The organism is Williamsia sp. DF01-3, from assembly GCF_023051145.1.
GTDB lineage: Bacteria > Actinomycetota > Actinomycetes > Mycobacteriales > Mycobacteriaceae > Williamsia.
This window is the reverse complement of sequence record NZ_JALKFS010000005.1, coordinates 2,523,771-2,581,441: the sequence shown is the minus strand read 5'-3', so window position 1 is coordinate 2,581,441 and position 57,671 is coordinate 2,523,771. Positions and strand designations below refer to the sequence as shown.

The window sequence follows — 57,671 nt, the reverse complement described above, 5'->3', positions numbered from 1 at the left end:
GACGCCCGTGCCCGGCCCGCTCCGAAGGCCGCGGACGTGACCGACCCCCGCGTTCCGCTGGCCGCGACGGCGGGAGCCCCAGCAGCAGGGGGCCGTCTCGGGCATCGTCACCCGACAACTGCGCCTGGACGGTCTCGACGTCTGCGCCGAACTTGACGAGCAAGGACAGCAGCGCCCTGGTGTTCTCACCGGTCACCCCGCCGAGCACCGAAGCCGCCCGCGCCGCATCCACCACCTCAGCGATCGATGGACTCTTACGTAGCGGCATCGCCCGGAGCCGCCCGGCGAGCGCCACGACGTCCGCGACCGCAGACTCCTCGACCTCGGGCGCACGAGACGCCACGATCACCCGCTCCCGTGCGGCATCTGGGTAGTCGACCGAGAAATGAACGCACCGACGCTTGAGCGCCGCAGACAGTTCGCGGGTGTCATTCGAGGTCAGAACGATCCACGGCTGCGAGCGCGCCATGAAGCTCCCCAGTTCGGGCACTGTCACCTGCTGTTCGGCCAGGACCTCCAGCATCACCGCCTCCATGGCCTCGTCAGTGCGGTCGACCTCGTCGATCAGCAATACAACGGGCTCCGGCGACAGGATCGCCTCCAGCAAGGGCCGGGCCACCAAGAAATCCTCGGTGAACACCCCGACATCTTCGCGGGCAAGCGCCGCCGACGCCGCAGCCAGGTCGGCATACCCTGCCAACTCGGTCGTGATGCGGTCCCGGAGCATCTGTACATGAAGGAGTTGGCGTGCGTAGTCCCATTCGTACAGCGCCCGGGAATCGTCGAGACCCTCGTAACACTGCAGGCGGACCAGCCGGCGCCCCGACGCTGCGGCCATCGATTTGGCGAGTTCGGTCTTGCCGACGCCGGCCGGACCTTCCAGCAACAGCGGTCTGCCGAGCACGGTCGCCAGATGAACCACCACCGAGAGGTCGTGGTCGATGACATAGCCGTTGCCGCGCAACGCATCCGCCAGAGCTGCGGGGCTGTCGAATGATGCTGCGCCCGAGTCGATCCGGGATTCGTACGCCAACTCCGTCATGGTGTCCTCTCTTGCTCGAATCAGGTGTCAGTACGAACCGCTGAAAGCGTGCGACACCATCGGGATCAGGGATTCCACCGTCGACTCGCGCGGGTTGCCCGGCGTGCACCAGTCCCCCATCATGTGTTCGGCGATCGCCTGGACCTGCTTGTCCGAGGTGTCCATCTTGTCGCCACGACCTTCGTATCTGCCTGTGTTCATCCGGTTCTTGTCGTAGCTGTCGACCCGCAACTGACCGAAGTTGTCAGGGATGCCCAGATCCTTGGACAAGCGGATGGCCTCCTCCACCGCTGCATCCGCTGCCTGAACCGTGGTCATCTTCGACGTGTCGACACCCATCAACTTGGCGATTTCGGCATAACGCTCGAAACGGGAGGGCAGGTTGTATTCCCACACCCGAGGCAATGCGATGGCGTTGTTCAAGCCGTGATGACTGTCGTAGAAGGCGCTGACCGCGTGCGACAGCGAATGCACCAGGCCGAGCCCGCCGGAGTTGAAGGCCTGTGCCGCAATGTACTGCGCGTGCATCATGCCGGTCCGCGCTTCCAGATTCTTCGGATCGTAGACCGCCGTCCGTAGATGGTCGCGAATGAGCTCGATCGAGTACTTCGCGTTGCCCAGAGACGGGGCGAAGTCGAGCCGCGACACGTAGGGCTCGCTGGCGTGGGCCAAGACATCGAACCCGCAGAATGCGGTGAAGTGCTGCGGGCATGTGTAGTACAGCAGCGGATCATCCATCGCGAGGTCGACGAGGCAGGTGTCGTCGAATGCCACCCATTTGTGTGGATTGGCCATGTCGGAGGTGTCGGTGATGACGTAAGCCCACGAGGTCTCCGAACCGGTACCCGCCGTGGTGGACACCGCGATGTGTTTGGGGTTCTCCTTGTTGGTCGCCTTGGAGAATCCCTCGAACTCGTTGATGTTGCGCCCGTCGTGGGCGATGACCATCCGGGCACCCTTGGCGGCATCGTGGCTCGAACCGCCACCCACGGAGATGATTCCGTCGCATTTCTCCGACTGATAGAGGGCGGCGGCATCCATGCAGTTGTAGTCCTTTGGATTGGACTCCACCTGATCGAACAGCACCACGTCCACGCCCTGGTACTCGATCTTGCCGGTGAGTTCTTCGATGATGCCCGAGCCGCGGAGTCCGGTTGTCATCAGCAGGACCCGTGACATACCCAGTTCCTTGGCCTCGACACCGATCATGTCGTGAGCGCCGACCCCCAGTTTCGCCTTGGGGAACGGATGAAACTCCTTGATCGGGAATTCCCAGATCTGGTTGAGCTCGATGGCCATTGCGTGTATCTCCTTGCGCTGGGCGGAAACTGTTGCCTCACAAGGATGTTGCCCAGCTCACACCGGAAACAAGGTCACCTGACCCGCGCAGTGGGCCTTCATGTCCATCACGTCAGCGTGGCCACCTGGCCATCAGGACAGGTCCATCGCTTCGGTCACTACTGGGGAAGCGGCTCGACCCGTTCGATCTGTGCGCCGAGGCTCCGCATGATCTCGACGAAATCCGGATAGCCACGGTCGATGTGGGAGACATCGTGGACCTCCGTGACGCCATCGGCCACCAGGCCGGCCAGGACCAGTCCGGCTCCGGCACGGATGTCCGAACTCCAGACCGGCGCGCTCGACAGTCGTTCGATACCGCGGATCACCGCGTGATGACCATCGGTGCGGGCGTCGGCCCCCAGCCGGACCATTTCCTCGACAAAACGAAAGCGTGCTTCGAAGACGTTCTCGGTGATCACCGACATCCCGTCGCTGATCGACGCGAGGGCGATGGCCATCGGCTGCAGGTCGGTCGGAAATCCTGGGAACGGCAAAGTCGAGTAGTTCACGGCAACGGGCCGGCCGGACTGGGTGACCCTGAAGCCATTGTCGTACTGGGTGACCGTCGCGCCCGCCCCGGACAGCTTTGTGAGAACGAGCTGGAGATGTTGAGGGTCGACACCACTGACCGCGATGTCGCCGCGGGTCATCACCGCCGCGATCGCCCACGTGGCGGCCACGATGCGGTCCCCGATGACCCGGTGGGTGACCGGTTGGAGACGGTCCACCCCCTCCACGGTCAGGGTTGACGTGCCAGCCCCGGAGATCTTGGCACCCATCTGCTGCAGCATGACGCACAGATCGACGATCTCGGGTTCACGGGCGGCGTTGTCGATCGTCGTCACGCCCTCTGCCAGCACCGCTGCCATGAGGATGTTCTCTGTGGCTCCGACAGAGGGGAACTCGAGTGCGATCGGCGCTCCGATCAGCGTGTCGGCCTCGGCGACCACACAACCGTGCTCGATGACGCTGCGCGCGCCGAGAAGGCGTAGCCCGTTCTGGTGCATGTCGAGCGGCCGGGAGCCGATCGCGTCGCCGCCCGGCAGCGCGACCACAGCTCGACGGCATCTGGCGATCAGTGGCCCGAGAACACACACCGAGGCCCGAAACTGCTTCACCGCGTCGAAGTCCGCGTGGAACTTGGGTTCGGCCGGGGTGTCGATGACCACGGTGTCGCCGGAATGGCTCACCGACGCCCCGAGACCACGCAGTACCTCGGCCATCAGAGGGACATCGAGGATCTGCGGGCAGTTGGTGATGGTGGTGGTGCCTTCCGCCAACAGGGCAGCTGCCATCAGCTTCAGCACGCTGTTCTTGGCGCCCACGACCTCGACCTCACCGGTCAGCCGCGCGCCCCCCGTCACCAGAAAACGATCATCCACGACACGTAGCCTAAGCGACCGGTCGCAGCGCGACCCCGACGGCCCGCCACTTGTCCAAGCCCTCCCCGAAATAGACACCCGGAAGCACCTCCGTCGAGACCGAAATCGCGAATTTCGTTGCGCGGTCGCTGTTTTGCCCACTCAGAACACCGAACGATCGTTCCCTCCGCACCAGCAGATACATCGCAACAAAGGTCACCTTGTCCGTTGCCCATGCCGTCATCGTTCGCGCAGACGGGTAGATTTCATCCATGGCCGTACACCTGACCCGCATCTACACCCGAACCGGCGACAGCGGCGAAACCGGGCTCAGCGATTTCTCCCGTGTGTCGAAGAACGACCCGAGGGTGATCGCCTACGCAGACTGTGACGAGGCAAATGCCGCGATCGGCGCAGCTCTGGCTCTCGGCAACCCCGACCCGGAGATCGCGGAGATCCTCACGCGCGTGCAGAACGATCTGTTCGATGCCGGCGCCGACCTCTCGACACCCGTCGTTCCGGATCCGAAGTACCCCCGCTGCGGCTACTACAGAGCTACATCGATGATCTCGAGGTGTGGTGCGATCACTACACCGACAAGCTGGAACCGCTCAATTCGTTCATCCTGCCGGGCGGCAGCCCGCTGAGCGCGTTGTTGCATGTGGCCCGGACCGTCACACGGCGGGCGGAAAGGTCTGCGTGGGCTGCTATCGACGCTCACCCGGACGACACGAGCGCGTTGCCGGCCAAGTACCTGAACAGGCTGTCCGACCTGCTCTTCATCTTGTCAAGGGTCGCCAACCCGGGCGGAGACGTGCTCTGGCAGCCGGGCGAGCAGCGAAGCCGCGCGCAATCTGGAACGGAAAACGACCAGTAGATCGGAGATCAGCGGCGGCGCTCGCGGCCCGTGCGTTCGGCCCGCTGAGACGGGCGGGATTCGAGCCAGGATTGAAAGGCTGTGACGGCGCCGCCGTCGAGCGCAAGCTCAAACGCACCGTCTCGGTCCGCGAGTTCAAGGATCACCATGTCGTCGTCCATCACATCGGCCTCGGACGGCGTGGGTCCCCGGCGCCCTTTGGACACGACAACCTGACGGAGAACCAGGCGGTTGGGGCCGGGACGCATACTGCGGAGCCGAAAGTACTCCATCGCGTTGTCGTCGTACCGCACCACACCGTGACGCCACGCTCGACCGTCCTCAGCGGGTAGTTCGCGCAGCAACGCAGAAGTACCCGCGCCACGCAGCTGATTGATGCGATAGAACACGTAGAACATCGCCGCGGTGACCAGCACCAACACCGCAAGGGCAATCAGATTCCAGTGCACAACCGACACCTCCTTCTGCCCCCGCTGAAAAAACACCCGGTCCCCGCAAACTCCTCGAAGTTCGCGGGGACCGGGAAACGGCTAGCCGTCCAGATGGTCCCCTGGTCACCAGGATGCCATCCGATCCGACGATCTACTTCACGTGGCCCAGCTCTTCGACCGCACGCAGTCGAGACTGCGCACGGATGTAACGCTCGCTGCCCTCTTCTTCCGACTCCAGAACAGAACGTTCGGCGTCGGCGTCGACCTCGTCTGCCCACTCGGCAGACTCGGCGAGGACGGTGACGGTCTCACCGGTGACCGACAGGAAACCACCCTGCACGGCCGCGACTTTGCGTTGACCGCCATCTTCCTCGATCAACACGAAACCGCCTTCGACCAACTGTCCCAGCAACGGCTCGTGATTGGCGAGCACACCCAGCTCACCTTCGGTGGTCTGAGCGATCACGAAGGTCGCCTCACCCGAGTACAGCCGCGTGTCCGCCGAGACAACCTCGATGTGAAATGCGGTGTCAGCCATGGGTTTTGGTCACTTCCCGGAGATTCGTGCGGCAGCAGCCTCGACGTCATCGAGACCACCGCAGCTGTTGAACGCCTGCTCGGGCAGGTGATCGAACTCACCCTTGGCAACCCGGTCGAACGCCTCGATGGTGTCGCTGAGCGGCACAACCGAGCCCTTCTGGCCGGTGAACTTCTCAGCGACCAGGAAGTTCTGGCCGAGGAACTTCTGGATGCGACGGGCCCGCTGCACGGTGACCTTGTCCTCTTCGGACAGTTCGTCCATACCGAGGATGGCGATGATGTCCTGCAGTTCCTTGTACTTCTGCAGGATCCGCTTGACCTCGTTGGCGACGCGGAAGTGGTCGTCACCGACGATCGACGCCTCCAGGATGCGCGAGGTCGACGTCAGCGGGTCCACGGCGGGGTAAATACCCAGCTGAGAAATCGGACGCGACAGCTCAGTGGTGGCATCGAGGTGGGCGAAGGTCGTTGCCGGCGCCGGGTCGGTGTAGTCGTCGGCGGGCACGTAGATCGCCTGCAGCGAGGTGATCGAGTTACCACGCGTCGAGGTGATGCGCTCCTGGAGCTCACCCATCTCATCGGCCAGGGTCGGCTGGTAACCGACGGCAGACGGCATGCGGCCGAGCAGCGTGGAGACCTCGGAACCGGCCTGCGTGAACCGGAAGATGTTGTCGATGAAGAGCAACACGTCCTGGTTCTTGACGTCGCGGAAGTACTCCGCCATCGTCAGCGCGGACAGGGCCACGCGCATACGCGTGCCCGGCGGCTCGTCCATCTGGCCGAACACCAAGGCGGTGTCCTGGAGGACGCCCATCTCCTCCATCTCGAGGTGGAGGTCGGTGCCCTCACGGGTGCGCTCGCCGACGCCGGCGAACACCGAGGTGCCGGAGAACTCGCGAGCGATACGGGTGATCATCTCCTGGATGAGGACGGTCTTACCGACACCGGCACCACCGAACAGACCGATCTTTCCGCCCTTGACGTACGGGGTGAGAAGGTCGATCACCTTGATGCCCGTTTCCAGGATCTCGGTTTTACCCTCGAGCTGATCAAATGACGGCGGCTTACGGTGGATGCCCCACTGCTCGCCGTCGCGACCGGTGCCCGGCGCGTCGAGGCAGTCGCCGAGGGCGTTGAACACGTGGCCCTTGACCACGTCACCAACAGGCACCGAGATGGGCTTGCTGGTATCGGTGACCTCGGTTCCACGGGTCAGACCGTCCGTCGGTTGCATCGAGATGGTGCGGACCAAGTTGTCGCCGAGGTGCTGGGCAACCTCGAGCGTCAACTTCTTGGCCACCGACGGCAACGTGATGTCGGCGTGCAGGGCATTGAACAGTTCGGGCACTGCGCCACGCGGGAACTCCACGTCGACGACCGGTCCGATGACTCGGACGACCCGGCCGGTCACCGAGTCTGCGGTCGAATCCGAGACGGATTCGGTTACAGCTGTGGTCATGATGTCTCTTCCTCTTTGTCGGTGCGCGGCTGGTGATCCGCGACCGCCTTCGGCTTGTTGCTGCTAGTTCGCGAGCGCATTGGCGCCGCCGACGATCTCGCTGATTTCCTGGGTGATCTGCGCCTGCCGCAGCTGGTTCGCCTCGCGCGACAGGTTGGTCACCAGCTCTTCGGCGTTGTCGGTGGCGGCCTTCATCGCGGTACGACGAGCGGCCGACTCCGATGCCGACGAATCGAGCAGGGCCGCGTACACGCGCGTTGCCACGTACTTCGGCAGCAGTGCCGAGAGCAAAGTCTCCGCACCGGGTTCGAACGTGTAGTTGCGCGCCGGCGTGGACGACTCGTCGTCGTCGCTCTCCGACACCACAAGCGGTGCGATCCTGCGAACCTCGGGCGACTGGTTCAGCATGCTCACGAACTTCGTGAACACCAAGTGCAGTTCATCGACGCCTTCGATGGTGCCGCCGTCCAGTCCCTCGATCTCGGTGCCCGACCCTGCGACGAAGAGATCAACAAGGTGGTTGGTCGCCTCGGAAGCGTTGTGGTACTCCGGCTGTTGCGAGAACCCGGTCCACGACCCCGCGACCGACACTCCCCGGAACGAGAAGTAACCAAGGCCCTTTTGCCCGGTGATGAACAGGACCGTTTCCTTGCCCTCGTCCTCCAGCAACTCGAGGAGTTGCCGGGTTTCGCGCAAGACGTTCGAGTTGTACGCACCGCACATACCGCGATCACTGGTGATCACCAGCACGGCCGCACGTTTCGGATTCTCGCGAGCGACGAGCAGAGGATGGTCCAGTGTGCCCGCTCCGGAGGCCAGCTCCGAGAGCACCGTGGTCATCTCCTGCGAGTACGGCTTGGCCGCCGCCACTCGTGTCTGCGCCTTGACGATGCGCGAGGTGGCGATGAGTTCCTGGGCCTTGGTGATCTTCTTTGTCGACTGGACTGACCGGATGCGTGAGCGCAGTTCACGAATACTCGCCATGTGCTTGTCTCACACTCCTTTCGGTTTGGTCATTGGTTGTCGAATCATGTGCCCTAGGACTTCCGGACCTTGATTTCTTCGTTGTTGACTTCGTCGGCCGCAAGGGCGCCCGGATCTTCTTCGTTCACCGATCCGGGTCCGTCGCTTGCGAGGAACGACTTCTTGTACTTGTCGGCGGCAGCCTTGAGGGCCTCGGCCTGGTCGTCGGACAGAGCCTTACCGCCCGCGATCGAGTCGTAGACACCCTTGGCACCGTGGTGCAGGTGGTTGAGGAGCTCGCCCTCGTACCGGCGCACGTCGTCGACGGCAACCGAGTCGTAGTGGCCCTCACCCGCGAGGTAGATCGAGACGATCTGATCCTCGACGGACACCGGCGAGTACTGGTCCTGCTTGAGCAACTCCACCCAGCGAGCACCACGGGCCAGCTGGGCCTTCGATGCGTCGTCGAGGTCAGAAGCGAACGCCGAGAAGGCCTCCAGCTCGCGGAACTGTGCAAGCTCCAGACGGAGCGAACCCGAGACCTTCTTCAGGCCCTTGGTCTGCGCTGCACCACCGACACGAGAGACCGAGGTGCCCACGTTGATCGCGGGGCGGACACCCTTGTTGAAGAGGTCGGACTCGAGGAAGACCTGACCGTCGGTGATCGAGATGACGTTGGTCGGGATGAACGCGGAGACGTCGTTGGCCTTGGTCTCGATGATCGGGAGACCGGTCATCGATCCGCCACCGAGCTCGTCGGACAGCTTTGCGCACCGTTCGAGCAGACGGGAGTGCAAGTAGAAGACGTCACCCGGGTATGCCTCGCGGCCCGGCGGGCGACGCAGCAGCAGCGAGATGGCGCGGTAGGCCTCGGCCTGCTTGGAGAGGTCATCGAACACGATGAGGACGTGCTTGCCCTGGTACATCCAGTGCTGGCCGATGGCCGAACCGGTGTACGGGGCCAGCCACTTGAATCCGGCCGAGTCAGACGCAGGTGCCGCGACAATGGTGGTGTATTCCATCGCGCCGGCCTCGTCGAGCGCGGACTTGACGCCCGCGATGGTCGAGCCCTTCTGCCCGATCGCGACGTAGATGCAACGCACCTGCTTGGTCGGGTCACCGGTTTCCCAGTTCGCCTTCTGGTTCAGGATGGCGTCGATGCAGACCGCGGTCTTGCCGGTCTTGCGGTCGCCGATGATCAGCTGACGCTGGCCACGGCCGATAGCGGTCATCGCGTCGATGGCCTTGATGCCGGTCGCGAGCGACTCCTCGACGGGCTGACGCTCGAGCACCGATGCTGCCTGGAGCTCCAGCACGCGCTTCTCGTCCGATTCGATCTCGCCCTGACCATCGATGGGCTGACCCAGCGGGTTCACCACCCGGCCGAGGAACTTGTCGCCGACCGGGACGGACAGCACGTCGCCGGTACGGCTGACCTGCTGGCCTTCTTCGATCTCGTCGTATGCACCGAGGATGACCGCACCGACCTCGTCCTCGTCGAGGTTGAGGGCCACGCCCAGAACCCCGCCCGAGAACTCGAGCAGTTCGTTCGCCATCGCGCCCGGCAGGCCGCTCACGTGGGCGATACCGTCCGAGGTGTCGGCGACTACGCCGACTTCTTCGCGCGATGCCTCGGCCTGGAATGACGAGACGTACTGCTCGATCGCTCCTTTGATCTCGTCGGATGAGATCGTCAACTCCGCCATGAGTACTCGTTCCTTGCTTTCGTTTTCGCTTGTGGTCTAAGTGTGCCCGCGCCGGAGTGTGCCGGTCGGGCGTCGCGCCCGTCGGGCTAACTCGGCAAGGTCTCGCTCGCCTTGGCCAGTCGGCTGGCCACATCACCCTCGATGACTTCGTCGGCAACGATGACCTTGAATCCGCCGAGCAACTGCTCGTCGACTTCGATCTGCACCGACATGTCGCGTCCGTAGATCCGCCCCAGCACTGTGCTGAGCCGCTCGATCTGCGCATCGGTCGGCAGTGCCGCCGCGATGACGTGTGCAACCGACTCTCCGCGTCGAGCAGCAGCCAGTTCGGCGATGCCTGACACGGTGACGTCGATCGGCTGATGCCCGCGCTGCAACTGCACAGCCTGTCGGACCAGCGATCCTGTCTCGTCCGTGACCTTTCCGCCGATGACCCTGTCGAGCAACTGCAACCGGCCCTCGGCAGGTGCATTCGCGTCGGACAGCAGTCGCGACAGATCAGGTTCTGCCAGCAGCAACCGGCCCAGCCGGAACAGTTCGTCCTCGACCTCGCCGATCCTGCCGCTGCGGTCGGCGACCGTCAGCAGCGCAAGCCGGGCGAGCCGCTCGAGTGCGGTGAGGAAATCAGCGGTGGCCGACCATTTCGCGTCAACAGCGGACTTGACGATGTCGAGCGTGGTGTCGGACACCTTCCCCGACAGGATCGAATCGACCAGTGACGCCTTGTGCTGCGGCTCGTCGGTGGACTCCGCCAGGTGCTTGCGCAGAACCGGGTTGGCCGCGAGAAGAATCGCTACCGAACCGAGTTCGTCACCGATCGTTCGCAATTGCTCGACGTCCGCGGAACCGGTCTTCTCGTCGAACGTGCGTGCCAGGGTGCGCACCGAGTCACGGCTCGCTGCCCGCATCGAATGGGTGCCGATTGCCTCACCGGTGGATGTGGACTCCGGTGCGACACCACCTTCGGCCGCCATCTGCTCCAACTCGGCCAGAACCCTGTCGAAGGAGTCCTGTTTGGCCTTCGGGTCCTCGAGGTGCTCGCGCACCAGGTCACCGGCGACGTCGAGTGAGGCCAGCCCCAGTTCGCCGCGCAGCTGACGGATCAGCGCCTGGCGGTTGAGGGCGACCTGCGCCTTGCCGTGCTCGGTGATGCGCTTGACCTCTGAGTCGGCCTGGTTGCGCATCTGTTCCGCGATCGCCTGAGCGTCACCGCGTGCCTCTTCACGGATCTGACTCGCCTCTGCTCTGGCCTGCTCGAGTGCTGTGGCGTGAGCGTCCTTCGCCTCGGCGAGACGGGCCTTGGCCTGCTCGCTTTCGGCGACCTGTGTGGCGATCGTTTCTTTTTGTGCCGCAACAGCTTTACGAAGCGGCGGCATCACGTATCGGATGAAAACGAAGACAACGACGGCAAAGCCGACGAGTTGTCCGAGGAAAATATCCACTGGTCAGTTCACCGTCCCGGTCTTTTCGCCCTCGGTCGCGGAGACGCGATCAAGAGATGCCGACAACTTCGGATCCGACTTGACGTCGAAGCCGAGTACTCGGCTGGCCAGCCCGGAGGACAGCCTGCCCAGTTCCGCGCGGGCCTCCGCCGCAGCTCGCTGCCCTTCGGCCGCCAACTGTTCGGAGGTTTCGCGCTGAACCGCGTCCGACTCCTCGGTCGCCCGCCGCCTCATCTCCTCGAGGTTCTCGTTGCCCTTGGCACGAGCCTCGTCTCGGATGCCGGTCGCCTCGACTCGGGCGCCCTTCATGGCGGATCGGTATTCCGATTCGGCATCCTCGAAACTCTTGGCCGCGGCCTTGTTGTCCTCGGTGGTCTTCGAGACCAGCGCCTCACGTTCTTCGAGGACCTGGCGGATCGGCGGAACGATGAACTTGCCGAGCACCACCAACACGATGATGAAGATCAAGAGGACAACGAAGAACGTGCCGTTGGGTATGAGGAAATTCTCTGCGGCGAGATCCATGGTGTCGTTTTACCTGTTTCCCGAAATTATTCGGCGCTGATCGGGGTGGCGAAGACGAACAGCGCCATGAAGGCCAGGTTGATGAAGTAAGCAGCCTCAACCAGACCGACGGTGATGAAGAACGGAGTGAACAGACGACTCTGCGCTTCGGGCTGACGCGCGATGCCTGCGATCAGCTGCGCACCGGCCAGACCGTCACCGATACCGGCGCCGATAGCGCCGCCGCCATGATCAGACCGCCGCCGATCAGTGCACCCATGCCAATCATTGGATCCATTTACTTTTCCCTTTCGGTGGTACTGACAATGGAATTGCCAGGTCTTTGTGCCCCGCCGGCATCGCGCCGGCAAGGGGTCGTTCTAGTGGTGCTCGTCCTCCAGCTCCATGGACTGGCTGAAGTACAAGATGGTCAGCAGAGTGAAGATGAACGCCTGGATGAGTCCGACGAAGAGGTCGAACATCTTCCAGATCGAGTTGGGGGCCCACATGATGTAGACCGGGAAGATCGCGATCAGCGACACCATCACACCGCCGGCGAACATGTTGCCGAAAAGACGGAGTGAGAGCGAGACGGGCTTCGCGATCTCTTCGATGATGTTGATCGGGGCCAGACCGATGGCGTGACCCTTGATCAAGGCTTTGGGGTGGCCGAGAAAGCCTCGGCGCTTGACGCCCGCTGCGTGGTACGCGATGAAGACGAAAAGCGCGAGCGCGTAGACGAAGTTGGCATCCGAGGCCGGCGGCTGAGCCACTCACCGGTGCCTCCCCCTCTTTGCCGTACTGGACCGGCAACACCGAGATCCAGTTGGCGACGAGGATGAAGATGAACAGCGTCACTGCCAGCGGCAGCAGGAATGGCGCAACACGCATGCCGATGGAGCTCTCCACCTGGCCGCGCATCTGCGAGGTGAGGGTCTCGAAGAACAGCTGTACCGGGTTGGGAACGCCCGACGTCATCTTGGCCCGCACGTAGAAGGCCAGTCCGAGCACAACCAGGGCCGCGAAAGCGGTCCCGATGATGGTGTCCAGGTTGAATGTCATCCCGAACAGATCGACGTGGGTATGGTGCCCGACCTCGATCTCTGCCTCGGCGAGATACGACGTATCTGTCATGACTGGGTACGAAGTCCTTTCATCACTGGGATCACCGTGTTGAGAACCAGGATCACCTGACACAGCGCGAGTCCGAACATCACGCCGATGCCGTCCGGCCTGGCGACGAACGCCACGACGAGTGCAACGACGGTCAAGATTGCCAGTCGCAGGGCGGAATTGACGATGATCGGCCGCTTGCGGGGGTTTTCTTCGGCGGTGATTCCTTGCACATACAACTGCACGAGCTTGGCATTGGCCAGACTGAGGGCCAATCCGACGAACATCCAGATACCGAACATGATGTGGCCGAGGTAAGCGCTTGCGGCCACTGCGACGACGACCAGCAATCCACTGAGGATCGCCGGACGCACCAAACTCAACGGAACATCCGGGAATACCGGCGCCGAGTCGGAGCTTGACGTCGTCATGCACCTCTCCTCAAGGGTCCAGCGGGTTCGCTAGCTCTGGGGGCAGCCTGGTAGAGCCGTGCCCGTCGATCTGGAACATGATCGGGGCGACAGCTCATCGATCCCTGTGACCATATCAACACTGTCGTGGCCTGCCACCAGGGGGTGCGTTGACCGCGATTGCGGCTCTCACCTTGGTGATTCGGCTACTACAGACGATAGTACTACGTCGCATCGCATACCCGAAATGTCCGGGTTAGGCTGCACTTCGGCACAGATTACTGGACACGGTTCCACCGACCGCCACCCGGTCAGGCAGATGCGCCCTGGCGGTGTCGTCGACGAAGGCGCGGGACGATGGTGGCGACCATCGCGAGGACCAGTCCGGCTGCCAGGACCGGTACCACTACCGAAACCGAAAAGAACGTGCTCGCAGCCGCTCCGAAGGCCAGTAGCCCGACCCAGAGGTAGATGAGCAGCACCACGCGCCTGTGCGAGTGACCGATCTCCAGCAGTCGATGGTGCAGGTGCATCTTGTCCGGGGTGTAGAAGCCGACACCCGCCCGAGTCCTCCTTACGACCGCCATCAGCATGTCGAGCATCGGGATGAACATGACGGCCGCCACCAGGATGATCGGCGACAGCAGCGTGAACACATCGGCGGGGCCGTAGGCATTGGTGGCCACCCGGCCCGATGCGCTGGTCGAGGCTGTGGCCAGCATCAGCCCGATGAGCATCGAGCCGGAATCGCCCATGAAGATGCGGGCGGGCTGGAAGTTGTGCGGCAGAAAACCGAGGCATGCGCCGGCGAGAATGGCGGAGATGAGGGCCGGTGGGTAGTAACTGACGTCGCCGCCCTGGTCTCGGAGCAGACCCAGCGAGAAGAAGCAGATCGCCAATGACGCGATGAGCGCCAGGCCGGCGGCGAGTCCGTCGAGGCCGTCGACGAAGTTCATCGCGTTGACCGTTGCGACGGTGACCGCGATCGTGAGCAATCCCGCCTGGAGTGGGTCCAGCACCACCGTTCCGATGTCGCCGAACGGGACGTACAGCAGATACCAGCTCACACCCATGATCACCAGGACACCGGCAGCGGTCAGCTGGCCGACGAACTTGGTCAAGGCGTCGATCCCCCAGCGGTCGTCGATGATTCCGACGAGCACGATGACCCCACCGGCGACGACAACGGCGTTCATGTCGTCGGTGTATGCGAAACCCCTTGTCAGAGCTGGCAACTCGCCGGCCAGAGCCATCCCGGCGAGCATACCGATGTACATGCCGACACCGCCCAGACGCGGCGTGGGAATCGCGTGGACATCCCGGGTCCGCGGAACGGCCACCGCACCGGTACGTGTGGCGATGACCCGCACGACACCGGTGGCGAGATACGTGATGACGGCGGCGGCGAGCCCGACGAGCATCAGCTCCCGCAGCGGGACGCCTGCACCACTGCTCGTGAGGCCGGACTGCGCTGCGATCAGCACACCACTGCTCTCAGGGGAACTCGAATAGGCCGCGAACACGGGTCAACGCTACTAGCGCGCGCTCGAAAAGCACGCAAGCGGTCGACCGGACCCGCCAGCGAGACGGAGCCGACTCAGCTACGCAGGCTCTCGACTCCGGTGCCCAGCACCTCGGCGATCTGCTCGGCACTGATCGCACCCTCGCGCAGAATCTTGGGACTGACGTCCGTGAGATCGACGATGGTCGACGGCATCGCCTTCTCGGCCGGTCCACCATCGAGGTACACGGCCACCGACTCCCCCAGTTGCTCCCGGGCCTCGGCGGCGGTGGTCGCCGGCGGTCGGCCGGAGATGTTCGCGCTGGAGACGGCCATGGGCCCGACCTCACGAAGGATCTCGATGGCCACCGGGTGCAGCGGCATCCGCAGCATCACCGTGCCCCGCGTGTCACCCAGATCCCAGGCCAGCGAGGGAGCCTGGTGGACCACCAGACTCAGGCCGCCGGGCCAGAACGCCCGGGTCAGTTCCCTCGCCATCGACGACACTGACAGCACCAGGCCGTCGATGGTGCTCCACGAGCCGACCAGCACGGGCACGGGCATGTCCCGACCCCGTCCTTTGGCGGCCAGGAGGTTGTTGACCGATTCGGAATCGAAAGCGTCGCAACCCAACCCGTACAACGTGTCGGTGGGCAGGACGATCAGGCGGCCACCTTTGGCGGCGCCGACGGCGGCCCGGATACCGGCCGTTCGAGAATGGGGATCGTTGCAGTCGAACGTGGTGCTCACGGGTCCCATCCTTGCATGGTCCCCCTGGCCCCCATCCGCGACGTACCCGCCGGTCAGATGCGGCGGGACGTCGTCGTTCTGGTGGCGGTGACAAAACGCGGCCGTCCGGCCAGATCGTAATTCTGGCCGATCGAATCGAACCGGCCATCGGCGGTCAGCACCTCGATCACCGCCTGCCCCGTGCTGTCGTCGTGCTCGATGGCCACTTTGCCACCCGCCTCGAGGAGCTGGGCGACGGTGGCGATCATCGGAGCGATGACCGACATCCCGTCCGCACCCCCGAAGAGTGCGAGGTGCGGGTCGTGGTCGATCACCTCGACCGGCAATTCGGCTGTCTCGGGTATGTAGGGCGGGTTGGCGACCACAACATCAGCTCTGATGCCGGTCAGAACGGCCGGGTCCCGAACGTCGCCCTGGTGCGTCTCCACTCGATTCGCAACCTGATCGGGCATCCGCGAGAGGTTCCGGTGAAGCCATCGGAGTGGCTCGTCGGCGATCTCTACGGCGTGCACCACGGCGTTGCGTCGAGCGTCCGCGATGGACAACGCGAGTGCACCGCTTCCGCTGCACAGGTCAACCACCACCGGTTCGGCAACGTCGGCAATCGCCTCCAGTGCCCACGACAGCAGCGCCTCGGTTTCCATCCGGGGTATGAACACCCCGGGGCCGACCTCCAGATCGACCATGCCGAACTGGACGTGACCGATGATGTGCTGCAAGGGCTCACGCGCGCGCCGCCGGTCGATCATCGCGCGGTACCTGTCGACCTGCTCCTGAGTCAGCTCGTCGACCGTGACGAGGCCGCCCACGGATGTGCCCGCCACGTGCGCCAGCAGAAGCGCTGCGTCCACGTCCGGGCTGGGGACGCCTGCGGCAGCCAGTTCGGCCGTTGCGGCCCTGCGATGTTCGCGCGCGTTCACTCCGCCTCGAGGCGGGCCTGGCGATCGGCGGTTCTGAGGGCGTCGAGAAGTGCGTCCATGTCGCCTGCGAGAACGGCGTCGAGGTTGCTGGCCTTGTAACCGATCCGGTGGTCGGTGATGCGATTCTCCGGGAAGTTGTAGGTGCGGATCCGCTCGGAACGATCAACTGTCCGTATCTGCGCCGCACGTCCTTCCGACGCTTCGGAGTTGGCTGCTTCCTCCGCGGCCGCCTGCAGGCGCGCAGCGAGGACCTGCATCGCGCGGGCCTTGTTCTGCAATTGTGATCGTTCGTTCTGACAGGTCACGACGATCCCGGTGGGCAAGTGGGTGATCCGGACCGCGGAGTCGGTGGTGTTCACGCCCTGCCCACCCTTGCCCGAGCTGCGGTATACGTCGATGCGGAGATCCGAATCGTCGATCTGCACCTGCTCGACCTCGTCGGGTTCGGGATAGATCAGTACGCCGGCAGCCGAGGTGTGGATACGCCCCTGCGACTCCGTCACCGGAACGCGCTGGACGCGGTGCACGCCACCCTCGAACTTCAATCGCGCCCACACCCCGTCCGGACCGTCGCCTCTCGACTTGATCGAGATGGTGACATCCTTGTACCCGCCGAGATCGGACTCGGTGAGTCCGAGGGTCTGGGCCTTCCAGCCGTGCCGTTCGCAGTACTTGAGGTACATCCGCGCCAGATCCGAGGCGAACAGGGCCGACTCCTCGCCGCCTGCACCCGATTTGATCTCCAACACCACGTCGTCGCCGTCGTGGGGATCGCGTGGCGACAGCAGGTCGGTGAGGGTGGCGTCGAGATCGGCGGCGGTCTTCTCCAGCTCGGGTATCTCGGCCGCAAACGCCGGGTCGTCCGCCGCGAGTTCGCGTGCCGCCTGCAGATCGTCCTGTGCTGCTTGGAGTTTGGTGTACGTGGCCATGATCGGCGCGAGCTCGGAGAAGCGCTTGCCCACGCGGCGCGCGGCAGCGGGGTCATCGTGCAGGGAAGGGTCGGAGAGCTGCGACTGCAAGCCCGCATGCTCGGCGAGAATGTCGTCGATCGCGGACGGCTCGGGGCTGCTCATGACCTGTTCCTACTCGAGAAAAGTTGTGACCGACGGCTGATGGCGTCAACCGGGTGATTCGACGAAAACGGCGCCTGGCCTGCCGCGAAGGCAGACCAGACGCCGGACTTTCAAGCTATTTCTCGGCTGCAGCGTCTTTCTTCGCCGGACGCTTGCCGTAACGCTTCTCGAAGCGTGCGACGCGGCCACCGGTGTCGAGAATCTTCTGCTTGCCCGTGTAGAACGGGTGGCACTGCGAGCAGACCTCGACGTTGATACGACCGTTGTCCTTGGTGGAGCGGGTCGTGAAGGTGTTCCCGCAGCCGCAGACCACAGTGGTCTCGACGTACTGGGGGTGGATTCCCTGCTTCATTCTGGTGTCCCTTTCAATGGTCGCCGGGTCACCTTCGCGGATCGAAGGTGTGAACCGGAACCGGACTCGACCGTTCAGTATGCCAGAGCAGCGATACCATCTCCCAATCGCTGGAATATCGGAGAAGGCGCTGCGCCCATGCTTGGCGGCACGGTCACTGGAACGACACGACAACCATTTTCATTCCGGGGATTTTCCTTCCACGCGAACGGGCATCTACATTCCACCTACGTGAAGTTCCATCGACGTCGTCGGACGTTCCCTCGTCACGACTCCGGGTTAATCGACATACGGCTGGCAGGCACAGTGATGACCAGGTCAAGAACAATTGCGACGGCGGCGACCATCCTGGTCCTGGGGACGACAGGATGTGTGGCCGAGCGCTCCGGCGATCCCGTCCCCGAGTCGGCGGACTCCGGATCGGTGTCGAGCTTCCGACCATCGGCGGACAATCCTGATCCCACCGACGACATCGAAGGCGTCGAGAAGAGGTACTACCCCGCTGCTCTTCACGTGGTCCCGACCGATCGCGTCCGTTACTCGTTCAGCCCGCCCATCGGCGGCCGACACGACGCGGTCTGGGCCGCCTGCACCGGGGTGGTCTACAACGCGGGCATCCGTTCGGAAAACGCCGTGCACTCACTCGAACACGGAGCGGTCTGGCTCACCTACAACCCGGAAGACCTCGACGCCGAAGCCGTGGAATCGCTCGCCGAGCGCGTCGACGGAGTCGACTACACGCTGCTGTCGCCCTACCCCGGATTGGACCGACCGGTGTCGGTGCAGTCGTGGGGACATCAGCTCAAGGTCGACGATGCCGACGACCCACGTATCGACCAATTCATCACCGCGACGAAACAGAACATCCAGAGCGGTGTCTACCCGGAAGCCCCCGAAGAGACCGGTTACCCCGAACCGGGGGCCACGTGCGCGGCGTCCGGCGCGTTCGATCAGCTCGATCCCCCACCGTTCGATCCACGCCCCGGCAACCTGCCGGAGAACTGATCACTGCCACACGAACGAACCCACCCATCCCGTTCGGCCCGCCCTGTGACGGGTGGGTCCACGGGATCAGGTGGAGTCGGTGGCCGCGAGCCGGCGACTAGTCGTCGCCCATGGCCCCCGGTGCGGTCTTCTGGACCTGCATGAGGAACTCGATGTTGCTCTTGGTCTTCTTCAGCTGACTCACCAGGAGATCGATCGCCTGCTGCGAATCGAGGCCGGCAAGCACGCGCCGCAGCTTGTGCACAATGGAAAACTCCTCGGGCGACAACAGCAACTCGTCCTTACGCGTGCTGGACATGTTGACGTCGACCGCCGGGAACACCCTGCGCTCGGAGATCTTGCGATCCAGTTTGAGCTCGGCGTTGCCGGTGCCCTTGAACTCCTCGAAGATCACCGTGTCACCGGTGGAACCGGTCTCGACCAGCGCCGAGGCGATGATGGTGAGCGATCCGCCGTTCTCGATGTTGCGGGCAGCACCGAGGAAACGCTTGGGTGGGTACAGCGCGGTGGAGTCGACACCACCGGACAGGATCCGGCCCGAAGCCGGCGACGCATTGTTGTACGCGCGACCCAGCCGGGTGATCGAATCGAGCAGCACCACAACGTCTTTGCCGTCTTCGACCAGACGCTTGGCCCGCTCGATCGCCAGCTCGGCCACCGAGGTGTGGTCTGACGGCGGGCGGTCGAAGGTGGAGGCGATGACCTCACCCTTCACCGACCGCTGCATGTCGGTGACCTCTTCGGGCCGCTCGTCCACGAGCACCACCATGAGGTAGCACTCGGGGTTGTTGATCGAGATGGCGTTGGCGATGTTCTGCAGAATCGTCGTCTTACCGGCCTTGGGCGGCGACACGATCAGTGCACGCTGTCCCTTGCCGATCGGCATGACCAGGTCGATGACGCGGGTGGAGATGCGCTCGCTGGTGGTCTCCAGGCGAAGACGCTGATTCGGATACAGCGGGGTCAGCTTGTTGAACTCCGGCCGGCGCTTGGCGGTCTCGACGTCAGCGCCGTTCACCGAATCGAGCCGGACCAGCGGATTGAACTTCTGGCGCTGGTTCGACTGCTCACCATCGCGCGGGACCTTGACCGCCCCGGTGATCGCGTCACCGCGACGCAGCCCGTTCTTACGGATGAGGTTCATCGACACGTAGACGTCGTTCGGTCCGGCAAGGTAGCCCGACGTACGAACGAACGCATAGTTGTCCAGCACATCGAGGATTCCCGCGACCGGCTGCAACACGTCGTCGTCGGAGATCTGTGGCTCACGCTCGTTGCCGCCGCCGCCGCCTTCGCCGCGGTCACGTCCCCGACGGCGCTCACGGAAACGGCGTCCCCGGCGACCGCCGCGGCCGTCGCCGTCCTCGTCGTCGTCACGGGGCCCGTTGTCGCGGTTGTCACGGGGGCCGCTGTTCTGGCCACTTCCCTGATCGTTGCGGTTGCGGTTCCTGTTGCCCTGCTCGGAGCGGTTTCCCTGCTCCGAACGGTTGCCCTGGTCGTCGCGGTTGCGGTTGTCGCGGCCCTGGCCCTCGCGGCTCGAGCCGCTGCCCTGGTTGTCGCGGCCCTGGTTGTCGCGACTCTGACCCTCGCGAATCTGATTGTCGCGGCCTTGACCCTCGCGGCTCTGGCTTTCCCGGCCCTGGCTCTCACGGCCCTGGTTGTCCCGGCCTTGACCCTCGCGATTGTCCCGACCTGCGGCCTGCCCGTCGCGACCACGACGACGCTGCCGCCGCTGGTCGTTGCCGTCTGCCTGGTCACCGTCCTGGGAAGACTCGTCGGTCTTCGGCGCGGCCTTCTCCACGGCGGGCGCCGTGGTGGCCGCCTGCTCGGGTTCGACCTTTGTGGTTTCGGTGGTCTTCGTCGCTGCTTCGGCGGCGGGTTCCGCAGGGGCGGAGGCAGCCTTGACCTGCGGCTTCTCGGCAGAGGCAGTCGGCGCGTCCTCCGACGGCGCCGGTCCTGCCGAGGTCTTGTCTGCGGGCGCCTTGCTCGAGGCGGCCTTGCTCTTGGTGGCAGGTGCGCTCGACGCCCCGCCGCTCTGGCGTTCCTTGATGGCCGCGATCAGGTCGCTCTTGCGCATACCCGACGTGCCCTTGATGCCCAGCTCTCCCGCCAGGCCACGAAGTTCAGTCAGAACCATTCCCGAGAGCCCGGTCCCACGACGACGTTCGGCTTTCGGAGTGTCAACTCCACCGAGGTCGAGCGTGTTCTCCGAGCCCGGTGCAGTGATCAGGTCCGTATCCGTCAACGGATATCCTTTCCTTCCCCCGCCGGTAGATTCGCGAGGGCCAAAGTTCTCGCACCCGGAGCCCAGGTGAGAGGTGCCGCTAGTTTTTCAGCGGTCTTATGAGGCGTGTGTCGTTTGCCGCGCTTTATATTTCACGGACTGGCGCCCGCGGGCTGTGATTCGAGTTGACATCCGATGAGAAGCACGCTCGGGTGAAAACATCCGCGGCTGGACGGGTACATGCTAACCAGGATCAGTAGTTCGGGCAACACCCACAGATTGCGGCGTGTTCACAAGCTGCGAATCAATCAAAGTTGCACCCGCCGTCGTCAGTGTACGACTACTCCGGGTGCAATCTCTACTTCCTGCAGAACAAATCCCAGCTCAGCTGCCTTGTCGCGAGTCTGAGTTGGTAGTTCGGACGCCGTCAGCGCCAGCACGGTGGGCCCGGCGCCCGACACGGTGGCCGGTACCCGCCGCTCACGCAACCATCGCACCAGTGCGGCCGTCGCAGGCATCACCGGGGCCCGGTAGTCCTGGTGCAGTCGATCCTCGGTCGCAGCCATCAGCAATTGGGGTTCGGTCGTCAACGCCACCACGGCCAGGGCCGCGCGGCTGACATTGAACACCGCATCCGCCCTGGACACAGCGTCCGGCAACAACCCACGGGTGACTGCGGTCGACGACTCGACCTGCGGAATCATGGCGTAGGCGCGAATAGCTGGATGCATCTCGAGCGACCTCGCGAAATAGTTGAGTGCCGGCGAATCCCCCGCGACGTCCGAGGTGTGGATACCCGCAGTGGGTTCGGACCAGGAGACGACGGCCGAACCGAGCACACTCGCCGAGGCATTGTCCGGATGGCCTTCGAACTCCGAGGACAGCTGGATCAACGCCTCGGTGGACAGTTGTGTTCCCAGGCCGGCTGCGCGGACCAGGCCGGCGGCGACCGCCAGCCCCCCGACGACCGCGGACGCCGACGACCCCAAACCACGGGCATGGGGAATGCTGTTGCGGCACTTGACGTCCAGGCCCGGGGCCGTGACGCCGGCCGCCGCCAGCCCCCGATTGATCGCCCGAACCACCAGGTGTCGCTCGTCGAGCGGTACTCCCTCGGCACCTTCGCCGCTGACGGTGATGCGCAGTGCGTCGCCACCGACGGTGACGGAGATGTCGTCGTAGATGCCCAGAGCGATACCCAGAGAATCGAACCCGGGGCCCAGATTGGCACTCGACGCGGGAACACGCGCTTGCGCCTGGACCCCCGCAGGCAGAACGGGATTCACGTCCACACCTTCGCGACGGAGCCCAGCAACGTGCGAGTCATCGCCAGAGGATTCATCAGTCCGCGTTGCCCACACCGTCATGATCGGTTCCCATCAGCCCACATTCAGCGCGCGTGCGACAGCCACCGGATCAACCGGGATGGCCTCCACCGGCGGGATGCCGGCCAACGCGGTGTCGGGATCCTTGAGGCCGTTGCCGGTGACCGTGCAGACGACGAGCTCGCCGGCAGCCACCCAGCCCTCTTCACGGGCAGCAAGAAGTCCCGCGACACTGGCGGCCGACGCCGGCTCGACGAAGACACCCTCGTGACCCGCGATCAGCCGGTAGGCCTCGAGGAGTTTCTCGTCGGTGGCAGCCCGGAATTGACCACCCGATTCGTCCTTGGCGGCCACTGCCTGGTTCCAGCTGGCGGGTGAGCCGATCCGGATGGCGGTGGCGATCGTCTCGGGATCCTTGACCGGCTTGCCGGTGACCAAAGGGGCCGCGCCGGCCGCCTGCACGCCGAGCATGCGAGGGGTCGACCCGACAACACCGTCGCGGTGGTACTCGGTGTAGCCCTTCCAGTACGCGGTGATGTTGCCCGCGTTCCCCACCGGCAACGCATGCACATCAGGGGCCCTGCCGAGCACATCCATGATCTCGAAGGCGGCGGTTTTCTGACCTTCGATGCGGGCTGGGTTCACCGAATTGACCAGCTCGATCTCGGTCCACTCGGCGGTGGCCTTGCGAGCCAGTTCGAGGCAGTCGTCGAAGTTGCCCTGCACCTGGATGATCTTCGCGCCGTGCATCACGGCCTGGGCGAGTTTGCCCATTGCGATCTTGCCCTCGGGGATGAGGACCGCGCACGTGATGCCTGCGCGGGTTGCGTACGCGGCGGCCGAGGCCGAGGTGTTCCCGGTGGACGCGCACAGCACCGCGGTCTTCCCGTTGTTGACGGCGTTGCTCACAGCCATCGTCATCCCGCGGTCCTTGAACGAGCCGGTCGGGTTGAGCCCCTCCACCTTGAGGTACACCTCGCACCCGGTGATCTCGGACAGGTGCGGTGCGGCGATCAACGGCGTGCCACCCTCGAGCAGGGTGACCACCTTCCAATCGTCCTTGACAGGCAATCGGTCGCGGTACGCCTCGATCAATCCCGGCCACGCGCGGTGCACGGCGACAGACTCACTCATTGGTTCCCTCCAGTCGGAGAACGCTGGACACGCTCAGGACGGCCTCCAGCTTCTCCAGTGCCGCAACGGTTTCGGACAATGCCGCATCAGGTGCGCGATGGGTGACCACCACGAGCCGGGCGTCGTCACCGGCGCCTTCCTGGCGAACGGTCGAGATGCTGATGCCCCGGGAGGAGAACTCTCCGGCGACTGTTGCGAGCACCCCGGCGCGGTCCGCCACGCGCATCGAGACGTAGTACCGGGTCCGCACGTCACCCATGGGGGCGATCGGCAGCGACGCGTACGTCGACTCCAGTGGGCCACGACCACCGTGCACCTTGTTGCGCGCAGCCATCACCAGGTCTCCCAACACCGCCGATGCGGTGGGTGCGCCACCGGCACCCTGTCCGTAGAACATCAGCCGGCCGGCGTTCTCGGCTTCGACGACGACCGCGTTGAAAGCGCCGTTGACCGCCGCCAGAGGATGTTCGAGCGGTACCAGAGCCGGATACACGCGGGCCGAAATCCGTTGCTGCCCATCCTCACCGACGATCCGCTCGCAAATCGACAGCAGCTTCACCGTGCAGTCGAGTGCCTGCGCCGAGACGAGGTCGGCAGCGGTGATCTTGGAGATGCCCTCGCGGTAGACATTGAGGGCGGTGACCCTCGAGTGGAAGGAGATCGACGCCAGGATGGCTGCTTTCGCCGCCGCGTCGTAGCCCTCGACATCGGCCGTCGGGTCGGCCTCGGCGTAGCCGAGTCGGCCTGCCTCTGCGAGGGTCTCCTCGTAGTCACTGCCGTCGGCGTCCATCGCGGACAGGATGAAGTTGGTTGTGCCGTTGACGATTCCGGCGACACGGTTCACGGTGTCACCCGCGAGCGACTGCATCAGAGGGCGAATCACCGGGATGGCGCCGGCCACGGCCGCCTCGAAATACAGATCGACCTTCGCCCCGGCTGCGGCAGTGGCGAGTTCGCCGGTGTAATCGGCGAGCAGCGCCTTGTTGGCGGTGACCACGGACTTACCGCTCTGCAGCGATTCGCGGATCAACATCCGCGGCGGGTCGATGCCGCCGATGAGTTCGACAACGATGTCGACATCGTCGCGGGCAACGAGGTCTTCCGGTTTGTCGGTGAGCAGGGCCGGATCCACCCCGTCACGAGGAACATCGAGGTTCCGGACGGCGACACCGCGCAGTTCCAGTGGGGCGCCGACCCGTGCCTGCAGATCAGCGGCGTTGTCGGTGAGGATGCGAACCACCTCGGTACCGACATTTCCCATTCCGAGTACCGCAACGCCGATGGCGCGGGCCCCGTTGTCGTTGATTCGGCTGTCCGTCACTCGTTCACCTCCAAGCTCAGTAGATCTTCGACAGTTTCACGACGCAGGATCACTCGCGCGTCGCCTCCCCGCGTGGCGACCACGGCGGGTCGGGTGACCATGTTGTAGCGACTCGACATCGAGTAGCAGTAGGCGCCGGTGGCGCCCACCATCAGCACGTCCCCGGGGCCGACATCGTCGGGAAGCCAGCAGTCGCGGATGACGATGTCGCCGCTCTCGCAGTGCTTTCCGACCACCCGACTGACCACAGCGTGCGCAGTGGAGACCCGCGACGCCAGCCGGACGTCGTACTCGGCCTGGTACAGCGAGGTGCGGATGTTGTCGCTCATACCACCGTCGACGGACACGTAACGGCGATGAGCTCCGCCCGGCCCGAGCTGGACGTCCTTGACCGTGCCGACGGTGTACAGCGTGACCCCGGCCGGACCGGCGATCGCGCGACCCGGTTCCACCGCGATGGTCGGAGTGGGTAGGCCCAGTGCGGCCGATTCACGTTCGACGATGGCGGCGAGTTTGTCGGCGACTTCCTGCACCGGAGGCGGGTCGTCAGAGGGCAGGTATGAGATACCCAGTCCCCCACCGAGATCCAGGATCGAGAGTTGGGCGGTCTTGTCCACACCGAACTCCGAGACCACGTCCCGCAGCAAGGACAGGACACGGTGGGCGGCCAGCTCGAAACCACCCACGTCGAAGATCTGCGAACCGATGTGGCTGTGCAGCCCCACCAGTCGCAGGTTGTCGGTGGCGAAGACACGTCGGACCGCGTCCATCGCCGTGCCACCGGCCAGCGAAAAGCCGAACTTCTGGTCTTCGTGTGCCGTGGAGATGAACTCGTGGGTGTGCGCCTCCACACCCACGGTGATCCGGATGAGGACGTCCTGGACCACGCCGAGTCGGCCGGCGATCTCATCGAGACGTTCGATCTCGATCATGGAGTCGAGCACCACGTGCTCCACGCCCGAGGTGACCGCGAGTTCGAGCTCGTACGGCGATTTGTTGTTGCCGTGCAGGGCGATCCGATCGGCCGGAAAGCCCGCACGCAACGCCACCGTCAGCTCGCCGGCCGAACACACATCGAGAGAGAGACCCTCTGAATGCACCCAGCGCGCGACCTCGGTGGACAGGAACGCCTTCGACGCATAGTGGACGTGCTGCGCCGATCCGAACGCCTTGGCCATCTCGGCGCATCGCGCCCGGAAGTCCTCTTCGTTGATGACAAACAGTGGGGTGCCGTATTTCTCGGCCAGCTCGGTGACCGCGATGCCGCCGATCTGCGCGACACCGTTCCCGTCGCGATCGGTGCCCTGCGGGTAGATCGCCTCCGGCAACTGCGCGAGTTCCTCTGAAGAATTGGGCCTTTCGGCCAGGTGCGGTGCCGCCACGACCTCCGCGTGCCGTGGTCCGGCGGGGTGTGCGTTCACATTCGCTCCGGTGCGCTCACGCCGACCATCGCCAAACCGTTGGCGATGACCTGCTGGGTGGCGCCGCACAGAGCCAACCGTGCGGCGTGGAGATCGGTGGGTTCCTCGTCGCCCTGAGGCAGGACCCGGCACCGGTCATAGAACTTGTGATACGTGCTCGCCAGCGCCTCGAGATACCGGCAGATACGGTGCGGCTCACGCAATTGCGCGGCAGCAGCGACCACTGCGGGGAAGTCTCCCAGCGTACGGATCAGGTCGCCCTCGGCCCGATCCACCAGCAGCTCGAGGTGGTCGGTGGAGGCGGTGAGACCCAGTGCCTCGGCATTGCGGCCGATCGCCGCGAGGCGGGCGTGCGCGTATTGCACGTAGTAGACCGGGTTTTCGTTCGACTGGCTGACGAGGAGGTCGAGGTCGATGTCGATGTTCACGTCCACGGACGACCGGATGAGTGAGTAGCGGGCGGCGTCCACACCGACCGCGTCCACCAAATCGTCGAGGGTGATGACCGTGCCCGCTCGCTTGCTCATCCGCACCGGCTGCCCGTCGCGGACGAGATTGACCATCTGCCCGATCAGTACCTCCAAGCGGTCGGGGTCGTCGCCGAGCGCCGCGGCCGCAGCCTTGAGCCGGACGACGTAACCGTGATGGTCGGCGCCGAGCATGTAGATACAGAGATCGAACCCGCGGTCACGCTTGTCCTTGAAGTACGCGATGTCGCCTGCGATGTACGCCGCCTCGCCGTCACTCTTGATGACCACGCGGTCTTTGTCGTCACCGAACGCGGTCGACCGCAGCCACCAGGCGCCGTCGTTCTCGTAGAGGTTGCCGTTTGCCTTCAGTTCGGCGATTGCCTTGTCGACCTGGCCACTCTCGAACATCTTGTTCTCGTGCGTATAGACGTCGAAGTCGGTGCCGAACTCGTGCAGGTTTGCCTTGATCTGCGCGAACATGAGGTCGACGCCTCGGGCACGGAATGTCTCGAGCCGCTCTGCCTCCGGGAGGTCCAGAGCGCCGGGCGCGGCGTCGAGCACCTGTGCCGCGATCTCACCGATGTAGGCGCCGGCATACCCGTCCTCCGGGGTGGGTTCACCGAGTGCCGCGGCAACCAGCGACCGCGCGAACCGGTCGATCTGTGCGCCGTGGTCGTTAAAGTAGTACTCGCGGGTGACCGCGGCACCTTCGGCCGAGAGAACCCGGCCCAGCGCGTCGCCCACGGCAGCCCACCGCGTGCCGCCGAGGTGGATCGGACCGGTCGGGTTGGCCGAGACGAACTCGAGGTTCACCCGGAGCCCGTCGAGAGTTGTCCCGGTCCCGTAGGCCGCACCACGTTCGATCACGCCGGCGACCACCACGTTCTGGGCGTCGGCGGCGAGTCGAATGTTCACGAACCCGGGTCCGGCGATCTCGGCGGTGGCGATGCCCTGACGACTGGAGAGCTCAGCGGCAAGCCATCCGGCCAGCTCACGCGGGTTGACGCCGACCTTCTTACCGAGTTGCAGCGCGATGTTGGTGGCGTAGTCGCCGTGCTCGGGATTGCGCGGCCGTTCCACGACAACACTCTCCGGCAGCGCGGACGGGTCGAGTCCGTGGTCGGTGAGGACGGTTGAGGTGGCGGCATGCAGCAGCACCGCGAGGTCGGCGGGGGTCACGATGCACCATCCTATTGGCCCGCACCTCATCATTGACAATCGCCGTCTCCCTGCACAGCGATTGCCGTCGACGCACACAAGTACACTGTCGGTCGCCGGTTCACATGCCGGCACGCACTCGTTCGCTCACCCCAGTTTTTGCACCGAAAGAGATCCATGGCCGACGCCGATAAAAAGGGCAACAAGATTCCCAAGAAACCGTCCACCGCAGGTAAGTCCGGCAAGAAAAAGGCCGGGCAGGTCCCCGTGGTGAAGGCGGGGGGCGTCGGACGGCAGATCCCGTGGATGACCATCGGCGCAGTGGTGGTGATCATCGCGCTCGTCGGTGGACTGGCCGCGTACCTGGTGCCCAAGTATCTCGATCAGCGCGAAGTCGCGAAGTTCACACCGTCGTCGTCCAATCCCGACCCTTCGGACAAGATCGACGGCGTCACCAAGATCTACTACCCGGCCGGTCAGCACGTGCAGCCGACGCAGCGCGTGGCCTACGACCAGTCGCCTCCGTTCGGCGGACCTCACGACGCGGTCTGGGCCGCGTGTACCGGCATCGTCTACCCGAACCAGTTGCGGACCGAGAACGCCGTCCACGCGCTCGAGCACGGCGCGGTCTGGATCGCCTACAACCCGGACACCATCGCTCCCGGCGACCTCGACATCCTGCAGGACAAGGTCGAGGGCGAGTCGTACATGCTGATGTCGCCCTACCCGGGCCTGGACACGCCGATCTCGCTGCAGTCGTGGGGTCATCAGCTCAAGCTCGACTCCGCAGGCGACGAACGCGTCGACCAGTTCATCGAGGCCCTGCGCCAGAACTCGAACAGCGGCGTGTACCCCGGCCAGCCCGACGCCACCGCGTATCCCGAGATCGGGGCCTCCTGCGCGGCGACGCCCGGCGCGTTCGATCCGAACAACCCGCCCCCGGCCGACGTCGGCCCGATCCCCGCTGACGCCATTCCCATGGACGGCACCGGCACCACCCCCGCCACCGAGGAGGGACTGGTCGCACCGGAGCAGCCGATGACCACCGCTCCGGCCACCCCGGCGCAGCCCGTCCCGGCCACCCCTGCGGGCTGATGGACGACTCGGAGTCCGGCACCGACTCGAACACCCCCGAACAGGCTCAGACCCGGTCGGATACCGGCACCGGAGCGGCTGAGGCCGAGCAGACCTCCGCTTCTGGCGCACATCGCCGACAGCTGCCGGCGATGCTGGTGCTCGGTGCGGTCGCGATGTTGCTGCTCGGTGTGGTCGTCGGCCTGTTGCTTCGCATCAGCTTCGAAGGCGACGACAACAACAGGCCCGCCGAGGACTCGGCTGCGGTGGGCTTCGCGCAGGACATGATCCGTCACCACCAGCAGGCTGTGGAGATGGCGACCATCGAGTTGTACGGCGGAAGCGACCCGCAGGTGCAGTCGCTCGCCTACGACATCCTCACCTCGCAGACCAACCAGATCGGCCAGATGCAGTCGTGGCTGACCCGCTGGGACTATCCCCTCGACAATTCCGACGAGGCGATGGCCTGGATGCAGGGTCACAGTGACGGGCACGGTCACGGGGGCAGCACTGAGTCGAGCATGTCGATGGGGCCGAGGGCGCCCGGTTCACCCCCGATGCCGGGGATGGCGACCACCGCGGAGATGACAAAGCTGCGGACGCTCCAAGGCGCCGAACTGGACACTTTCTTTCTGCAACTGATGTTGCGACATCATCAGGGCGGGACCGAGATGATGGAGTTCGCGGCCGAGCGCGATCACGTCCAGGAAGAGTTCGTCCGGCAACTCGCCCAGCAGATGGTCAACGTCCAGCAATCGGAGTCGGACACGATGACGAAGATGCTCGAATCCCGAGCGGCGCAACCTCTTCCGATGAACTAGTCGCAGGTCACCGGCTGCGCGGCAAGTCCTCGAAGACCGATCGCCAGTACTCCTCGGGAACGGTGTGGCCGGACTTGAGGATCAGCGCCAGGCCGGTCGCCATGAAGATGCCCAGGACGCCCAGCCACAGGCCGAACACCCCGATGGCAATCCAGGCCGCGGTGACCAGTGGCGGCCACGGATCGAGCACCACCAACAGCGGGGCGAACAGGAACCCGAGTCCGATGTACCAGGACGAGCCTGCCCGATCCATGATCAGGACCGCCCGTAACCAGCGTGGCGCCCCGGGCAAAGTGGTCGTGACTGCGTTTTGTCGATCGGTATCCATGCCTCCAGGGTCACCGCTTCGGTGGTCGAAAACGATTACGCCGGAGGTAAGAAAAGCGCCCCCGCCTGCGTAGTCCGACCACTGCCTGGCGATATGGCAACGGAAAACGAGAACACGTTCTAGTATGGGACCATCCACACACGGCTCGGGGATGGTGTATGTACGACTTCGAAGAACGACGTGACGATGACTCCGCCCTGTCATCAGAGCGGTTTCCGAAACCGCCCCTCGCGCTGACCGCGCTCGAACTGGCTCGCGTGATGGTCGAGTACCCCACATCGGCGGTGGTGGACGCCATCCTCCCGAGCCACGGTGTGGGCGAGGGACGTCCGGTGCTGGTGATCCCCGGTTTCTACGCAACCGACGGTCTCACCAACAGGATGCGTTCCCATCTGCGCGGTCTCGGTTACCGAGCCCACGGATGGCACCTCGGCCGTAACTTCGGATTGACCGACCACATCGTCGAGGGGCTACCCGACCGACTGGACCGACTTCACCAACGTTATGGCGTGCCGGTCAGTGTTGTGGGCTGGAGTTTCGGCGGCCTGCTCGCCCGGTGGCTGGGCCACGAACGTCCCGACGCGGTACGGCAGGTGATCTGCCTGGGGTCCCCGTGGCGACCCGAGGGCGAGGTGACCAGGACGACGGCGATGTTCGAGCACGCCGCACGGAAGTACGGCCTTGTCGACAACGCGCGAGAGATCGTCGACACCCTCCGAGGACCGCTGCCCGTCCGATGTACGGCGATCTATTCCAAGACCGACGGGATACTCAACTGGCGTAGTTGTGCACTCGACGAGGACGACAACTGCGAGAACATCGCCGTTCTCAGCAGCCATATCGGGCTGGTCTCCAATCCCCTGGCCCTGAGCGTGCTCGCTGATCGACTGGCCCAGAACCCGCTTGCGCCAGAACCTTTCGATTGGGCGCGGTGTGTTCGTCACACCCTCCTCGGTCCATCGGTGAGCGCCCCGACGTTGAGAAAGACCGCATGAGCACCGACAAGACGGCCGGCGAGTCCGGCGACGAGCCCACAGTCGCAGAGTCGGACGAAGAACTCTGGGAGTTGCGCGACGGAGCCTGGGTGACCCGGTTGATCCCGATCCTGCGATTGGCGGTCAAGGGCTGGTTCCGGTCCGAGGTGAAGGGCATGGCGAACGTGCCCGATGGCGGAGCGCTGCTGGTGTCCAATCACTCCGGAGGTCTCCTCGCGATGGACGTTCCGGTGATCGCGGTGGAGTTCTTCGATCATTTCGGCAGTGAGCGCCCGCTGTACGTGCTGGCCCACGACATGCTGTTCATCGGCCAGGGAAAACAACTGTTCGCTCGCGCCGGTTTCGTTCCGGCCAATCGCCGCAACGCCGATCAGCTCCTCCGCAGCGGCGGCGTCACGATTGTCTTCCCCGGTGGCGACTATGACGTGTTCCGGCCGTCGACCTCGGCCAATCGCATCGACTTCAACGGCCGTACGGGGTACGTGCGCACGGCTCTCGAGGCCGGGGTTCCCATCGTCCCGGTGGTGAGCATCGGAGGACACGAGGCCCAGATCTTCCTCAGCCGCGGTGAGGATCTCGCGAAGCTCCTGCGTCTCGACAAACTCATGCGGACCAAGCTCGCCCCGCTGTCCTTCGGATTCCCGTTCGGGTTGTCGCTGCAGTTCCCTCCGAACCTGCCGATGCCGACCAAGATCGAGACACGGGTGCTCGAACCGATCGACATCGTCGCGGAGTTCGGAACCGACCCCGACATCGCCGAAGTCGATCGCGTGGTCCGCGACCGTATGCAGTCCACGTTGGATGAGATGGCCCGGGCACGCCGCTTCCCGGTGCTCGGATGACCACAGGATCAGGAGCCACGTCGTGACCGAGTTGATAGGCCGGATTCGCCGGATGCTGTGGACCATCGGGGTACTCGTCCGCAGTGGCATGCTCGCCCCGCTGCGCCCGGACAAGTACCTGCGGATGGGACTCGTGATCTGGCGTCAGGGCACCACACCGATGACCGGCCTCGGGTTGGCAGCAGTGCGGCGGCCGAACGCCACTGCCCTCGTCGACGAACTGGGCAGCCTGACGTGGGCGCAGCTCGACACCCGTAGCGACGCTCTCGCCACGGCGTTGCGCGACCTGCGGCGAGAGCCCGACCAGACCGTCGGCATCCTCTGCCGCAACCACCGTGGCCTCGTCGAAAGCCTCTTGGCATCAACAAAACTCGGTGCCGACTCGCTCCTGTTGAACACCGGGTTCTCGGGCCCTCAGCTCACGGAGGTCCTCCTTCGCGAGCACACCGGCGTCCTCATCTACGACGAAGAGTTCGCCGATCTCGTGGCCCACGCCCGTTCGCACGTCGAGGATCTCGCCGAAGTGATCGCGTGGACCGACAGCAGCACCGACGCCCCCACCGTCGAAGGGCTCATCAACAAGCATCGCGGCGCAAAACGTCCGGGACGTCCTGATTCCCCCGGACGTATCGTCCTGCTGACCTCCGGTACAACCGGGACCCCCAAAGGCGCACGCCGCTCCGGTGGCGGGGGCGCCGGGGCGCTCGCGGCCATGTTCGACCGCATCCCATGGAAGGCGGAAGAGAAGATCGTCGTCGCGGCGCCCATGTTCCACGCCTGGGGCTTCGGGCAGCTCGCCGTGGCCGGGACGATGACCTGCACCGTGGTGATGCGCCGCAAGTTCGATCCGGAGGCAACGCTGAAGTTGGTTGCCGAGCACCGGGCCACCGGTCTCGCGCTCGTGCCGGTGATGCTCGAACGCATCATGGATCTGCCGTCCGAGGTCCTCGACCACTACCAGCTGAGCTCACTGCGTTTCGCCACGGTCAGCGGATCGCGGATGAGGGCCGACGCCGTCACCGGTTTCATGGATCGGTTCGGTGATGTGGTCTACAACAGCTACAACGCCACCGAGGCGGGCCTGATCAGTACGGCGACACCTGCGGACCTGCGCGCTGCGACAGACACTGCCGGCCGGCCCGCAGCCGGTACCGAGGTACGGATCCTCGACGACAACCTCGACGAGTTGCCCGTCGGCGAAGTGGGAAAGATAGCCGTCTTCAGCAACTCTCACTTCGAGGGGTACACGTCGGGTGACTCCAAGGACTTCCACGGCGACTTCATGTTGTCGGGCGACGTGGGCCGCCTGGACGAGAACGGTCGATTGTTCGTTGTCGGCCGTGACGACGACATGATCGTCTCGGGCGGCGAGAACGTCTACCCACTGGAGGTCGAGGAAACACTCAACGCCCATCCCTCGGTCCTTGAAGCTGCAGTGCTCGGAGTCGACGACGAGAAATACGGACAACGGCTGGCGGCCTACGTGGTACTCAAGCCCGGGGAGGATGCTTCCTGCGACGATCTCAAAGCACACGTCAAGTCCCAACTGGCCGGCTTCAAGGTGCCCCGCGACGTCGAGTTCCTCGACGCCCTCCCCCGCAACGCCACCGGCAAGGTGGTCAAACGCGAACTCACCGGACCCGCGTGATGACAAACGCGGAACAGTTTGGGTAAGTCGCCGATGACGCGCCCCGCACCCCTCCATACTTCCGGAATGGAGCGAATGGAAGGGGTTGATGCCGGCTATCTGTACATGGAAACGCCAACCATGCACATGCACACGCTGAAGATAGCCATCATCGAGCCGCGAGAGGGTTTCACGTTCGAGCGTTTCCAGGAGCAGATGCTGGCCAGGCTCGGCCAGCTTCCCCCGCTGCAGCGGCGGGCTCTGCCCGTACCGCTCTCGCTCAACCACCCGCTGTGGATCAGTGACCAGCCGATCGATCCCGAGCGGCATCTTTTTCTGCACGACCTGCCGACCCCCGGCGGTATGGCGGAGCTCGAGGCGGTCACCGGCGAGATCGCGGGAACCCCACTCGACAGGTCGATCCCGCTGTGGGAGATGCATGTGTGTCAGGGCATGGCCGACGGGCGAATCGCGGTGATAGGCAAGATGCACCACGCGCTCGCGGACGGCGTCGCGGCCAACGCGCTTCTGGGCAACATCACCGACCAGCGTGACGATCCTGAGCAGAACCCTGTGCCGCAAGAGCATTCGAGTTCTGACAACTGGGATCTCGAACCGACGCCCACCAAGGCCGAGCAGACCCGGCTTGCCCTGTCCGACGCCATCCGCCAGATGGGCACGGTGCACGGCCTCCTGTCGCGTACGGCGTCCGGAGTCAGTGCGGTGGTGCGACATCGTCGTGGTGAATCGGTGTCGGTACCCCGACCGGTCCTCGACGCGCCCAAGGCGTCGTTCAATGGCGCGCTCGGTGCCTCGCGCATCTTCGCCACGTGCACGCTCCCCCTCGACGACATCAAGCAAGTGCGAAAAGCCAACGGCGTCACCGTGAATGATGTGGTGCTGGCGATCGTCGCCGGAGCGCTGCGCGACTGGACCAGGTCGCGCGGCGAGGACCTGTCCGGATCACTTCTGGCCGGGGTCCCGGTGTCGACCGACGACCCCGAGGGCCCCGCGCGTCTCGGCGGCAACCGGGTGTCGAATCTGTTCACGACCCTCGCCACCGACGTGGACGACCCACGTGAACGGTTACTCGAGATCTCGCGGACAACCGCCGCCTCGAAGAAGGTGCAACAGCACCTGGGTCCTCACATGCTCACCGACTGGGTGCAGTTCACCCCACCGGCACCCTTCAGCGCGGCCCTCAAGCTCTATTCGAAATACAACATGGCGGCCAGACACTCGCCGCCGTTCAACGTCATCGTGTCCAACGTCAAGGGTCCGGCGCAGGACGTGACAATCGCCGGTTCGAAGCTGAGTGATCTCTTCAGCGTCGGACCACTCATCGAAGGTATCGGCCTCAACGTGACCGCGTGGTCCTACGCCGGCCGGCTCAACGTCTCGATTCTGAGCTGCCCAGACCTGGTGGACGATCTCGGTCCGCTCGTGGCACGGATGCGTCCGGCTCTCGATGAACTGGCGAACATGCCCGACTGAGCAGTTCGAGCGAGAGGACGACCATATGACAGTACAGCTGGCCGGAAAGGCCCTGAACCGGGTCGCGAGTACCAGTGCCGACGCCATACGCAGCGGGGTGGGGGCAGGACTGAAGCAGATCATGCCGTCCGCACCTGCAGTCGACGCCGTGCCCGAGGGCCGGATCGTCGAGCTCCCCGGGCGTGGCCGAACGTTTGTCGTCGACGTGCCCGGCCCCTCACCCACCGCTCCCACGATCGTGTTGCTGCACGCACTGGGATGCACCTCGTATCTGAGCTGGGTGGCCACCTTCAGTGAGCTGTCGCAGCACTACCGGGTTGTCACGTTCGACCAGCGATGGCATGGGCGGGGTATCCGGTCGTCGCGTTTCCGGTTCGTCGACTGTGCAGACGATGTGGTGGCCGTGATGGACGCCCTGGGCATCGAACAAGCAGTCGTGGCCGGCTACTCCATGGGCGGCGCAGTGGCCCAGTTGACGTGGCAGCGGCACCGCAGGCGTGTATCGGGTCTGGTGCTCTGCTCCACCGCGAGAAACTTCCGCGGAAAGAAGGGTGAGCGACTGTTCTTCCCCCTGATGACCGCGGCGATGCATCCGTTGGCCAGCTTTGCGCTGTCGCATGTCGACCGGCTGGCACAGACCCTCCCCGAGCTGCCGTCGGTGGAAGTGGCGAACCCGACCGCGTGGAGCAAGGTCGAGTTCCGCAGTACCAGTGCCTGGTCCCTACCCGAGGCGCTCGGTGAGCTCGGTCGTTTCGACTCCGCAGCCTGGATCGGCGGGGTCGACGTTCCGACTGCTGTGGTGGTGACCGGGAAAGACCACATCATCCCCTCACGCCGCCAGCGCAAGCTGGCCGACTCGATACCCGGCGCCCAGGTCTTCACCGCGCGCGGTGGGCACGCGGCCATCGTGTTGGGGGCAACGGGGTGGGTTCCGGTGTTCCTCGAGGCGGTCCAAAACGTGACCGACCGTGTGACACCCGGTACCAGAGCAGCGATCTGAGCCGGAGATGTCGCCTGAATCTGTGCCCCCGGCAGGATTCGAACCTGCGGCCTTCCGCTCCGGAGGCGGACGCTCTATCCCCTGAGCTACGGGGGCTCATTGGGCGAGAGTCAGCCTAGCGCATCGGGTGTGGGCATCCCAAAACGGATGGGCCGGGCGCGTTCACACGGCCACGAGGTGAGCCCCGCCCACACCCTGATAGCGCTGCGGCGTGCACGTGAGCACGATGACCTGGGTGTTCCGTCCGGCGTGTCCCAGGACCGCTCCCATGCTGGCCAGGCGCTCGGGGTCGGTGTAACCCAGGGCGTCATCGATGATGACCGGCACGCCGTCTGCGGGGTCGACGAGCATGGCGCACGCCAGTCGGCTGATGATGCCCAGCTGTTCTTTCGCGCCGCCGGAGAGGGCATCGTGGTCGACGGTGACCCCGTCGAGGGTCCGGGTGGTGATGCGCAACTCCTCATCGATCCCGACGCCCAGGCTCGACCCGAACACAACTTTGCCCAGCCGGAGCACCTGGTCGGTGAACGGCTGGACATAGCGGCGCCGGGTGTTGTCGCGGTGACGCTGCAACGTGTGGAGCAACAATTCTGCCGCCTGCGCACGGACCCTGACCCGCTCCAGGACACCCTGTGCGGCTTCCAATTCGGTTGCTGCGACATGTAACTGGTCCAGCTGGCCATCGTCGCGACGGATCTCGATGCGCGTGCGCAGTTCGGCGATCTCCGTCCCGAGACCGGCCAGCCGCGGCTCGGCATGCTCCACCAGCGCGGAGACGTTGGCGTAGTGCAGTTCCAGTGTCTCCGGGTCTGCCTCGTCGATGTCGCGGGCGGCACGTGCCATCGCCTTCTCCGCTTGTGCGATGTGCTCGACGATCGCCACGCGCCGCTCGTCCAGCGCCTCATCGGTACGGTCGTCGCACAATTGATGGTGCTGGTCTTGCAGATCATCACGATCGGCGCGCAGCTGGACGAGACGCTCGTCCAGGATCCGGTGCTCGTTGTCCAGACTGCGCAGCTCGCTCTGCACCTCTGCTCGTTGCTGGGTGACCCCGGCGAGCCGAACCGAGGCGGCATCTGCACGCCGTTCGGCCTCCTCGACGTCGGCGGTGGCTGTGGTCGTCGACTGGGCGTCGATCCGAGATGTCAACTCGGCCAATTCGGCACGCAGCGTGTCCTCGTCACGGTCGCCCAGAACCGCGGCCAGCTGTGACCGAACGCTGTCGACCGCGTCTGACGCCCGTTCGCGACGGCGCACCTGGGCCCGCAATTCGGCCACGTCCGCGACGCCGCGCTCGTCCAGGAAACCCGCAAGGGCCCGCTCCGCACCGGCCAGCCGGCCGGCCAGTGTTGCCGACTCGGCCCCGGGCGCCACGGCCACCCGCACCACACCGTCCACCTCCACCACCGTGCCCTCGGTGAGTGCGAACTCGGTGGTCGCCGTGTCGACACCGTCGACGGTGATGGCGTGGTCTCCGAGTTTCGTGACCGAGACAAATGCTGCAGCAGAACGTGATTCGGCGCGCGCGATGGTGACTCGCTGGGCGAGGTCTTCGGCGATGTCGAGGTCGTCGTGGTCACTGATGACAGCAGCGACCTGGCGCCGGGCGGCCGTCAGCTGTTCGCGCAGCGATCCGACGCGCTCCAGCAGTGCGGCGATCTCGTCGCGGCGCGTGCGCAGCGCATTGTTCTTCGCCGCAGCCCTGGCGGCGGCGACCTCCTCGGCCGCCCGGGCCTCTGCCAGCCGCGCATCCTCCATGTCGCGGTCGAGGCGCGTCAGCTCGACCCGTCGTGTGTCCGCGACACCTCTGACGTGGTCGACCGCCCGGATGGTCACGTCGATGGTGTGCTCACAGTCGCTGACCCGCTTGCAGGCTGCGACGCGCTGGTCCTTTTCGCGGTCGAGAGACTGCAATTCGTTGTGGAGAGAGCGCATTTCGGTTCGCGCCTCGTCATGCCGCCGTTGCAGGCCCACCGCCTGCTCTCGCTGTTCGGTGAGCGAGGCCAGTTCCACCTTTGCCATCTCCAGCGAATTAGCCAGTTCCCGGCGCGTGGTGGTGAGCGTCTCCAGGCGCGCGGCGTCCGCGGTCACCTGGTCCATCGCAGCGGCCAGCTCGGTGTGACGAGCCTGGGCGCGTTCCACGTCGGCTGTGGCCGCAGCCAGTTCCCGGGCAGGACGACCTTGTGCCGCAGTGAAATAGCGCTCGTACTCCGCACGTACAGCGTCGAGCAACGCCGAGTCATCCGACCCGGGGTCGGTTCCGGACGACGTCGTGCCTGCTGCGGTGTCCAGTGCACGAGACAACGCTGCGCTCGACGATAGTTCGCCGACCACCGGGTCTCCTGCCTGGAGCAGGCGCAACGCCTTGAACAGGCCCGCGTCGACACGCTCATCGAGGATGGCGCACACACGCTCGTGGGCCGCGCGGCCACTGAGCTGCTCTCTCACCGGCTCATCGATGACCAGTTCAGTGCGGGCACCCCTGTTGTACTGCTTGGTGTACGTGAATCGGTAGGGGCCACAGCTGATGTCGGCCTCCACCACCGACCCGACATCGAGACCGGATGGGGCGACGGCACGTACCTTGCCGCTCTTGCTGTCCGAGCGCACCTCCAGCAGCAGATCGAGAGCCTCGATCATCGATGACTTGCCGGCCTCGTTGGCACCCTCCACCACGGTGACCCCGACCTCGGGAAAGATGATCTCCCGCTCGGTGATCCCGCGAAAGTGGCTCAGCCTCAATCGATGGAGCTTCACCGGCTACCACCGGCCAGCCGGAAGAGCAGGGCGAGGGCCTCCTGCGCCGCGGCTGCCTGCGAGTCGGTGGCGCGTGCCAGCTCGGACAGTTCGGTGACGGCGTCGCCGATGAAGCCCGTCAGTGCCATCTCGGCGAAGTCCTCGTCGTCGGGTCTGATCACCAGGTCGTGACGCAGATCCCAGAACGTCAGTGCGGCAAATCGATCCGAGAACTCCTCGAGCATCGCATCGAGTTCTGATCGTTCGGTGATACTCACTGACCCACGCAGCGCCAATTGCACCACGGTGTTCGCCTTGTGGTCGAAGGCGTCGAGGCGCCGCCGCAATCCGGAGATGTCGTCAGCGCTGTTGATATCGTGCTCGACGGTGCGAAAAGCCCACTGCCCCACGGGTTCGGCAGTGACATGCACGGTGTTCTCATCCTGCGCAGGGGCGACACCCGGCATGTACTGACCGCGGGTGAGGGTGACCACCAGTGCTCGGCCCGGATCGTCCTCGCGGTGATCGTAGTTGGTGACCTCCTGCGCTCCGGAATACCAAATCCGTCCGGTGTCACCGATATCGGTGACCGAATGCCGGTCTCCCAGCGCCACATAGTCGATCAACCCGTCCGCGATGGCGCGTTCGAGTTCGGCGACCTGGATGAGGGTGGGGTCGTCGGAGTCGGGTGCGAGCGTGTCGACCCGTCCATGACCGGCAACGATCCGGATGTCCTCGCTCGGCCCGAGCATGGAGACCTGCTGTGCGATGGTGTCGACCAGCGGCACCTTGCTGGTCCACGGCGCCGCGATCAGCTGCACGCCGGGGCGCACATGAAACGCACCGACCGTTCCGAGAACATGGACATGGTCGGGCTTGTGGTCGGTGAACACGCGCGAGTTGTAGATGCTCGCGGCGTCGAGCGGGTCGTGATTGCCCGGAAGGAGGTACACCGGGCACCCGATCTGCTGCAGGTGGTCGAGACTTCGACGAATGACGCGCGAGGACACCTGCCGGTCCTCGAACACGTCGCCACACACCAGTACGAACTCGGCGTTGTGCGTAGCGGCCAGCTGACCGATGCGTCCGATGGCCTCCTGACGCGCTGCTGTGTACCGCGCCTGGGCATCACCCTTGAGGAAGTGTCTGGTCATGCCGAGCTGCCAGTCCGCGGTGTGGATGAAGGTCACCTCCTGCGCAGGCAGCGACAACGGCAGAGCTGCACCCATGGGTGACCTCCCCTCGTGGACCGGATCGAACACAGTGACGACTGGTCCGATCCTACGAGCGGTGTCCGACAGAGCGTTGGATCTTCAGCGGTGGGTCACGCATCGCTTGTCGAGGCGGACACACCGGCTTTCAGTATCGCTCGCTCTCGATCACCACCGGTCCGGCCACCGCGAGCACGATCAGCCGTGTGTCGTCGGCGATCTCGTAGCCGAACTGGTACCCCGTGTCGATGTCGTAGCGCGAATCGCGGTCCTGTCGGCGACCACTTCCGTCGACCACGATGATCTCGCACAATCCCGGTTGGGTCGCGGCGCTGCACGAGTAGTCGATCAGCTCCGGCGACGGCTGCGGGTCGACCACCGACACCCCGGCATAGATTTCCGGGCTCACGGCTTCGACATCGACGGTGACCTCGTCTCCGGATCCGATCGTGGCCGCGGGATCTCGTGCGGCCAGACCCGAGAAGTCCAATTCGACAACGGCTTTCAGGAGGTCGGTGTCGACCCGTGAGATGGCCCGCTGGGCGATGGCGATCCAGTCGAAGTAGGTTGTCACCGGACTGATCTTCCAACCGCCGTCGGCCGGCACCGCGACCACATGACCGAAGGCACCGTACAGACGCTCGGCAAAGGGCCGCCGTCGGAGATGCATCCCTGGTCGCCCTCCCCGATCGTGCGTATGCAGTCACCGTCGAAGACCACCGTTGCCTCGGTGCCCTCGGAACGGAGTGTGGCCTCGAACTTGTCGATCCGGACGCGCGCCTGGTCGTTGTCCCCCCTGGTGACCTCGACATCCAGGTCGTCGATCGTCACCGGCGACTCGATTCCGAAGTCGAAGTCGAAGTCGGAGTCGGCCTCCAGCTCAGCATTGATGCCGGGGGCGTAAGTCTTGAGCAGTCGCGCCTCGACCCCGCCCATCGCGTCCGCGACATGAGTGATGTCAGCGGTCTGGAGGGTCTCGACCAGTCCCTCGACGAATCCGGTCAGCGCCTGTTCCGGAGAGTCATAACCGGTTTCGGACGGGCCGGGATCAGCTGTCTGCCAGCCCAGTTCCTCTGCGGTGTACTGGGCCGCAGTGAATGTGGGACTGACGAACCAGCCACCGTCGCGCCGCACCGACATCAGGAAAGGCGCCTGCTCGCGGTCACCGACCACCACCGTCTCGGTGCCGGTGTCGACGTCGTCGGCTGTAGTGGTCTTGTAGGTGACCTCGGGTCCGGCGATCGAGACCTCGATCTCGACGGCACCGACCGCCGCCGGATCAACGTCGGGGACGAGGTCGGCCAGCGACTCGATTGTTCTGGCGTCGATTTTCAGGATGATGGTGGCGCGGTCGATCGAGACCTTCGTCAGATCGGCTTCCACCGCCTCGGACGTCAGACGCAGATCCGATATCTCCACCGAGATGCCTTCGAATTGATCGATGGGTGACTGCCCGGCGGATCCCAGCTTGCTCTGCAGGTCTCCGATGTCACCGATGAGTCCGGCCAGCTGGTCGGTCTCATCCGGCGGCAACAGTAGTCCGAGCCTCGTCCAGTCCTCATCCTCGAGAGCGCCCAGGAAGTCCTTCACCGAGTTCGTGGCGCTCGACGCCCCGTTGACCTGGGTGACGAGTAGCCGGTTCACCGCGAATCCACCCGTCGCCACCAGGACTATCGCAGCCACGATCGCAATGGCCTTGAGAAGGCCGGGGATACGTGATGGGCCGAGCGGTCCGGGTTGCGGCGCAACGGGACCGGGATTCGACGGGTAGGTCATCGGATCACACCGCTTCGGGCCGGGGACGGCGCCAATGCCTCGCGCCACACGATGAACGCCGGCACCACGAACCCGACAAGCCAGAGCGCCAAGGGCGCCGGCAGGTTCCAGTTCACCCGCACGCTCATCACCACCAGGACCGCTATCGCAGTGATGACGAGTCCGATCGCAAAGCCGAACAACGCTTTCTGCTGGTCCCCCGGCCCACTCGACATCCTGTCGCGCACGAGTGTGGCCCCGGCCAGGGCGAGCGTGAAGAACACCAGCGCTGCGAGCACGGCGGACGTTGCCGAGTACAGGGTGAGCCCGGCGACCGACAACGCCACCCAGAGCAACGACACCGCCATCACCACACCCAGCGGCGCACTGTAGTACTCGTGCTGCGTCATCGCGATCCGGCGCGGTAGCGCAGGCGACAACGCGGCAGCCCCGATCCCACCGAGGACGGCGATACCCAGGTAGCCCGTGGTCACCGAATCAACAGATTCGTATGGCACTCCCGGCAACGACACCATCAGCGCCCACCCTGCAGCAGCCCATCCCAGAAGCGAAAGCGACAGGGACGAACCAGTTTTACCGGTGGCCGCCGACAAGATCAGGCGGCCGACCACGACCAGCCAGGCCACGGCTGCGGCCGCGGAGACCAGTGGATCGAGGACGCTCACGCGCAGGCCTGCGACGGCATCGAGATTCTCCACGAAACGCACCACATCGATCACCACAGCGGACACCGTCATCACCGCGAACAGCCCGCCGACGACAAGAAGAAGAGCCCGCGACTGCCGACCTGCGACGCCGAAGCCGTCGTGACCCGAGACATCGAAGAGATCGGCCTCACGCGGCTGCCCCGCGAGAATCGCTCCCGCCAGCCCGATCCATACAGCCGGACCGAAACCCGTACCGCCGTAATCCCATTCGGTCCAGCGACACGCGATATCCCAGCCAAGGCAGACCATGACCACTGCGAGATAGGGGGCCACACAGATCAGTTTGAGCACACGCAGCTTCGCCGGCGTCCATGTCTGCCCGAACATTCCCCGCCGACTCGCGGCCGGCAACAACAGCGACAGCAGCGAGAGGCCCGTGACGATCGCGACGTCGACGCGGAACAACGCGAGGGTGTCGGCGTCCCAGTCCAGACCCAGCGAGGCCAGCAACGCCACGGCCGCCAGGAAGTCCCGAACCCGGTCTGCTCTCGTGGGTGTCCACGGTGCGCCACCGACAATCGAAGCCGAGGGCGGACGTTGCAACACATCCGAGGGTTGCGATGGGGGCACCGTTCCTGGCTGCAAAGTGCGCTCCTCCCGTTGGGCACCAATGCAGGTCACATCGTAGGTCAGGGTGAAGGAAAATCCTGTCATCCATTCGGCGCAGGGATACTGGGCAGATGAACCCCTCCCCCGCAGCCACATGGTGTTCGCTGCCGCCGCCGGAACATCCAGTGTGGCGTTGGGACTCGGCGTCGGCTACCTGCTGGCACCTGCCGTCGATCGGAGTTCGTCGCCTCTACAGGCCGTGGGGTCCGAGGTGATCGACCGCATGCCCGAGGGTCTGAGGGAATCGGCCATCGATGCGTTCGGCACCGCCGACAAGACAGTGCTGCTGGTGACCATCGCGGCAATCATGGTAGTGCTCGCCGCCGGCGCCGGAGTGGCCGAATACCGGCGTCCCCCGGCCGGGCTCGTCATGGTGGCCCTGGTCGGAACGCTCGGGGCCGCAGCGGCGGTGGCGCGGCCGAACGCGTCGCTCGGGTGGGCGCTGCCCACGATCGCCGGGGTGGTGGTCGCCATGCTCGTACTGCACTGGCTGATACGGGCACTGCACCCGCGGGTCGGCGAACCCGCAGACCACAACGATGCGCACGGCGACGGGTCTGCCACTGCCACCGACCGTCGCCGGTTCCTGGTCCGAGCCGGCGCAGTCGGGGGCGGGGCGGTCCTGGCCGGACTCGGCGGTGTGACCGTCCGACGGGTCAGTGGCGGGGTGGGCGCCGATCGCGGCGCCTTCGCCGTGCCCGATGCGAGCAATCCGGTCACCACACAAGCGCCGTCCATTGCTCAGGTCAGCTCGTTCATCACCCCCAACGACGACTTCTATCGCATCGACACCGCCCTCGTGGTGCCACAGGTCAAGAGCACAAGCTGGTCGCTGCGCATCCATGGGATGGTCGATCGAGAGATCAGGCTCGATCTCGAGCAGCTACAACAAGACAACAGCGCTTTCGACGCCGTCATCACACTGACCTGTGTGTCCAACGAGGTCGGAGGCGACCTCGTCGGCAACGCGACCTGGACCGGCTACCGCCTGAAGGACCTCCTGGCTGCGGCCGGTCCGTCCGCGGACGCCGACATGGTGTTGTCGACCAGTGCCGACGGATGGACCGCCGGTACTCCGCTGACCGCATTGACCGACGGCCGCGACGCCATGCTGGCGGTGGGGATGAACGGTGAACCGTTGCCGCTCGAACACGGCTACCCGGTCAGGATGGTCGTCCCGGGCCTGTACGGATACGTCTCGGCGACCAAGTGGGTCGTGTCGCTCGAAGTCACCAGATTCGATCGCGCAAAGGCGTACTGGACCACGCTCGGCTGGGCCGAGAAGGGGCCGATCAAGACCAGTTCGCGCATCGACGTACCGAGGACCGGTTCCTCACTCACCAGCGGCCCGGTCACCGTCGGAGGCGTGGCCTGGGCACAGCACCGCGGTATCAAGGGCGTACAGGTGCAGGTCGACGACGGCCCGTGGAACGACGCAGAACTGTTGGATCCCAACGTGATCGACGCATGGCGACTGTGGAGGTGGCAGTGGGATGCCCCATCCGGCGAGCACCGCCTGAGGGTCCGGGCCATCGACGGCGAAGGCGCGGCGCAGATCGAATCGGAGACACCGTCGGTGCCGGACGGAGCGACCGGTCTGCATTCGGTCGAGGTGCAGGTCCGGCCCTGAGCTATCGCGGCTCGGCGCAGTCGGCCATCCATCCGGCGAGCAAAGCCAGCGACCTCCGCGCCGCGGCATCATCGCGGTCGACGAGCCACCACTGCACGGTGCCGAACAGCATCTGCAACGCCGACCGCACCAATTCACGTTCGGACACTTCCCATCGCATCCCGCAGCGATCGCCGATCTCGGAAAGATAGGTGTGCCCGTACTTCTCGGCGATGGTGTGCTGCAGCAACGCCTGGCCGGCCGACGCCGATTCCGTCGGCTGCCGCAACGAGAACAGCATGGACTCGATCATGAGCAGCCAACGATTCGGGAATTCGGCCGCGCGTGCCCAGACCGCAGTGACCGCCTCCTGGATGGAGATCCGGAGCGCGTCCCTGCCGGTGCCGAGGTTTTCGGTGGGTACCGAAGCGAGAAGCGCCTCGAGTTGTTCGGCGATCACCTTCTCGATCATCGCGGCGACAAGTTGTTCCTTGTCGTCGAAGCAGTAATGCACCACGCCGAGGGAGACCTTGGCTTCTTCGGCGACACCACGCACGGTCACCGCGCTCATCCCGCCGCGGTCGGCAAGCGTCAGAGCGCAGTTCACCAATTGTGCGCGGCGGTCCTCCACCGACAACCGGCGCGAACCTGGAACGTCACTGCGCATGGCGCACAGTACATCCCGAGACGAGCGCCGACGTCAACCACGGTGGACACACGGCTGGTCAGTCCCCCGAGCCCGAGGGCGCCGCGGCCTTCGCAGCGCTGTCCGCCTTCGGCACCCCGGTTGCGCCCCCGGCACCGGCGGGGACACCGCCTGGTTGCGACCCGCCCGCGGGTACCACCGCTTCCATCATGTGCCGCGGCCTGGCAAAGGCCGCAGCAGCGACGACGCCGATCAGCAGAGCCGCAGCCGGCAGCAGGAGCGACTGCCCCATCGCTGCGGAGAAGCCGTCCCGAACCGACTCCGGTAGCCGTCCGGCCTGATCCATCGACGATGACCCGAACCCGGGAACCTCTGCGGCGAGGCGGGTCTGCATCAGGGCACCCACCGCAGCGCTACCGAGCACCGAGCCGATGAGACGCGTGGTGTTGTACACGCCGGCGCCGGCGCCGGCGCTGGTCATCGGAAGGTTCCGCGTTGCGGTGGCGGCCAACGGCGCCCAGATACCCGAACTCGCCACGCCCATGAGCGCCACGGGCAGCAGAAGCTGCCAGATCGGGGTGGTCGGCGTGGCGATCATCGCGAGCCAACCGATGGCCACCGCGTTGAGCAGCAGGGCCGTGGCGACGATGTATCGAGGGTGGATCCGGTCGACCTGCCGGCCGACTATGGGCGCGAGCACGCCGGTGAGAACTGCCATCGGCACGGTCACCACCGCCGACTCCGTCGGGGTCAGACCCGCGACCAGCTGCAAGTAGTACATCAGAGGGACCATCATCCCGGCCGTCGCAAAACCCATCGTCGTGATGCCGATACTGGCCAGTGAGAAGTTCCGGTCGCGGAACAGGCGCAGGGGCACAAGCGGTTCAGCCGACCGCCGCACGGTCAAGATCTTGTGCTGCCAGTAGACGAACAGCACCATCACCACCAAGCCGAAGCCGATGAGGCCCCAGATCCAGGCCGCCCAGTCGTATTTCTCGCCATCCTGGATACCGAAGACCAGACAGGTGAGACCGATGCCGCTGAGCGCCATGCCGACGAGGTCGAAGTGGCGTTTGCTCGTGGACACCTGCGGCACCAGCTTCCACGCCAGCGCCAGACCGATGATGCCGACGGGGACGTTGACGAAGAAGATCCACTCCCAGCCCAGACCGTCGACGAGCCCGCCACCCGCGAGCGGCCCGATCAGCGTCGCGACACCCGCGACGGTGCCCCAGACACCCATCGCCGCGCCACGCTTGTTCTCGGGGAAGATCCTCGTGATCAGTGCCATCGTCTGCGGCGTGATCAACGCCGCGCCGACCCCCTGCAGACCGCGCGCGAGGATGAGCATCTCGATCGAGCCCGCGAACCCGCACCACACGCTCGCAACCGTGAACACCACGAGGCCTACGAGATACACGTTCTTCGGTCCGTACCGGTCACCCAGACGTCCGGCGACCAGCATGGGCACCGCGTAGGTGAGCAGATAAGCGCTCGAGACCCAGATGACCCCGTTGACATCGGTGTCGAGCGCCCGCTGAATGGCAGGCTGGGCAACCGAGACGATGGTCATGTCCACGAGGATCATGAAGAACCCGATGCACAGCGCGCCCAGCGCGAGCCAAGGTCTGGTGGTGATGGCCGGGGTGGGGCTGGGGCTACTCACTGTCTTCCTCTGTTCTGTTCGATGGGGTCGTGCCCGCCAACCACTCCTCGATCCACAGGAGGTCGCCGTTCTCCAGCCGATTTCGCAGGCTCTCGGTCCAGGCGATCTCAGCCTGCATCACCGCCTGCCGGCAACCGGCATCCAGCAGGAACATCTCGGGGATGCCGCCTTCCGAGGCCGCTTCCACCGACCGGTTGACCGATTCGAGTTCGTCTCGCATCGCACCGAGCCGCTCGGTGAGAAGCCCGACGACCTCATGCCGGCCCAGCGAGTGCGCCTCGGCCAGGGCCAGGTAGAAGCTCGGGTACTCGACCGCGGGTGTGCGGAGCATTGCCCTGAGAGAGCGGCGCAGAGCGCTGGTGCCCGTCTCGGTGATGGCGTAGACGGTTCGTTCGGGCCGGTTGCCGGAACGCTGAACGCTGTTGATCTGCAACAGATCCTGGGCGTGTAGCCGGTCGACTGTGTGGTAGAGCGATCCGGGCCGGGTCTTGGCGAACCGGTCCTCGTTGCGTTCGAGCAGCGTCTGGACCATTTCATACGGATGCATCGGCCGTTCCGCCGCGAGCCCGAGGACAAGAACGGCCAACGGGGTCAGTTCGACATCGGCAGCACTGCGTTGCGTCATCGTCCTCCCCGCCCGGCCTTCGTCCCGCCCGAATAGTCCATGTGGAATATACCGCGCCGAAGTCCGTCTGCCCAGCCCTGATCAACGGCTACCCTGGAAACGATGAGCACCGAGTCGACACACTCAGCGCACGACACTCCCGGCACCTACGTGACCACCGGTGAAGAGTTCGTGCGGGACACCCGATACATCGACAACCGCATCACGCGTGACGGCGTCGGACCCGCGGGCGAGACATTCAAGGTCGAGCCCGGCCGGTACCGGCTGATCGTCGCCCGCGCATGCCCCTGGGCGAACCGGGCGATCATCGTGCGCCGACTGCTGGGTCTGGAGTCGGTGTTGTCGATGGGCCTGTGTGGCCCGACCCATGACTCGGACAGCTGGACCTTCGACCTCGACCCCGACGGTCTCGACCCGGTCCTGAAGATCCCGCGCCTGAAAGACGCCTACCTGACGCGGTACCCGGACTATCCGCGCGGAATCACCGTCCCGGCCATCGTCGACATCCCCACCGGCGCCGTGGTCACCAACGAGTTCCGCCAGATGACCCTCGACTTCTCCACCGAGTGGGTCGACCATCATCGGGAAGGGGCTCCTGACCTCTACCCCGAACATCTGCGCGGCGAGATCGACGAGGTGATCGACGTCGTCTTCAAAGACGTCAACAACGGCGTGTACCGGTGCGGCTTCGCCGGCAGTCAGGACGCCTACGAAACCGCCTACGATCGTCTGTTCACCCGTCTCGACCAGCAATCCGACCGGCTGAGCGAGCAGCGTTACCTGGTGGGCGACACCATCACCGAAGCGGACGTGCGCCTGTTCACCACCCTGGTCAGGTTCGACCCCGTCTACCACGGACACTTCAAGTGCAACCGGTCCAAACTGAGTGAGATGCCCGTGCTCTGGGCATACGCACGCGATCTGTTCCAGACCCCCGGATTCGGCGACACCGTCGACTTCACCCAGATCAAACAGCACTACTACATCGTTCACGAGGACATCAATCCCACGAAGATCGTGCCCAAGGGACCGGATCTGTCCGGCTGGCGCACTGCCCATCACCGTGAAGAACTCGGCGGTCGACCGTTCGGCGACGGCACCCCGCCACCGCCGCCCATCGACGGCGAAGTGGTTCCCGCCGGACAAGGAGCCTGACCCATGGCCAAGAAGCAGCTGTCGTCCATCGGCGATGGACAGATCGTGGGGGCCGGACGCAAACCCGAGGGCATCCTGGACGCCTTGGTCGGTCAAGCGCAGCACCTGCAGGCACCCGCTGTCGCCAAGTACGTCAACCACCTGCGCCAAGAACACCCCTACGAGTCACCGGCACAGATCATCACCCGGCTCGAACAGCGCTTCCTGATGGCTGTCACCGGATCTGGCGGAGCGGTCGGCGCCGCGGCTGCGTTCCCGGGTGTGGGCACCGTGATGTCCCTGGCATCCCTGGGCGCCGAGACCGCCTTCTTCATCGAGGCATCGGCACTCCTGTCGCTGGCCATCGCCGATGTGCACGGCATACCGATCGACGACCGCGAACGCCGCAAAGCCCTCGTGCTGACGGTGGCGCTCGGTGAGTCGGGGTTGGCGGTGGTGCGTGACTCCCTCGGCGCGAAGTCCGGCGGAACCATGGGCCGTGCGCTCGGCGGCGTCATACCGGCACCGGTCATGCGCACACTCAATCAGCGGTTGGTCAAGCGATACCTGCGCAAGTACACGCTCCAGAAGTTGCCGTTGGCGGCCGGTAAACTCCTTCCCGCCGGCCTCGGCGCGATCATCGGGGGCGTCGGCAACCGCACACTCGGCAAGATCATCATCAACAACTCGCGCAAGGTCTTCGGCCCTGCTCCCAGGGAATGGCCGTCGAATCGTCCTCACATCATCGCGCCCTACGACGGGCCGTCCTCTAGTTGACCGCTCCGCCAGAAGAAGCTCGACCCGGGTGGATCCGGCGGCTGACCCGGGAATGTCTGCGTCACCGCAGACTGGTTGTCATCGTCCTCGGTGTCACCGGCCTCGCGTTGCTGATCGACCTCACGATCCCGCTGCTGACCAAGGCCGCGATCGATGAAGCCACCGGGGCCGCCGAGCACGGTTACTCGATCGCTGCGATCGCCGGGGTCATGGTCGCGCTGGCCTTTGTCCGATTCGGATGTCAGTACGGTCGCCGGCTGACCGCTGGACGACTATCACTCAACGTGCAGAATGCGCTGCGGTTGTCGATCCTGAACAGCGTGCTCCGACTCGACGGCGCGGCTCAGGACCAGATCCGCACCGGACAGGTGGTGTCGCGCAGCATCACCGATCTGCAGCTGGTGCAGGGCCTCCTCGCCATGGTGCCGCTCTCGCTGGGCGCGATGGTGCAGGTAGTTCTCGCCATCGGGGTGATGTTCTACCTGTCACCGTCGCTCACAGTGGTTGCCCTGCTGGTCATCCCGGCCGTGTCGGCCATCGCTTTCAACAGTCGCAAACGCCTGTTCGCCGCCACCTGGTCCGCGCAACAATCGGCCGCCGACCTCGCCCAGCACGTGGAGGAGACGGTGACCGGCGTCCGGGTCGTCAAGGGCTTCGGTCAGGAGGATCGGGCGGTCGACGAGCTCGTGGGCCTTGGTCGTCGGCTGTACTCCATGCGCCTGCGGTCGGCGAAGATCAACGCACGTTTCGCGCCGTCGCTCGCAGCCGTGCCGCAGCTGGGGATGGTCGCGATCATCGCCCTGGGCGGGTACCTGACGATGCAGGGCTCGATCACGGTCGGCACCTTCCTCGCGTTCGCCACCTACGTCACCACGATGACCGGACTCGCCCGGCTCCTCACCTCTCTGCTGGTGTCGGCGCAACTCGCGCGGGCCGCCGTCGAGCGCGTGTACCAGGTGATCGACGAACCACCCGATCCCGCTCTGTTCGCACGCGGCAGCCTTCCCGGTGATGCCCTGGGACTGGCGCTGAACAACGTCACCTTCTCCTACCCGGGAGCCCGAACACCCGTGCTGAACGGGGTCGACCTCCACATTGCCCCCGGTGAGGTCGTGGCCGTCGTCGGTCCGCCCGGCTCGGGCAAATCGACCCTCGCCCTACTCGCCGACCGCTTCTATCGGCCCCAAGCCGGCACGATCGAATTGTCGAACAGCAACGGCACTTTCGACATCTCCACTGTGGAGACACAGGAACTCCGGTCGACGGTCGGCGTGGTGTTCGACGAGGCCTTCCTCTACTCGGACACCGTCGCCGCCAACATCGCCCCGAACGCCCACGTCGGGAAATTCGCCAGCACCACCGAAGAGAAGGCACCGCTGCCGTCGGGCATCATCTCGGCCGCCGAACGAGCCGGCGCACACGGTTTCGTGACCACACTCGAACACGGATACCGGACCATCGTCGGAGAACGAGGACTGACACTGTCCGGCGGACAACGCCAGCGCATCGCACTGGCCCGCGCGCTCTATGCCGACCCCCGCGTACTGATCCTCGACGACGCGACCTCTGCGGTCGATGCGCGCACCGAGGCCGACATCTTCACCCATCTGCGCACCTCCACGCGGACCATGCTGATCCTGGCCCACCGCCGGTCCACCCTGACCCTTGCCGACCGTGTCGCCGTTCTCGACGGAGGCCGCATCATCGACGTCGGTACCGAGGCCGAACTCAACGCTCGCTGTCCCCTCTTCCGCTCACTGATGAGCACGGATGTCCGCGACGACGACCTCGACGAGGAAATCGCCGCCGATCAACCGATAACGGTCGATGCGCTCTGGCCGGGCGAAGCACCCGATCCCGAGCCGCGGCTGCGCAAGGTCGCGGCACCGGCGACGATGGGTCCTCGCGGCGGTGGCGGGATGGCCGGTGCACTCGGTGCGATGGCTCCGACCCCGAAACTCCTCGAAGCGGTGCAGGCGCTCCCCCCGGCCGACGAGTCACCGGACGTCGACGACGACATCCGCACCGACCGGCCCGACTTCTCGCTTCGTCAGTTGCTGCGCCCGGTTCGCTGGTTGCTGGCGTTGGTCGTGCTGTGCATATCCATCGACACCCTGGTGGGTCTTGCCTTCCCGACGATCGCCCGCTACGGCATCGACGGCGCCACGTCCGACCGGTCGAGCCATCTGTGGTTCGCGGCCGGCGCAGGTCTGGTGGCCGTTGCGATCGGGTTCGTGGCTACCGCGGTGATGACAGTGATCACCTCCCGCGCCGGCGAGCGCGTCCTCTACGCACTGCGCGTGCGGAGTTACGCGCACCTGCAGCGACTCGGCCTGGACTACTACGAGCGTGAGCTGTCCGGGCGGATCATGACGCGCATGACCACCGACGTCGATGCCCTGTCGACGTTCTTGCAGACGGGTCTGTCGACGGCGATCGTCAGCACCCTCACGGTCGTCGGTGTGGCGGTTGCCCTCATCATCACCGACGCCTCACTCGGACTGCTGATGCTGGTGGTGTTCCCGCCGATCATCGTGGCGACGATCGTGTTCCGCCGGATCTCGTCGCGCGCCTACACCCGCTCACGGGAATTGGTCAGCGAGGTCAACGCCGACTTCCAGGAGAACGTCGGCGGCGTGCGCACCACCCAGGCATATTCGCACGACGGCTTCGCCATGGCACAGTTCTCGGCACGGGCTGCGGCATACGTTCGGGCCCGCATGGTGTCCCAGCAGGCGATCTCCATCTTCTTCCCGTTCATCACCCTGATGTCCGACCTCGCCACCGCAGGGGTGATCGCTTTCGGCGCCCACCAGGTTGCCGGCGGGAGCACCAGTGCGGGCACCCTCGTCGCCTTCGTCCTGTATCTCGGCATGCTGTTCGGTCCGGTCCAACAGCTGTCGCAGGTCTTCGACGGGTATCAGCAGGCGTTGGTCAGCCTCCGGCGGATCTCCGATCTGCTCGCCACCCGCAGTAGCGTGCGCTGTCCCGACGGCGTGCCCGAACTCGCCGTGGCGACACCGGAGAACGGATTCGCCGGGCACGCCGAACTGAGAGAGGTCGGGTTCCGCTATCCCGGGTCGACAACCGATGCGCTCGTCGGCGTGGACCTCGATCTACCCGCCGGCACCTCACTGGCCCTGGTGGGTGAGACCGGCGCGGGCAAGTCGACCATCGTCAAGCTCCTCGCCCGGTTCTACGACCCGACAAGCGGATCGGTGCGGATGGACGGCACCGACATCCGGGGCTTCCGGTTGTCGTACTACCGCTCCCGACTGGGCGTGGTCCCGCAGGAACCCCACCTGTTCACCGGCACCGTCGCCGACAACATCGCCTATGGCAGACCGGACGCCGACCACGAGCAGATCGTCGCGGCGGCTCGAGCGGTGGGCGCGCTGTCGATGATCTCGGCGCTGCCGGGCGCCATGAACCATCCGATCGGTGAGCGGGGGCAAGGACTGTCCTCCGGTCAGCGACAGCTGATCGCGCTCGCCCGTGCCGAACTGGTGGACCCCGACCTCCTGCTGCTCGACGAGGCGACGGCCACGCTCGATCAGGCCACCGAACGACGGGTGATGGCGGCCGGCCGGCACCTCACCGGATCACGGAGCTCGGTGATCGTCGCGCATCGACTGGCGACCGCTGCGCGAGCCGACCGCATCGCCGTGGTCGCCGGCGGGCAGATCGTGGAGCTCGGAACACATGGCGAGCTCTTGGCGTTGGACGGAAGGTATCGCGCCCTGTGGACGGCGGGTATCACACCAGACGAGGCGAGCGAACCGACAGCCGGACACGGCGGCAACCGACCGGCATAGCTTCGGCGGCACTCGGGGACTAACCTTTAGACCTGGATACTTCGAACGGAGTTCCGGGCGGCGTGATAGCGGCGGAGACGGCCCCTGGCGCGGGACTCGACATGGATACGTAAAGGGAATTGAGGCGAGATACTGCCGTGAGCAGCAGTTCGATTTCAGACTTCGGACAGAACGAGTGGCTGGTTGAGGAAATGTACCAGCGCTTCAAAGAAGACCCGAGCTCGGTCGACCCGAGTTGGCATGACTTCCTCAAGAGTTATGGCGCAGAGGGTAATGGGTCCGAGGAGGCGAAATCCCCGCCGAAGGCGGCCGCTGGGTCACAGCCGAAGGCGGCTGCTCAGTCACAGCCGAAGGCCGATGCCTCATCGAATGGCTCTGCTGCCCCCAAGTCCTCCGCCAACGGATCCGCGGCCAAGCCTGCTGTCGACCCGACTCCGGCAAGCAAGGCCGCTGCCGGCCAGTCCGAGCACAGCAGGGACGCCTCGTCGTCGACCACCACCTCGGCCGAGTCCACCACCGACAAGTCCGCGGAGTCGGTGAGCAAGGATGCCGCACCGGCGGCCAAGAAGTCCGCGCCGGCTCCCCGCAAGGACGCCCCCACCAAGAAGGACGCCCCGGCGAAGAAGTCTGCGCCCGCAGCGGCCGATGCACCGACCGAAGCCAGCAACAAGGTCCTGCGTGGTGCCGCTGCCGCGGTTGCCAAGAACATGGCGGCCTCGCTGCAGATTCCGACGGCCACCAGCGTTCGCGCGGTGCCCGCCAAACTGATGATCGACAACCGGGTGGTCATCAACAACCACCTCGCCCGCACCCGCGGCGGCAAGGTGTCGTTCACCCACATCCTCGGGTACGCGATCGTCCAGGCGATCAAGTCGTTCCCGAACTTGAACCGCCACTTCGAAGAGGTCGACGGCAAGCCGAACGTGGTGACCCCGGCGCACACCAACCTCGGCCTGGCGATCGACCTGCCGGGCAAGGACGGTTCGCGCACGCTGGTGGTCGCGGCGATCAAGCGTTGCGAGACCATGAACTTCGCGCAGTTCCATGCGGCTTACGAAGACATTGTCAGGCGGGCTCGCGAGGGCAAGCTGACCGCCGAAGACTTTGCGGGCGTGACGATTTCGCTCACCAACCCGGGAACCATCGGCACGGTCCACTCGGTGCCGCGGTTGATGAAGGGCCAGGGCGCGATCGTGGGCGCGGGCGCGATGGAGTACCCGGCCGAGTTCCAGGGCGCCTCCGACGAGCAGATCTCAGCGCTCGGCGTCGGAAAACTGATGACGCTGACGTCCACCTATGACCACCGCATCATCCAGGGCGCGGAGTCAGGTGACTTCCTGCGCACCATCCATCAGTTGCTGCTGTCGGACGACTTCTTCGACCAGATCTTCACCACGCTCCACATCCCGTACGAGCCCATCCGCTGGCGCCGCGACATCCCCGAGGGCGCCGTCGACAAGAACGCCCGCGTGCTGGAACTGATTGCGGCATACCGCAATCGGGGCCACCTGATGGCCGACATCGACCCTCTGATGATCGATTCGGACGCACGGTCGGCTCACCCCGACCTCAACGTGCTGACCTACGATCTGACGCTCTGGGATCTCGATCGCAGCTTCAACGTCGGTGGGTTCCACGGCGAGAACAAGATGAAGTTGCGCGACGTCCTGTCGATCCTGCGCGACTCCTACTGCCGGCACGTCGGTGTGGAGTACACCCACATCCTCGAGCCCGAGCAGCAACAGTGGCTGCAGGAACGGGTGGAGATCAAGCACGTCAAGCCGCCCGTCGCGGAGCAGAAGTACATCCTCTCCAAGCTCAACGCAGCCGAGGCCTTCGAGACGTTCCTGCAGACCAAGTACGTCGGCCAGAAACGGTTCTCGCTCGAGGGTGCCGAGGCAGTCATCCCGATGATGGACGGCGTGATCGATCAGAGCGCCGAATACGGCCTCGACGAAGTGGTTGTGGGCATGCCCCACCGCGGTCGGCTCAATGTGCTCGCGAACATCGTCGGCAAGCCGTACTCGAAGATCTTCACCGAGTTCGAGGGCAACCTGAACCCATCGCAGGCTCACGGCTCGGGCGACGTGAAGTACCACCTCGGCGCCGAGGGCAAGTACTACCAGATGTTCGGCGACAACGAGATCAACGTCTCCCTCACCGCCAACCCGTCTCACCTCGAGGCCGTCGACCCGGTCCTCGAAGGTCTGGTGCGGGCCAAGCAGGACCTGCACGACAAGGGCGACGGCGCATTCACCGTGCTGCCGCTGATGTTGCACGGCGACGCCGCGTTCGCAGGCCAGGGTGTGGTCGCCGAGACGCTGAACCTCGCCATGCTGCGGGGCTACCGCACCGGCGGCACCATCCACATCGTGGTGAACAACCAGGTCGGTTTCACCACCGCCCCGGAGGCATCGCGGTCGTCGGAATACTGCACCGATGTCGCGAAGATGATCGGTGCGCCGATCTTCCACGTGAACGGCGACGATCCCGAGGCATGTGTGTGGGTGGCCAAGCTGGCCGTCGACTACCGGCAGGCGTTCAACAAGGACGTTGTCATCGACCTGGTCTGCTACCGCCGCCGCGGCCACAACGAGGGTGACGATCCCTCGATGACCCAGCCGGCGATGTACGACGTCATCGACACCAAGCGGTCGGTGCGTAAGAGCTACACCGAAGCACTCATCGGTCGTGGTGACATCTCCACCAAGGAAGCCGAAGACGCCCTGCGCGACTACCAGGGTCAGCTCGAACGGGTCTTCAACGAGGTCCGCGAGTTGGAAAAGTACCAGGCGGCACCGAGCCCGTCGGTCGAGGCCGATCAGCAGGCACCGGTGAAGCTGGACACCGCCATCAGCAAAGAGACGATGGAACGGATCGGCGACGCGTTCATCAACGTGCCCGAGGGTTTCACCGTGCACCAGCGTGTCCAGCCCGTGCTCAAGAAGCGCTACGAGATGTCGCGTAACGGCGATGTCGACTGGGCGTTCGGCGAGCTGCTCGCATTCGGTTCACTGGTCGAAGAGGGCCGCACGGTTCGGCTGTCCGGCCAGGACTCGCGCCGAGGCACTTTCACCCAACGTCACTCGGTCCTGATCGACCGGGAGACCGGCGACGAGTACACCCCTCTGCGTACGGTTGCCGAGACCAACCCGGACAACCCGGGCCGGTTCCTCGCCTACGACTCCGCACTGAGCGAATACGCGGTGGTCGGCTTCGAATACGGTTACTCGGTGGGTCATCCCGATGCCCTCGTGCTGTGGGAAGCCCAGTTCGGTGACTTCGTGAACGGCGCCCAGTCGATCATCGACGAGTTCATCTCGTCGGGTGAGGCCAAGTGGGGTCAGACCTCCGACGTGGTGCTGCTGCTTCCACACGGTCACGAGGGTCAGGGTCCCGACCACACGTCCGGACGTATCGAGCGGTTCCTGCAATTGTGCGCAGAGGGCTCGATGACCGTGGCCCTACCGTCGACACCCGCAAGTTACTTCCACCTGCTGCGTCGCCATGTGCTCGATGGCATCAGCCGCCCGCTCGTCGTCTTCACCCCGAAGTCGATGCTGCGGAACAAGGCTGCAGTGTCGCCGGTGTCGGAGTTCACCGAGGGTCGCTTCCAGTCGGTCATCGACGATCCGGCCTTCACCTCCGATGCCGAACGCGAGAAGGTCCGGCGGGTGCTGCTGGTGTCGGGCAAGTTGTACTACGAATTGGCCGCCCGCAAGGCGAAGGACAAGCGTGACGACGTCGCGATCGTCCGTATCGAGCAGCTCTACCCGGTGCCGCACAAGCGTTTGCGCTCGGCGCTGAGCCGCTACACCAGCATGGAAGAGATCTTCTGGGTCCAGGAAGAGCCGGCCAACCAGGGTCCGTGGCCCTTCTTCGGTCTGGCACTCCCGGAGATGCTGCCCGAGTTCTTCAACGGCCTGCGCCGGGTCTCGCGACGGGCGATGTCGGCCCCGTCGTCGGGCTCGTCGAAGGTGCACGCCGTCGAGCAGCAGGAAATCATCGACACCGCCTTCGGCTGATCGATCTTGGTGGGTTTCGGTGAGCGTTTCCGCAGGTCGCGCTCACCGAAACCCACCACTATCGGGGGTCGGGGGTGGCTGCTGCCAGTGTCGCGATGAGCGGCAGTGCGCGGGTGATCAATTCGACGAGGGCGTCACGGTCCACTCCCGCTGAATCCTGCAGCCAGCGAACGGTCACCTGCTCGGTAAAGGTGACCCAACCGTGCACGGCGAGTTCGATCAGCGGTGTGCGCGTCAGTTCGAGCAGCTCGGCCAGCGACAACACCCGCTCGGCCATCACGGTCCGGGTGTGGTCGGCGACCTCACGCATC

The 57,671-nt window shown here is 65.2% G+C and carries 44 protein-coding genes, 1 tRNA gene and 6 pseudogenes (1 of these 51 only partly in view); 15 read left to right on the top strand and 36 right to left on the bottom strand.

Annotation, left to right across the window (positions count from 1 at the left end; genetic code table 11):
* Positions 1 to 135: 135 nt before the first annotated feature.
* From MVA47_RS14325 to MVA47_RS14310, 4 genes and pseudogenes are all read right to left on the bottom strand, one after another.
* A pseudogene (locus MVA47_RS14325) lies at positions 136 to 1,042 on the bottom strand (AAA family ATPase); the annotation flags it as partial.
* 27 nt (positions 1,043 to 1,069) lie between these two features.
* The gene (gene mdo / locus MVA47_RS14320; RefSeq protein WP_247208424.1) at positions 1,070 to 2,341 is read right to left on the bottom strand and encodes an NDMA-dependent methanol dehydrogenase; all 1,272 of its coding nucleotides are present in this window, start codon (positions 2,339 to 2,341) and stop codon (positions 1,070 to 1,072) included.
* A gap of 158 nt (positions 2,342 to 2,499) precedes the next feature.
* Positions 2,500 to 3,765 (bottom strand): UDP-N-acetylglucosamine 1-carboxyvinyltransferase, encoded by a 1,266-nt coding sequence (gene murA, locus MVA47_RS14315; RefSeq protein ID WP_247208423.1) that lies wholly within the window; start codon positions 3,763 to 3,765, stop codon positions 2,500 to 2,502.
* Between the two features lie 10 nt (positions 3,766 to 3,775).
* Positions 3,776 to 4,018 (bottom strand): hypothetical protein, encoded by a 243-nt coding sequence (locus MVA47_RS14310; protein WP_247208422.1) that lies wholly within the window; start codon positions 4,016 to 4,018, stop codon positions 3,776 to 3,778.
* On the opposite strand from MVA47_RS14310, the pseudogene MVA47_RS14305 reads away from it, so the two are divergent.
* Positions 4,017 to 4,621 (top strand): annotated as a pseudogene (locus MVA47_RS14305) (cob(I)yrinic acid a,c-diamide adenosyltransferase). The gene MVA47_RS14310 and the pseudogene MVA47_RS14305 sit on opposite strands and share 2 nt — an antisense overlap.
* Positions 4,622 to 4,629: 8 nt before the next feature.
* Here the strand turns inward: MVA47_RS14305 and MVA47_RS14300 are convergent.
* The 15 genes and pseudogenes from MVA47_RS14300 to rpmE form a co-directional block, all read right to left on the bottom strand.
* Positions 4,630 to 5,106, bottom strand: a complete 477-nt coding sequence (locus MVA47_RS14300) for a DUF2550 domain-containing protein (RefSeq protein WP_247208421.1) — start codon at positions 5,104 to 5,106, stop codon at positions 4,630 to 4,632.
* Between the two features lie 97 nt (positions 5,107 to 5,203).
* The gene (locus tag MVA47_RS14295) at positions 5,204 to 5,590 is read right to left on the bottom strand and encodes a F0F1 ATP synthase subunit epsilon (protein WP_099383247.1); all 387 of its coding nucleotides are present in this window, start codon (positions 5,588 to 5,590) and stop codon (positions 5,204 to 5,206) included.
* 9 nt (positions 5,591 to 5,599) lie between these two features.
* Complete coding sequence (gene atpD, locus MVA47_RS14290; protein ID WP_247208420.1) at positions 5,600 to 7,051, bottom strand: F0F1 ATP synthase subunit beta; 1,452 nt, start codon at positions 7,049 to 7,051, stop codon at positions 5,600 to 5,602.
* A gap of 63 nt (positions 7,052 to 7,114) precedes the next feature.
* Complete coding sequence (locus tag MVA47_RS14285) at positions 7,115 to 8,035, bottom strand: F0F1 ATP synthase subunit gamma (protein WP_247208419.1); 921 nt, start codon at positions 8,033 to 8,035, stop codon at positions 7,115 to 7,117.
* A 53-nt stretch (positions 8,036 to 8,088) separates the two neighbouring features.
* The gene (atpA, locus tag MVA47_RS14280; RefSeq protein WP_247208418.1) at positions 8,089 to 9,720 is read right to left on the bottom strand and encodes a F0F1 ATP synthase subunit alpha; all 1,632 of its coding nucleotides are present in this window, start codon (positions 9,718 to 9,720) and stop codon (positions 8,089 to 8,091) included.
* An 86-nt stretch (positions 9,721 to 9,806) separates the two neighbouring features.
* Complete coding sequence (locus tag MVA47_RS14275; protein ID WP_247208417.1) at positions 9,807 to 11,162, bottom strand: F0F1 ATP synthase subunit B/delta; 1,356 nt, start codon at positions 11,160 to 11,162, stop codon at positions 9,807 to 9,809.
* Between the two features lie 3 nt (positions 11,163 to 11,165).
* Positions 11,166 to 11,687: a F0F1 ATP synthase subunit B gene (locus MVA47_RS14270; RefSeq protein ID WP_247208416.1), complete on the bottom strand. Its 522-nt coding sequence runs from the start codon at positions 11,685 to 11,687 to the stop codon at positions 11,166 to 11,168.
* A gap of 26 nt (positions 11,688 to 11,713) precedes the next feature.
* Positions 11,714 to 11,964, bottom strand: a pseudogene (locus tag MVA47_RS14265) (F0F1 ATP synthase subunit C).
* Between the two features lie 82 nt (positions 11,965 to 12,046).
* Positions 12,047 to 12,800: pseudogene (gene atpB / locus MVA47_RS14260) on the bottom strand (F0F1 ATP synthase subunit A).
* On the bottom strand, positions 12,797 to 13,210 hold the full coding sequence (locus MVA47_RS14255) for an ATP synthase subunit I (RefSeq protein ID WP_247208415.1): 414 nt from the start codon (positions 13,208 to 13,210) through the stop codon (positions 12,797 to 12,799). Before MVA47_RS14255 ends, atpB begins: the two are co-directional and overlap by 4 nt.
* 290 nt (positions 13,211 to 13,500) lie before the next feature.
* Positions 13,501 to 14,610 carry a glycosyltransferase family 4 protein gene (locus MVA47_RS14250; protein ID WP_247210790.1) on the bottom strand — a complete coding sequence of 370 codons (1,110 nt, stop codon included), beginning with the start codon at positions 14,608 to 14,610 and terminating at the stop codon, positions 13,501 to 13,503.
* Between the two features lie 176 nt (positions 14,611 to 14,786).
* Positions 14,787 to 15,440 carry an L-threonylcarbamoyladenylate synthase gene (locus MVA47_RS14245; protein WP_062800338.1) on the bottom strand — a complete coding sequence of 218 codons (654 nt, stop codon included), beginning with the start codon at positions 15,438 to 15,440 and terminating at the stop codon, positions 14,787 to 14,789.
* A gap of 53 nt (positions 15,441 to 15,493) precedes the next feature.
* The gene (gene prmC / locus MVA47_RS14240) at positions 15,494 to 16,360 is read right to left on the bottom strand and encodes a peptide chain release factor N(5)-glutamine methyltransferase (RefSeq protein WP_247208414.1); all 867 of its coding nucleotides are present in this window, start codon (positions 16,358 to 16,360) and stop codon (positions 15,494 to 15,496) included.
* Positions 16,357 to 17,433 carry a peptide chain release factor 1 gene (gene prfA / locus MVA47_RS14235; protein ID WP_247208413.1) on the bottom strand — a complete coding sequence of 359 codons (1,077 nt, stop codon included), beginning with the start codon at positions 17,431 to 17,433 and terminating at the stop codon, positions 16,357 to 16,359. The genes prmC and prfA overlap by 4 nt, the downstream gene beginning before the upstream one ends.
* A gap of 115 nt (positions 17,434 to 17,548) precedes the next feature.
* Positions 17,549 to 17,785 (bottom strand): 50S ribosomal protein L31, encoded by a 237-nt coding sequence (gene rpmE / locus MVA47_RS14230; RefSeq protein ID WP_062800230.1) that lies wholly within the window; start codon positions 17,783 to 17,785, stop codon positions 17,549 to 17,551.
* 309 nt (positions 17,786 to 18,094) lie between these two features.
* Between rpmE and MVA47_RS14225 the strand changes: the two genes are divergently transcribed.
* The gene (locus MVA47_RS14225; RefSeq protein WP_247208412.1) at positions 18,095 to 18,790 is read left to right on the top strand and encodes a DUF3105 domain-containing protein; all 696 of its coding nucleotides are present in this window, start codon (positions 18,095 to 18,097) and stop codon (positions 18,788 to 18,790) included.
* Positions 18,791 to 18,887: 97 nt separating this feature from the next.
* Here MVA47_RS14225 and rho read toward each other — a convergent pair whose 3' ends face one another.
* The 6 genes from rho to argS form a co-directional block, all read right to left on the bottom strand.
* Positions 18,888 to 21,035 carry a transcription termination factor Rho gene (rho, locus tag MVA47_RS14220; protein ID WP_247208411.1) on the bottom strand — a complete coding sequence of 716 codons (2,148 nt, stop codon included), beginning with the start codon at positions 21,033 to 21,035 and terminating at the stop codon, positions 18,888 to 18,890.
* Between the two features lie 308 nt (positions 21,036 to 21,343).
* On the bottom strand, positions 21,344 to 22,300 hold the full coding sequence (thrB, locus tag MVA47_RS14215) for a homoserine kinase (RefSeq protein ID WP_247208410.1): 957 nt from the start codon (positions 22,298 to 22,300) through the stop codon (positions 21,344 to 21,346).
* A gap of 93 nt (positions 22,301 to 22,393) precedes the next feature.
* Positions 22,394 to 23,473, bottom strand: coding sequence for a threonine synthase (thrC, locus tag MVA47_RS14210; protein WP_030174308.1), 1,080 nt, complete (start codon positions 23,471 to 23,473; stop codon positions 22,394 to 22,396).
* Positions 23,466 to 24,794: a homoserine dehydrogenase gene (locus tag MVA47_RS14205; protein ID WP_308280550.1), complete on the bottom strand. Its 1,329-nt coding sequence runs from the start codon at positions 24,792 to 24,794 to the stop codon at positions 23,466 to 23,468. The genes thrC and MVA47_RS14205 overlap by 8 nt, the downstream gene beginning before the upstream one ends.
* Positions 24,791 to 26,215: a diaminopimelate decarboxylase gene (lysA, locus tag MVA47_RS14200; protein WP_247208409.1), complete on the bottom strand. Its 1,425-nt coding sequence runs from the start codon at positions 26,213 to 26,215 to the stop codon at positions 24,791 to 24,793. Before lysA ends, MVA47_RS14205 begins: the two co-directional genes overlap by 4 nt.
* On the bottom strand, positions 26,212 to 27,864 hold the full coding sequence (gene argS / locus MVA47_RS14195) for an arginine--tRNA ligase (RefSeq protein ID WP_247208408.1): 1,653 nt from the start codon (positions 27,862 to 27,864) through the stop codon (positions 26,212 to 26,214). The genes lysA and argS overlap by 4 nt, the downstream gene beginning before the upstream one ends.
* A gap of 156 nt (positions 27,865 to 28,020) precedes the next feature.
* Here argS and MVA47_RS14190 point away from each other — a divergent pair, with 156 nt between their 5' ends.
* The gene (locus tag MVA47_RS14190) at positions 28,021 to 28,938 is read left to right on the top strand and encodes a DUF3105 domain-containing protein (protein WP_247208407.1); all 918 of its coding nucleotides are present in this window, start codon (positions 28,021 to 28,023) and stop codon (positions 28,936 to 28,938) included.
* The gene (locus tag MVA47_RS14185) at positions 28,938 to 29,738 is read left to right on the top strand and encodes a DUF305 domain-containing protein (protein ID WP_247208406.1); all 801 of its coding nucleotides are present in this window, start codon (positions 28,938 to 28,940) and stop codon (positions 29,736 to 29,738) included. Before MVA47_RS14190 ends, MVA47_RS14185 begins: the two co-directional genes overlap by 1 nt.
* Positions 29,739 to 29,745: 7 nt before the next feature.
* Here the strand turns inward: MVA47_RS14185 and MVA47_RS14180 are convergent, their stop codons facing one another.
* A complete protein-coding gene (locus MVA47_RS14180) occupies positions 29,746 to 30,066 on the bottom strand; it encodes a hypothetical protein (protein ID WP_247208405.1) in 321 nt (106 codons plus the stop codon).
* Positions 30,067 to 30,224: 158 nt separating this feature from the next.
* Between MVA47_RS14180 and MVA47_RS14175 the strand changes: the two genes are divergently transcribed.
* The 5 genes from MVA47_RS14175 to MVA47_RS14155 all read left to right on the top strand — a co-directional run bounded on the left by MVA47_RS14175 (position 30,225) and on the right by MVA47_RS14155 (position 36,024).
* On the top strand, positions 30,225 to 31,061 hold the full coding sequence (locus MVA47_RS14175; RefSeq protein WP_247208404.1) for a triacylglycerol lipase: 837 nt from the start codon (positions 30,225 to 30,227) through the stop codon (positions 31,059 to 31,061).
* Entirely contained in the window at positions 31,058 to 31,903 is an 846-nt protein-coding gene (locus tag MVA47_RS14170) for a lysophospholipid acyltransferase family protein (protein ID WP_247208403.1), read from the top strand. Before MVA47_RS14175 ends, MVA47_RS14170 begins: the two co-directional genes overlap by 4 nt.
* A gap of 52 nt (positions 31,904 to 31,955) precedes the next feature.
* Positions 31,956 to 33,551, top strand: a complete 1,596-nt coding sequence (locus MVA47_RS14165; protein ID WP_247210787.1) for an AMP-binding protein — start codon at positions 31,956 to 31,958, stop codon at positions 33,549 to 33,551.
* 66 nt (positions 33,552 to 33,617) lie between these two features.
* Complete coding sequence (locus tag MVA47_RS14160) at positions 33,618 to 35,024, top strand: wax ester/triacylglycerol synthase family O-acyltransferase (protein ID WP_247208402.1); 1,407 nt, start codon at positions 33,618 to 33,620, stop codon at positions 35,022 to 35,024.
* 25 nt (positions 35,025 to 35,049) lie between these two features.
* A complete protein-coding gene (locus tag MVA47_RS14155; RefSeq protein WP_247208401.1) occupies positions 35,050 to 36,024 on the top strand; it encodes an alpha/beta fold hydrolase in 975 nt (324 codons plus the stop codon).
* 23 nt (positions 36,025 to 36,047) lie between these two features.
* On the opposite strand, the gene MVA47_RS14150 is transcribed toward MVA47_RS14155, so the two are convergent.
* The 6 genes from MVA47_RS14150 to MVA47_RS14125 form a co-directional block, all read right to left on the bottom strand.
* Positions 36,048 to 36,120 (bottom strand) — tRNA-Arg (locus MVA47_RS14150).
* 66 nt (positions 36,121 to 36,186) lie between these two features.
* Positions 36,187 to 38,781, bottom strand: coding sequence for an AAA family ATPase (locus MVA47_RS14145; RefSeq protein ID WP_247208400.1), 2,595 nt, complete (start codon positions 38,779 to 38,781; stop codon positions 36,187 to 36,189).
* Positions 38,778 to 39,950 carry an exonuclease SbcCD subunit D gene (locus tag MVA47_RS14140; RefSeq protein WP_374474384.1) on the bottom strand — a complete coding sequence of 391 codons (1,173 nt, stop codon included), beginning with the start codon at positions 39,948 to 39,950 and terminating at the stop codon, positions 38,778 to 38,780. The genes MVA47_RS14145 and MVA47_RS14140 overlap by 4 nt, the downstream gene beginning before the upstream one ends.
* Positions 39,951 to 40,119: 169 nt before the next feature.
* Entirely contained in the window at positions 40,120 to 40,545 is a 426-nt protein-coding gene (locus MVA47_RS14135; RefSeq protein WP_247208398.1) for a hypothetical protein, read from the bottom strand.
* The gene (locus MVA47_RS14130) at positions 40,542 to 41,747 is read right to left on the bottom strand and encodes a hypothetical protein (RefSeq protein WP_247208397.1); all 1,206 of its coding nucleotides are present in this window, start codon (positions 41,745 to 41,747) and stop codon (positions 40,542 to 40,544) included. Before MVA47_RS14130 ends, MVA47_RS14135 begins: the two co-directional genes overlap by 4 nt.
* A complete protein-coding gene (locus MVA47_RS14125) occupies positions 41,744 to 43,039 on the bottom strand; it encodes a hypothetical protein (protein ID WP_247208396.1) in 1,296 nt (431 codons plus the stop codon). Before MVA47_RS14125 ends, MVA47_RS14130 begins: the two co-directional genes overlap by 4 nt.
* Before the next feature lie 49 nt (positions 43,040 to 43,088).
* Here MVA47_RS14125 and MVA47_RS14120 point away from each other — a divergent pair, with 49 nt between their 5' ends.
* A complete protein-coding gene (locus MVA47_RS14120) occupies positions 43,089 to 44,693 on the top strand; it encodes a molybdopterin-dependent oxidoreductase (protein ID WP_308280549.1) in 1,605 nt (534 codons plus the stop codon).
* 1 nt (position 44,694) lies between these two features.
* Here MVA47_RS14120 and MVA47_RS14115 read toward each other — a convergent pair whose 3' ends face one another.
* Genes MVA47_RS14115 through MVA47_RS14105 form a run of 3 tightly spaced genes read right to left on the bottom strand, consistent with a single transcriptional unit; the run spans position 44,695 to position 47,609 of the window.
* Positions 44,695 to 45,339, bottom strand: coding sequence for a TetR/AcrR family transcriptional regulator (locus MVA47_RS14115; RefSeq protein WP_023957834.1), 645 nt, complete (start codon positions 45,337 to 45,339; stop codon positions 44,695 to 44,697).
* 58 nt (positions 45,340 to 45,397) lie between these two features.
* Complete coding sequence (locus MVA47_RS14110; RefSeq protein WP_247208395.1) at positions 45,398 to 46,984, bottom strand: DHA2 family efflux MFS transporter permease subunit; 1,587 nt, start codon at positions 46,982 to 46,984, stop codon at positions 45,398 to 45,400.
* Positions 46,977 to 47,609 carry a PadR family transcriptional regulator gene (locus MVA47_RS14105; protein ID WP_247208394.1) on the bottom strand — a complete coding sequence of 211 codons (633 nt, stop codon included), beginning with the start codon at positions 47,607 to 47,609 and terminating at the stop codon, positions 46,977 to 46,979. Before MVA47_RS14105 ends, MVA47_RS14110 begins: the two co-directional genes overlap by 8 nt.
* 102 nt (positions 47,610 to 47,711) lie before the next feature.
* On the opposite strand from MVA47_RS14105, the gene MVA47_RS14100 reads away from it, so the two are divergent.
* The 5 genes and pseudogenes from MVA47_RS14100 (at position 47,712) to MVA47_RS14085 (ending at position 57,360) form a co-directional block, all read left to right on the top strand.
* Positions 47,712 to 48,764, top strand: coding sequence for a glutathione S-transferase family protein (locus MVA47_RS14100; protein WP_247208393.1), 1,053 nt, complete (start codon positions 47,712 to 47,714; stop codon positions 48,762 to 48,764).
* A gap of 3 nt (positions 48,765 to 48,767) precedes the next feature.
* Positions 48,768 to 49,520 carry a hypothetical protein gene (locus MVA47_RS14095; protein ID WP_247208392.1) on the top strand — a complete coding sequence of 251 codons (753 nt, stop codon included), beginning with the start codon at positions 48,768 to 48,770 and terminating at the stop codon, positions 49,518 to 49,520.
* Positions 49,517 to 53,053: pseudogene (locus tag MVA47_RS14090) on the top strand (ABC transporter ATP-binding protein); the annotation flags it as partial. The gene MVA47_RS14095 and the pseudogene MVA47_RS14090, both read left to right, overlap by 4 nt.
* 84 nt (positions 53,054 to 53,137) lie before the next feature.
* Positions 53,138 to 53,335, top strand: a pseudogene (locus tag MVA47_RS27275) (hypothetical protein); the annotation flags it as partial.
* 191 nt (positions 53,336 to 53,526) lie between these two features.
* A complete protein-coding gene (locus tag MVA47_RS14085) occupies positions 53,527 to 57,360 on the top strand; it encodes a multifunctional oxoglutarate decarboxylase/oxoglutarate dehydrogenase thiamine pyrophosphate-binding subunit/dihydrolipoyllysine-residue succinyltransferase subunit (protein ID WP_374474381.1) in 3,834 nt (1,277 codons plus the stop codon).
* Positions 57,361 to 57,418: 58 nt separating this feature from the next.
* On the opposite strand, the gene MVA47_RS14080 is transcribed toward MVA47_RS14085, so the two are convergent.
* A protein-coding gene (locus MVA47_RS14080) for a TetR/AcrR family transcriptional regulator (RefSeq protein WP_247208389.1) crosses the window boundary here: on the bottom strand, positions 57,419 to 57,671 show its end. Its footprint extends 359 nt past the window's final position; only the last 253 of its 612 coding nucleotides appear in the window; the start codon falls outside the window, past its right edge; its stop codon occupies positions 57,419 to 57,421.

What these genes read in the sequence shown, in the direction of transcription:
- MVA47_RS14105 (WP_247208394.1), bottom strand. Translation starts at nt 47,609, where the DNA reads ATGACGCAACGCAGTGCTGCCGATGTCGAACTGACCCCGTTGGCCGTT.
- MVA47_RS14155 (WP_247208401.1), top strand. Translation starts at nt 35,050, where the DNA reads ATGACAGTACAGCTGGCCGGAAAGGCCCTGAACCGGGTCGCGAGTACC.
- atpD (WP_247208420.1), bottom strand. Translation starts at nt 7,051, where the DNA reads ATGACCACAGCTGTAACCGAATCCGTCTCGGATTCGACCGCAGACTCG.
- mdo (WP_247208424.1), bottom strand. Translation starts at nt 2,341, where the DNA reads ATGGCCATCGAGCTCAACCAGATCTGGGAATTCCCGATCAAGGAGTTT.
- MVA47_RS14175 (WP_247208404.1), top strand. Translation starts at nt 30,225, where the DNA reads ATGTACGACTTCGAAGAACGACGTGACGATGACTCCGCCCTGTCATCA.
- MVA47_RS14270 (WP_247208416.1), bottom strand. Translation starts at nt 11,687, where the DNA reads ATGGATCTCGCCGCAGAGAATTTCCTCATACCCAACGGCACGTTCTTC.
- rpmE (WP_062800230.1), bottom strand. Translation starts at nt 17,785, where the DNA reads ATGAAGCAGGGAATCCACCCCCAGTACGTCGAGACCACTGTGGTCTGC.
- MVA47_RS14190 (WP_247208407.1), top strand. Translation starts at nt 28,021, where the DNA reads ATGGCCGACGCCGATAAAAAGGGCAACAAGATTCCCAAGAAACCGTCC.
- MVA47_RS14185 (WP_247208406.1), top strand. Translation starts at nt 28,938, where the DNA reads ATGGACGACTCGGAGTCCGGCACCGACTCGAACACCCCCGAACAGGCT.
- MVA47_RS14130 (WP_247208397.1), bottom strand. Translation starts at nt 41,747, where the DNA reads ATGACCTACCCGTCGAATCCCGGTCCCGTTGCGCCGCAACCCGGACCG.
- MVA47_RS14225 (WP_247208412.1), top strand. Translation starts at nt 18,095, where the DNA reads ATGACCAGGTCAAGAACAATTGCGACGGCGGCGACCATCCTGGTCCTG.
- MVA47_RS14165 (WP_247210787.1), top strand. Translation starts at nt 31,956, where the DNA reads ATGCTGTGGACCATCGGGGTACTCGTCCGCAGTGGCATGCTCGCCCCG.
- MVA47_RS14310 (WP_247208422.1), bottom strand. Translation starts at nt 4,018, where the DNA reads ATGGATGAAATCTACCCGTCTGCGCGAACGATGACGGCATGGGCAACG.
- MVA47_RS14180 (WP_247208405.1), bottom strand. Translation starts at nt 30,066, where the DNA reads ATGGATACCGATCGACAAAACGCAGTCACGACCACTTTGCCCGGGGCG.
- MVA47_RS14160 (WP_247208402.1), top strand. Translation starts at nt 33,618, where the DNA reads ATGGAGCGAATGGAAGGGGTTGATGCCGGCTATCTGTACATGGAAACG.
- MVA47_RS14250 (WP_247210790.1), bottom strand. Translation starts at nt 14,610, where the DNA reads ATGCTCGTCGGGCTCGCCGCCGCCGTCATCACGTATCTCGCCACCGGT.
- MVA47_RS14100 (WP_247208393.1), top strand. Translation starts at nt 47,712, where the DNA reads ATGAGCACCGAGTCGACACACTCAGCGCACGACACTCCCGGCACCTAC.
- MVA47_RS14170 (WP_247208403.1), top strand. Translation starts at nt 31,058, where the DNA reads ATGAGCACCGACAAGACGGCCGGCGAGTCCGGCGACGAGCCCACAGTC.
- atpA (WP_247208418.1), bottom strand. Translation starts at nt 9,720, where the DNA reads ATGGCGGAGTTGACGATCTCATCCGACGAGATCAAAGGAGCGATCGAG.
- MVA47_RS14295 (WP_099383247.1), bottom strand. Translation starts at nt 5,590, where the DNA reads ATGGCTGACACCGCATTTCACATCGAGGTTGTCTCGGCGGACACGCGG.
- MVA47_RS14115 (WP_023957834.1), bottom strand. Translation starts at nt 45,339, where the DNA reads ATGCGCAGTGACGTTCCAGGTTCGCGCCGGTTGTCGGTGGAGGACCGC.
- MVA47_RS14285 (WP_247208419.1), bottom strand. Translation starts at nt 8,035, where the DNA reads ATGGCGAGTATTCGTGAACTGCGCTCACGCATCCGGTCAGTCCAGTCG.
- MVA47_RS14095 (WP_247208392.1), top strand. Translation starts at nt 48,768, where the DNA reads ATGGCCAAGAAGCAGCTGTCGTCCATCGGCGATGGACAGATCGTGGGG.
- thrC (WP_030174308.1), bottom strand. Translation starts at nt 23,473, where the DNA reads ATGAGTGAGTCTGTCGCCGTGCACCGCGCGTGGCCGGGATTGATCGAG.
- prfA (WP_247208413.1), bottom strand. Translation starts at nt 17,433, where the DNA reads ATGAGCAGCCCCGAGCCGTCCGCGATCGACGACATTCTCGCCGAGCAT.
- MVA47_RS14085 (WP_374474381.1), top strand. Translation starts at nt 53,527, where the DNA reads ATGTACCAGCGCTTCAAAGAAGACCCGAGCTCGGTCGACCCGAGTTGG.
- MVA47_RS14255 (WP_247208415.1), bottom strand. Translation starts at nt 13,210, where the DNA reads ATGACGACGTCAAGCTCCGACTCGGCGCCGGTATTCCCGGATGTTCCG.